Origin of the sequence: Streptomyces sp. NBC_00576 (genome assembly GCF_036345175.1) — a bacterium.
Lineage (GTDB): Bacteria > Actinomycetota > Actinomycetes > Streptomycetales > Streptomycetaceae > Streptomyces.
The window spans coordinates 8,505,153-8,560,877 of sequence record NZ_CP107780.1 but is presented as its reverse complement, the minus strand read 5'-3'; the positions used below and the strand labels follow the sequence as shown (position 1 = coordinate 8,560,877).

The following is a 55,725-nucleotide window of genomic DNA, read 5'->3' as shown; positions in this document are numbered from 1 at the left end:
CGCTGATGATCTCGCCGGTGAGCGGGTGGAGGGTGGAGAGTGCCTCGATCTCGTCGCCGAACATCTCGATGCGGACGGCCAGTTCCTCGTAGACCGGGAAGATCTCGATGGTGTCGCCGCGGACGCGGAACGTGCCGCGGGTGAAGGCCAGGTCGTTGCGCGTGTACTGGATGTCGACGAAGCGGCGCAGCAGCTGGTCGCGGTCGATCTCCTCGCCGACCTTGAGGGGGACCATCCGGTCCACGTACTCCTGCGGAGTACCGAGGCCGTAGATGCAGGACACGGAGGCGACCACGATGACGTCTCGCCGGGTGAGCAGCGAGTTGGTCGCGGAGTGGCGCAGGCGTTCGACCTCCTCGTTGACCGAGGAGTCCTTCTCGATGTAGGTGTCCGACTGAGGGACGTATGCCTCGGGCTGGTAGTAGTCGTAGTACGAGACGAAGTACTCGACGGCGTTGTTCGGGAGGAGTTCCCGGAACTCGTTCGCCAGCTGGGCGGCCAGGGTCTTGTTCGGCGCCATGACGAGCGTGGGGCGCTGAAGCTTCTCGATCATCCACGCGGTGGTGGCGGACTTGCCGGTGCCGGTCGCGCCGAGGAGCACGACGTCCTTCTCACCTGCTTCGATGCGCCGAGCCAGCTCGGCGATGGCCGCCGGCTGGTCGCCGCTCGGCTGATAGGGGCTGACGACCTCGAAGGGCGCCACCGTGCGTTCGATCTTGGAAACTGGCCGCATGACATCCACCGTACGACCACCCACTGACAACGGGTCCTGATCACCGGTTCTGCGGGGTGCGGGAGCTCCGGTGTTCGTGCCGCTGACCGGGACGCAGCGGGGGGCGTCGGCCGGGGTGCGGGACGGCGGGGTGGGCCGGGATGCCGGGCTTGTTCTCGGCGGGGCGCCGGTCGGACTTGCCCATGACCATCAGCGGATCGAACATCACGACGACGCCGGCCAGCAGGAGGAAGGCCAGAGGGCCGATCATCAGGGGGGCGAGCAGGGCTGCGGGCGAGTCTCCCTCCGGGCTCCCGGACGCGGTGTGGACGTGGACCCTCAGGGCGGCCATGCCCGTGTAGTGCATACCGCTGACGGCGAGTCCCATGACGAGGCTGGCGCCCACGCTCCACAGGAAGCCGCGGATCTGTCCGGCCGCCCACAGGGCGGCGGTGGCGGCCACGACGGCTATCACGACCGACGCGGAGACGGTGAGGGTGTTGTACTCCAGCTTCCCGTTGAGGCGCATTCCGGCCATGCCCAGGTAGTGCATGGAGGCGATGCCGAGGCCGGTGATGGTGCCCCCGGTGAACAGTGCGGTTCCGCTCGCGCCCCGGTAGCCGACGATGAAGATCCCGATGCCGACCATGAGGATGGCGACGCCCAGGCTGGCGAAGGTCAGCCACATGTCGTAGTTGACCGGGGTCTCCTTGACGGTGAACCCCATCATCGCCACGAAGTGCATGGTCCATATGCCGGAGCCGATCGCGGCCGAGCCGAGTGCCAGCCACCCTGGTCGCCACGACTGGGCGACCAGCATCGATCTGGTGGTGCAGCGCAGGCCCAGCGCACCGCCCAGGCAGGCCATGAGGTAGGCCACCAGCGGTGTGACGAGTCCGTAGCTGAAACCGTCGACCGTGCCCTGCATGCGCGGCTGCCCTTCCGCCCTGTTGCATCCCGGAATTCCCTGAAATGCCTCCGTGTCCCAGGACCGGCCAGCGGTCAGGGTTGTGGCAGAGAGTATGACTGGCTCCGGAAGGGTCGAACGATTTTCCGGCAAAGAAACACGGCCTTGCCCCACTTGTGCGGCAGGAGTGTGTGGACTCGGGCAACTCCTTTCAATCTGTGTCTGTGTCGCACTTCTTTTCCCGTTGTCCCTCCGCTGTCCATCCGCTGTCACTCATGGACCGTCCGCGCTCGCTCGGGACCGAGCGCCGGGCATTGTCAGTGGTGGGTCGTACGGTGGGTCGCATGGACAGCGATGGGCGGGACGGACGGCAGGACCCGGGGAACCGGCAGAGGGTCGTGTGGGCGGTCGTCGGCACCGGCATCGGCCCGCTGCTGCTGGCCGCGACGCACGAGGGCCTGGTGAACGTGGTGTTCCACGCCACGGAGTCGGTGCGCGAGAAAACTGTCGAGCGGCTCGCTTCCCGGCTGGGCGCGGACCCCGTCGAGGAGCCCGGGTCCCCGCTCCTGGCCGAGGCGATACGCCAGTTCACGGCGTATTTCGCGGGCGAGCGGCACGAGTTCGAGCTGCCGCTCGACTGGTCCCTGATCTCCGGCTTCAACCGCCAGGTACTGCGCGAACTCGCGTCGGGCGTGCCGTACGGCGCGGTCGTCGGATACGGCGACCTGGCCGGCCGGGTCGGCCAGCCGGGCGCGGCCCAGGCGGTGGGCGCGGCGATGGGCGCCAATCCGCTGCCGGTCGTGGTGCCCTGCCATCGGGTCGTGGAGAGCGACGGCGGCCTCGGCGGCTTCGGGGGCGGTCTGGAGACCAAGCGGAAACTGCTCGCGCTCGAAGGGGTGCTGCCCGAGCCGCTGTTCTGAGGGTTTCAGCCGCAGGGCCCGAGGGTTTCATCAGTAGGGAGACCCAGCAGTACGAGGGGGACAGTCCCGTACGGGAAGAGTTCCGTAGGGGGACGCTGTGCGGAAGTAGGGGGGACCGCGCCAGTGACCACATCCTGCGCCCGCGCGGGCGGGCCGCGATGACCGCCGTCGAACGGAGTGTCGGCGCGCCCGATGCAGGCGAACAGCGGGCCGCGCTGCGGCGTCGCGTTTCCGGTGTGCTTGTCGCGAGTCAGATTCTCGGCGGCCTCGGAGTGGCGACCGGGGTCGCGCTCGCTTCCGTACTGGCCCAGCGGATCAGCGGCACCGAGTCGCTGTCCGGGCTCGCGCCCACCGCGATGGTCACGGGCACCGCGCTGGCCTCGCTGCCGCTGGCGGCGCTGATGACCGCGCGCGGGCGGCGGCCCGGACTGGTCCTGGGGTATCTCGTCGGTGCCCTCGGGGCGGGTGTCGTCGTGGTCTCGGCAGTCATCGGCAGCTTTCCGCTGCTGCTGTGCGGCATGGCCGGGTTCGGCGCGGCCTCGTCGGCGAATCTTGGGGCGCGGTTCGCGGCCGCCGATCTCGCCGAGCCGCACAGGCGGGCCCGAGCCATCTCGAACGTCGTGTGGGCGACGACGATAGGGGCGGTCCTCGGACCGAACATCGCCGCGCCCGCGGGGCGCAGTGTGTCCGGACTCGGGATACCCGCGACCGCGGGCCCCTTTCTCTGGGCGGCCGGGATCTTCCTGGTGGCGGCGGTGACGGTGGCCGTCCTGTTGCGCCCCGATCCGCTGCTCACGGCCCGTGCACTCGCCCCGGCGGAGGAGCGGTCGGCCGAGGGCCGGTCCCTGCGGGCCGGTCTCACCGCCGTCGCAGCCTCGCCGCGCGCCCGGCTCGCGCTCGTGACGGTGGCCGTGTGCCACACGGCCATGGTCTCGGTCATGTCGATGACCCCGGTCGCGCTCGGGCACCACGGCGCGAGTATCGATCTGATCGGGCTGGTCATCAGTGGCCACATCGCGGGCATGTACGCGTTCTCGCCGCTCATGGGGCGGTTGTCCGACCGGGTCGGGCGGTTGTCCGGCATCGGTCTCGCCGTGGGGCTGCTGGCCTGCGCCGCGTTCCTCGCGGGCACGGCCGACGGCAGTCACGGCCGCGTCGCGTTGGGGCTCTTCGTCCTGGGGCTGGGCTGGTCGGCCGGGCTGGTCTCCGGGTCCGCCCTCCTCACGGACTCCGTGCCCGAGGCGGCGCGCGCTGCCGCCCAGGGGCTTTCCGACCTCGTCATGAACACCTTGGCGGGCCTCGGCGGGGCAACCGCCGGGCTCGTGATGGCCCAGGCCGGCTATGGGTGGCTCAATCTCGGCGCCGCATGCCTGCTGATACCCGCGGGCGCGCTGGCGTTGTTCACACGCAGCGGCCTACGGCGGGCCCGGGCGGCGGAGGCGAGCGGCCGAGCCGAAGGAGCTGAACGGTGATCCTCATGCGTAGTACCGCACCTCGAAGATGTTGCTGTCGGGGTCACGGAAGTAGAAACTGCGCCGCGCCATGCCACGGGCCCCGTAGGAGTCGTACGAGAAGTCCGAGACGGGTACGTCCCGTTCCCGCAGGCGGCTTCGCAGGGCGTCGAAGGAGTCCGCAGGCAGGGACAGGCATACGTGGTTGACGGGGCGGCCCGCGCTGTCGGCGGACCCGGGGAGCATGTTCATGCGCTCCGCCAGCGAGAACGGCGCGAGGTCGAAGATGGTCTCCTCGTTGAGGCGTACGGAGGGAAACGACACCGTTCCCGCGGCGAATTCGGTGATCCTCAATGGCTCCATGCCGACCGCCTGCTCGTAGAAGTCGGCAGCGGCGAGCGGATCGCGTACCCAGAGGACGACATGGTCGAGACGCATCGAGTTGTCCGTCATGTACCCCAGATTGGTGGCCTCTTCCACTGGCCGCAAGGGTTTGACCACGCGTGACGCTCGCCAGAGATGAGGAAGGCCGAACGACAGGAAGCAGGCACGTGATGCTGGTGGTGTCCGAAGAAGTGCGGGAAGCGGTCGACGCGCGTCGACCCGTGGTGGCCTTGGAGTCCATGATCATCGCGCACGGGCTGCCGCGCCCCCGGAATCTGCAGGTGGCGCTGGAACTCGAGGACGTCGTACGGCAGGAGGGCGCCGTCCCTGCCACGATCGCTGTGCTGGACGGGCGCCCCCATGTCGGCCTGGAGAAGGAGCAGCTGGCGCGTCAGGGACCGACACGACGGCCGCGATCCGCGCGGGCGGTGGAGCGGGTGGGCGGGAGGCCGCCGGTTCTCGGTTGAGGGCCGGTGAGCAGTGCCCTCGACCGCCGTCGCCGGCGGCTACCCCTTGCGTCCCCACGCCGAGATCATCGGTGCCGTGGCCAGGTCCATCCCGCCTGCGGCTACGTTGGCGAGGTGGCGGTCGATGTCCTGGTCCGTGGCGTGGCCTCCGGCGACGAGCCGCTCCCGGATCTGACGGATCGTCGCGGACTCCAGCGCGGCGCAGGCAGGCGAGGTGACGGGGAAGTACGCGTCGGCCTGTACGTTGCTCAGACCGGCCTCGCGCAGCAGCCGCGGGAGTTTGCGGCCGTACGCCAGATCGGCGCCGCTGTCCGCGAGCAGCTGGCGGAAGCTGTGCCGCAGCCGGTTGGCGAGTTGCTGCTCGAGGCCGTGCTCGTCTGGGCAGAGCAGGGGTTGCAGAGCGGGATCGGCGTCCTCGACCAGGAGCCGTCCGCCGGGACGCAGCGACTTGATCATCGAGCGCAACGCCCGTTCCCGGTCCGGCACATGGACGAGGACGAGCCGGGCATGCACGAGGTCGAACCCCTCCCCCGGCGGCTCGGCGACGCCGACATCGTGGACGCGTACCTCGACCGGCGGGCGGGCTGCCGAGGCGACCCACGAGGTGTCGAGGTCGGTCGCGACGACCTTTCCGGTCGGGCCGACCTTCTTGGCCAGCCAGGAGACCACCGAGGTCCCCCCGACGCCGACCTCCCAGCAGCGCCAGCCGGGTCCGACACCGAACCCTTCGAGGTGCCGGAAGGTCGTGGGATCGAAGAGGGCGGCGAAGGCGTCGAAGCGTTGTCCCGCCTCGGTCTGCCGGTTGTCGAGGAGATACCCGTCGGTTCGCGTCATGGCGAGATCATCCCAGTCATCCGCTTTGTTCGGCCGGGTCGACGCTCCCGCACCGCCGAAAGCGAAACGGAACCTTCCGTTCCCACAGGCTTCCCCGGCGTTCACGAAGGGCTGGCAAACTGGCGAGCCAGGCGCAGGGTGCGGACAGTGCGGCGCAAGGAGATCCAGATGTCCATGGCAGGGAATCTGCGCAAGGTCACGAGCCTCGGCAGGGTCGGCGGCCTCCGCAGAGTGGCACGGCTGGCACGGCGGAGCCCGCGTGTCGACCTGAGTCACCACGCCCGGTCGCCGCTGGGCTCCGCGGTCGTGAACTGCGTTGCCTACGAGAACGGCGCCAGGATCCCGGCCGGCCGGGATCTGGTCGATGCCGTGCAGCGGGTCCGCAAGAGCGACGAGGGCTTCGTCTGGCTCGGTCTCCACGAGCCGACGGACCAGGAGTTCGCGGGCATCGCCCAACTCTTCGACCTGCACCCGCTCGCGGTCGAGGACGCGGTCGACGCCCATCAGCGCCCGAAGCTGGAACGGTACGGCGAAACCCTGTTCGCGGTGTTCAAGACGGTCTGCTACGTCGAGCACACCGAACTGACCGCGACGAGCGAGGTGGTGAACACCGGCGAGATCATGGTCTTCCTCGGCCGGGAGTTCGTGATCACGGTACGACACGGACGGCACGGCTCACTGGGCCCGCTGCGGGAGGGTCTCGAAGCCGACCCGCAGCAGCTCGCCAAGGGCCCGGCAGCCGTGCTGCACGCGATCGCGGACCACGTGGTCGACGACTACCTGCACGTCACGGATGCCGTACAGGCAGACATCGACCAGGTCGAGACGGATGTGTTCGCAACGAACGGCGCGCGGGCCGACCCCGGCCGGATCTACCAGCTCAAGCGGGAACTCCTGGAGCTGAAGCGGGCCGTGGCTCCGCTGAACCGGCCGCTGCAGGAACTGGCGACGCGGCCGATAGGGGTGATCGACCCGGAGATACAGGCCTACTTCCGGGACGTCTCCGACCATCAGCTGCGGGCCACGGAGCAGATCGCGGCGTTCGACGAGCTGCTCAACTCGATTCTGCAGGCGCACCTCGCGCAGGTCACGGTCGCGCAGAACGAGGACATGCGCCGGATCACGGCGTGGGCGGCGGTGATCGCCGTACCGACGATGGTCTGTGGTGTCTACGGCATGAATTTCGATCACATGCCGGAGCTGCGTTGGCAGTTCGGCTATCCGTTGGTCATCGGGCTCATATCCGTCATCTGTCTGACGCTGTACCGGAGCTTCCGCCGCAACGGCTGGCTCTGACGCGGCGGACCCCGTCACACTCCTCGCCCGGCACGGACGGCCGGACGAGGGTGGGTGACGGGGTGGTGGGGTCAATGCGGCGGGGTCAACGCATCGTGGTGCTGGCGTAGACGCTCTCGGCCCAGGCCGCGATCTGGTCGTCCGTGAGGTGCCGGGCCAGATCGGCCTCGCTGATCATGCCGACCAGACGCTTGTTGTCGATCACCGGAAGCCGGCGGATCTGGTGGTCCTTCATCTCCTCGAGCACTTCGCTGACGTCGGCGCTCGCCTCGATCCAGCGCGGCGTGCCCTGGGCCATCTCGCCCGCGGTGACCTTGGTCGGGTCGTGGCCCATGGCCACACATCCGACGACGATGTCACGGTCCGTGAGGATGCCGCACAGGCGTTCGTTCTCGTCGCTGATGGGCAGGGCGCCCACGTTGAGCTCGCGCATCATCTGAGCGGCCCGATCGAGGGTCTGATGGGCGGGGATCCACTGGGCGCCGCGATGCATGATTTCTCCGGCGGTGGTCATGAAGTACCTCCCGGTGCCGGACGGCCGGCGCGGCACAGAGGGCACCGCTAGTCCCGGCGCCCTACATTCTCGCCGCGCTCCCGGGGATGCGCACCCGGAAGTCCGCGGTTTGCGGACACCGTGTCCGGGGCCGGGTCAGCCTTTCCACGCAGGGTGCCGCGGGTCGTCCGCGCGTATCAGGACGTCGGCGGCGGTGGCGGGGTCGGTCTCGCTCTCGTAGCGCTCGAAGGCGGGGAGCGTCCAGTGCTCGGTCTCGCGGGTACGGCGGCGCAGGGCGGCCGGGGAGAGGAGGACGTGGACGGTCAGGTCGAACGGGAACCAGTGACGCAGCAGGAAGGGGCCGTGCAGCAACAGGATGCCACCGGGCGGGAGTTGGACGTAGGGACTGCGGGTGGAGCGGTCCGTGAGCGGGTCGCGGAGGTCGGGCAGGACGCGCCCGTCACCGCCGGGTTCGAGGGGGCCGAAGACCTCGCGCCAGAGGGCGCCGGTGTCGGTCCAGCCGTCGTAGTAGGCCTCCACGTCCTCGTGGCCGTACTCCAGCCGGAGGGAGGCGGGGCGCAGGAAGCCGGCGGTGCCGACCGCTAGCGAGGGCCGGCCGTGTATGCGCAGCGCCTCGGCCACGCGTTCGGCGAGGTCTCCCGGGCGGGCCGCCGGGGCTCCGTCGAAGGCGATGCGCGGCCAGGGGCTGCCTTCGTCCGGCTTCAGGTCGAGCACACGTTCGGCGAGGAGGTCGCCGAGCCGGTCCCAGGTGATCGGTTCCAGTCGCACAAGGCCCATGATGCCGGGTGGCCGTGGGTGGGCAGGAGCGAGCACGTGCAAGCAGGTGGGGCCTGTCCGGGAATTCCTGGTCGCCGGCGGGAATCAAGCACCTATGACAAGCCGCGCAACTCCCCCGCTCCGCGCCGGACTTCTCGTCGTGCAGCCGCTCAAACGGCGGCACTGTGCCGAGTGCCGGCGGGGGCCGTTGACGTTGCTCGTGCTGGACGAGGGAGCGCCCCGGTGTCTCGACTGTGCCGATCTCGGGCATCTGGTGTTCCTGCCGAGGGGCAACACCGCGTTGACGCGCAGGTCGCGGGAGGAGAGCGGGCTGTCGGCGGTGGTCGTGCGGTTCAACCGGCGCCAGGGGCGCTACGAGCGACAGGGCGTTCTGGTCGAGGAGGCGGGGCTCGCCCGGGCCGAGGAGCGGTGCCTGGCGGATGCCGAGGCACGGCGACGGCGTCGGACGCGGGACGCGCGGCGGCGGGCCGCGGAGGATCTGCGGTTCACGGAGGCGTTCGCGCGGGAGATTCGCAGGCTGTTTCCGGGGTGCCCGGCGGACCGGGCGGCGGAGATCGCCGCGCACGCCGCGGTGCGGGGCAGTGGGCGGGTGGGGCGGAGCGCGGCGGGGCGGGCGTTGTCCGAGGGAGCGGTGATCTCGGCGGTCGTGGCGTCCGTACGGCATGTGGACACGTCGTACGACCAGTTGCTGATGAGCGGGGTCGCGCGGAACGAAGCCCGGCGGCGGATCGCCGGTGCCGTCGAGGCGAGGCTACGGGGATGGGGGACGGTAGCGGAAGCGACCGCGGGTGCGGACATGAGGGATGGCCGGGCCGAGTCGGCGTGAGTGTGGCGGCAGCCCCCGTGACGTGCTCGCACGCGGTGCCGCCGCCTCCCGTGGACGCTCGTGCATGGCGCCGGGTCGTTCGGCGGTGGGCGTTGTCAGTGGCAGGAGGTTCACTGGTGGGGACGGATGGGGATCGACCTGGGAGTCGGCATGATCGATGGGGCGTACTTCGTACTCGTGGTGCTGGGTGTGCTCGGTACCGGGGTGGTAGCCGGGGTGTTCTGCGGGTTCTCGACCTTCGTGATGAGGGGCCTCGCCGCGCTGCCGCCCGCACAGGGGGTGGCCGCGATGCGAGCGATCAACGTCACCGCGTTGCACCCGCCCTTCATGCTCGTGTTCATCGGATCGACCGCCCTGTGTCTGGTGATCGTCGTGGTCACGTTCGTGGTGTGGCCGGACGAGGGTGCCTTGGAGCTGTTGGTGGGCAGCGCGCTGTATCTGTTCGGCTCGTTCGGGCTCACCATGGGCGCGAACGTGCCGCGCAACAACGCGCTGCTGAAGCTGGAGCCGGAGACGGCGGAAGCCGCCGCGTACTGGCCCGTCTACGTGCGCGAGTGGACCCTGTGGAACCACATACGCACGGTCGCCTCGGGGGCTGCCTCGGTGCTGTATGTCCTGGCCGTCGCCTGAGCCACCGTCCCGCTCGGCATGTGCCGCCGATGAGTCGTATCGTGTCCGGAAGAGAGTGCCGCCCGATGACGCACGGCCCCGTCATGCGTTCGCAGGGAAGACGGCAAGGACACGGTCATGGGCGATCCCAAGGGTTTTCTCACCACAGCACGCCAGAACTGGCCGCGCAGGCCCGTCGAGGAGCGGGTGCGCGACTGGGACGAGGTGTATGTCCCGGGGGCGCTGCTCCCCATCATCAGCAAGCAGGCCGGTCGTTGCATGGACTGCGGTGTCCCGTTCTGCCACGAGGCCTGTCCGCTGGGGAATCTGATCCCCGACTGGAACGACCTGGTCTCCCGGGAGGACTGGCGCGCGGCGAGCGACCGGCTGCACGCCACGAACAACTTCCCGGAGTTCACGGGGAGGTTGTGCCCGGCGCCGTGCGAGGCGGGCTGTGTGCTGGCCATCAACCAGCCCGCGGTCACCATCAAGAACGTCGAGGTGGCCATCGCCGACCGGGCCTGGTCGGACGGCTTCGCACCGCCGAGACCTCCGGACCGGCTGTCGGGGCGTACGGTCGCGGTGATCGGGTCGGGGCCCACCGGGCTCGCCGCGGCCCAGCAGTTGACGCGGGCCGGGCACACCGTCGCCGTGTACGAGAAGGACGACCGGCTCGGCGGGCTGATGCGGTACGGCATCCCCGAGTTCAAGATGGAGAAGCACCATCTGGAGCGGCGCGTCGAGCAGATGCGGGCCGAGGGAACCAAGTTCCGTACGTCGACCGCCGTCGGGCGGGATGTCGGGGCCGCCGAGCTGCGGTCGCGTTACGACGCTGTGGTGCTGGCCGTGGGGGCCACGGCGTGGCGTGATCTGCCGCTTCCCGGGCGGGAGTTGGCCGGTGTTCATCAGGCGATGGAGTATCTGCCGCTGGCCAACCGGGTGTGCCAGGGGGATCTGGCGGTCTCCCCGATGTCCGCCGCCGGGAAGCACGTCGTCATCGTCGGCGGCGGTGACACGGGGGCCGACTGTCTGGGCACCGCGGTGCGTGAAGGGGCCGCCTCCGTCACCCAGTTGGACATCTACGCCCAGCCCGGCGCGGAGCGCGACGAGGACCTGGATCCCTGGCCGACGTACCCGAAGGTCTACCGGCTGTCGGCCGCGCACGAGGAGGCCCGCGACCTGGAGTCGGCGCCCGCAGCGGACGCCGACGCGCGGCTCTTCGCGGCGTCCACGCTCCATTTCTCGGGCGACGCGGACGGGCATGTACGGGAGTTGCATCTGGTCGAGGTGGACTCGGCGCGCCGGCCGGTGCCCGGATCCGGGCGGACGATCCCCGCCGACCTCGTGCTGCTCGCCCTCGGTTTCTCCGGACCCGACCGGGAGGACGGTCTGATAGACCAGCTCGGGCTCGCCCTCGACCCGCGCGGCACGATCGCCCGCGACGCGGACTTCGCGACGAACGTGCCTGGCGTGTACGCGGCGGGGGACGCGGCCCGCGGGCAGTCCCTGATCGTGTGGGCGATCGCGGAGGGGCGGGCGGTCGCGGCGGCCGTGGACCGTCGGCTGACGGGCTCCACGCAGCTGCCGGCGCCCATAGGGCCGTACGACCGGCCGATGACCGTGTAGCCGTCCCCACCCCACCGCCTTGCCGAATCTGGGTCAGCGCTCGTCCGTGCCCGGCGTCTTGCGGGTTGCCAGGGCCACCCGGTTCCAGGTGTTGATGGTGAGGATCAGGGACAGGACCTGGGCCAGTTCCCGCTCGTCGAAGTGGGCAGCGGCCTCGATGTACACGTCGTCCGGGACGCCGGCGTCGGCGACCAGGGTGACCGCCTCCGTGAGGGCCAGCGCCGCCTGTTCCCTCGGGGTGTAGAAGTGGCGGGCCTCGCGCCAGACCGCGACCAGTTGCAGCCGGTCCTCGCTCTCGCCCGCCTTGCGCGCATCGTTCGTGTGCATGTGGAGGCAGTACGCGCAGTGGTTGAGGTGCGAGGCGCGGATCTGGATCAGTTCGACCAGCGCCGGGTCGAGGCCCTCGCGGGCCGCCGCGTCGAAGCCGACGAGGGCGCGGAAGACCTTGGGGGCCGTCTTCGCCAGGTTCAGGCGGGGGTTTTCGGTGACCCCCGAGAGGTTGGCGGTCGTGGGGTTCACGGTGCTCGTGTTCGTCGTCATGACTATGAACCTACGGGCTGGAAAGACCGGCTGTAGGGTTCATTTCTGTGGCAGAAACATGGGTCAATTCCGCCGAGCGCATCGGCGCCGACCTGCACCTGGAAGTGGAGCTGTCGGGGCCCGGCGGGCGGCGCGCCGCCCTGATCCGTACGCTGCGGGACGCCGTCCGCAGCGGCCGGCTCGCGCCCGGCACCCTGTTGCCGCCGTACCGTTCCCTCGCCGCGGATCTCGGCGTGGCCCGCAACACGGTGGCCGACGCGTACGCCGAACTCGTCGCCGAGGGCTGGCTGACCGCCCGCCAGGGGTCGGGCACCCGGGTCGCACAGCGTGCCGAACCGACAGGGGCGGCTTCCCGCGTCCCCGTAAAGGCACCCCCACGCGCGCGTGGGCCACGACACGACCTGCGTCAGGGCCGGCCGGACGCGTCGGAGTTCCCGCGTTCCGCCTGGCTGGCCTCGTACCGGCGGGCGCTCCAGCAGGCACCCAACGAGGCGTTCGGGCCCGGCGACCCGGCCGGCCGGGTCGAACTGCGGGAGGCGCTCACGGAGTACCTGGCACGCGCGCGTGGCGTACGTACCGAGCCCGCGCGCATCGTCATCTGCTCGGGCTTCGCACACGCCCTGCGGCTCCTCTTCGGCGGCACGAGCGGCAGCGGGGGTGCGGACGCGGTACTGCGCGGGCCGTTGGCCATGGAGGCGTACGGACTCGGCTTCCACCGGCAACTGCTGGCCGCGGCCGGGGTACGGACCGTGCCGCTGCCCCTCGACGAGGACGGTGCGCGGGTCGGTCTGCTCGACCGGGAGCGGGCCGTACTGCTCACGCCCGCACACCAGTTCCCGACCGGTGGCCCGCTGCATCCCGAACGCCGCGCGGCCGTGATCGACTGGGCACGCGCGCGTGGCGGGCTGATCCTGGAGGACGACTACGACGGGGAGTTCCGCTACGACCGCCGGCCCGTCGGCGCCCTGCAAGGACTGGACCCTGAGCGGGTGATCCACCTCGGCTCGGTCAGCAAGAGCCTGTCCCCCGCGCTGCGGCTGGGCTGGATGGTGCTTCCGGAGCGGTATGTGGAACCCGTTCTCGCGGTGAAGGGCGAGCGCGAGGGGTGGGCGAGCACGCTCGATCAGCTGGCGCTCGCGGACTTCGTCGGGTCCGGGTCGTACGACCGCCATGTGCGGCGGATGCGACAGCGATACAGGCGCCGTCGTGACCGGCTCGTCGCGGCGCTCGCCGTGCACGCACCGCATGTCGAGGTCACCGGTGTCGCGGCCGGGCTGCACGCGGTGCTACGGCTGCCGCCCGGGACGGAGAGGTCGGCGGTGAAGGCGGCCGCCTGGCGGGGAATCGCCCTCGACGGTCTCGCCGAGTTCCGGCATCCAGAGTTCCACGACCCGGAAAATGACCCGGCGAAGGGTCAGGGGTCGATCGCGCCCGACGGGCTCGTCGTGGGGTACGCGGCACCCTCCGAGCACGCGTACGGGGCAGCGCTGGAGGCCCTCTGCCAGGTACTTCCCCTGGAATGAGGCAGCGCGACAACGCGAACGGCCAGCCCATGGTTGCTCTGCGTGACCTTGTTCACGGCTGACCGGAAACCGGCTTCCAGCTGGGTGGAATGCGGTCGGCGGTGGGATCATTGAGCGCAGGAGACGGGTCCCACGGGCCCGCCGCCGATCCCTCGTTCTGCCGTCAGGCGCAGGGCCACCCCTCCGCGTCCCCCCTGTTGGCGGTCGGACCTGGAGGGTGCTCTATGACGACGCTCGATGAACGGCACGGCGAAGGTCCACGCGACGGGGACGACCCCCGCGGCGGGCCGGTCCTGAACGCGGTGGCGGCACCCGGCCGCCCCACGGCCGGGGCACACGGCAGGGAAGCCGTCCCCCTGGACCAGCCCGACGCCGCAGTTCCCCTGCTCGCCGGTTCCAAGGCGGCGAACCTCGCCCGCGCGGTCGGCGCCGGACTGCCGGTACTGCCCGGATTCGTCATAACGCATCCCGTCACCAACCCCGAGGCCCACGCTCCGGCCGGCGACCTGTCCGACATCCCGGCCGGCAGCTGGCCCGCGCTGCGCCACGCCTGGGACACGCTCTCCGACGGCGGTGAGCGCCCGCTCGTCGTCCGGTCGTCCTCACCCCAGGAGGACACCCAGGAGTCGTCCCTGGCGGGCCGGTTCGCGTCCGTGCTCGACGTACGCGGCTGGGCCGACTTCCGCACGGCGGTACGGACCGTGCTCGACTCGGCACACCGCCCCGACCAACCGCCCGCCCCGATGGCGGTGTTGGTCCAGCCGATGCTGACCGCGCGCGTGGGAGGGGTGGTGTTCGGCGCCGATCCCGTGGAGGGGCGTGCCGACCGGATGCTGGTGAGCGCGGTGCGCGGCGGCCCCGACAGTCTGGTCAGCGGGGAACAGGCCGGGACCAACTACTGGCTGAGCCTCCGGGGTCGCATGCTGCGCACGGAACCGGCTGACGCCGAACCGCTCCTCGGCGCCTTCGAACTCCGCCGGCTGGCCCGCCTCGCGCGGCGCGCCCGCGAGGTCTTCGACGGGCCGCAGGACATCGAGTTCGGGTTCGACGACCACGGACAGCTGTGGCTGTTCCAGAGCCGCCCGATCACCGCGATGGCCGCCCGGCCGCCGCACGGGGCCCGGCTGCTGGGCCCCGGGCCGGTCGCGGAGACCCTGCCGGATCAGCTGGAACCGCTGGAGGAGGACCTGTGGGTGGCCCCGATGGCCCGCGGGCTGGCTGCCGCACTCGACATCGGAGGTATGGCGCCCCGGCACCGACTGCGTGCCCTTCCGGTGGTCACGGCGGTCGGCGGACGGGCCGCCGCGGACCTGCGGCTGCTCGGCGCCGCCCCACCCCGGCACCGCTGGCTCGCGCTGCTCAACCCGGCGCCGGGCGGGCGCAGGCTCGCCGCCGCCTGGCGGACGGGGCGGCTGGCCTCGGCGCTGCCCGGGCTCGCCGTCGACCTCGTGGCGGACGTCGACCGCCGGCTGGCCGAGACCCCGCCGCCCGCCGACATCCCGTCGACCGGACTGGCGTCCACCCTGCGCTGGACGCGTACGACACTGGTCGCGCTGCACGCCCAGGAGGCGCTGGCCGGCGCGCTGCTGCACGAGAGCCCGGCGAACAGGGCCGGCAGCAGCCGTACGGCGGCCGGTGCCGCCCTCACCGCGCTGGCGGACGCCCGCGCTCAGGGGCTGCCCGACGAGCTCGCCGTGACCGCCGAGCCGGTGGTCCTGGCCCTGACGGCACCGAGCCTGCGGGGACGGATCCGACTTCCGGTGTCGGCGGCGCAGGAGGGCGGCCCGGACAGCACGGGCGGTTCCCCGCGCGCGGGGAACCGTCCCGCCCCAAACCCAGACCGGCGCGCGGCGACCGCCGTACGCCCGTTCCGGCATCCCGTCGGCAAGTCGGCCGCCACCGCCCCCATGCTCCCGCCTCGCGAGGCGCTGCGGCTTCGTGTCCGCTGGGTGCAGGAGTTGCAGGTGCGGCTCGTGCGGGAGGGGGCGCGCAGGCTGGTCGTGCGCGGGGGGCTGGACGACGGTGCACGGGTCGGGTTGCTGCGGTGGCCGGAGTTCATGACCGCGCTGGAGGGTGGGCCGCTGCCCCTGGACGTGCGGGAGAGGCAGCCGCTCCCCGTCTCCGCCCCGCTGCCGGATGCCTTCCGGGTCGCCGAGGACGGGACGGTGGTCGCCGAGCGGAGCGCCGACCCTACGGGCGGCGGCGGCCGGGGCGTGTCCGGCGGGCGGGCCGCCGGGACCGTCTGGGACGGCACCGGTACGCCACCGGCGGACGCGGTGCTCGTCGTCCGCACCCTTGATCCCGCCCTCGCCCCGCTGTTGCCCGGGCTCACCGGTCTGGTCGCGCAGACGGGCAGTCCGCTGTCCCATCTCGCCGTGCTGGCAAGGGAGTTCGGGCTGCCCGCGGTCGTCGGAGTGACGGACGCCGTGAGCCGGTTCCCGCCGGGCACGCGCCTCACGGTCGACGGCACCACCGGCGACGTACGCACCGGGGTCGAGACCGGAGCGGAGGCCGGACGATGAGACGCATCGCATACGTTTTCGGATGGCTGGCCGCAGCCGGGGCAGGTACCTACGTCGTCATCTATCTCTACCGGTGGCAGTGGCAGCGGGCCGTCCTGTGCGGGGTGCTGCTGCTCGTCGTCGAGGTGATGCTGCTCGGGATCACGCTGATCGGGCGGCTCTCACGGATCGAGGAGCGGGTCCGCGAGACCCAGGACCAGGTGCGTGAGAACGGCCTCAGACAGCAGGACGTCCTGGCCCGGCTGCGTGAGGCGCCGGTACGGCAGAGTGCCGGGCGGTTCCGCTGGCTGGACGAACCCGCCGAACGTACGTACGTCTTCGTGCCCGTACTCATGGTCACCGGTGTACTGCTGTCCGGGCTCGCCTGGGTGGTGCAGCGGGTCGCGACGGTCACCGCCAAACCTGCCGAGCGGCGCCTCGCCGGACGTCTGGCCGTCCTGGCCGGGCCCGATCCGGCCGCCGACACCGACCTGGAGGACCTGCCCCCGGTAGGCGGCCGGCGCTCACCGGGCCAGGTCGCGCGGGCGACAGCCGTCGGCGCCGTCGGGGTCGCCCTGCTCGGCGCACTCGTCGTCGGGCTCGCCGACCTCACCGAGACCCGCGAGGAGAAGAGGAACGACAGCGCGGCGACCTCCATCCTCGTCCAGATCGATCTGCGCGGCAGCGGCAGCCTCATCTCGGACGAACGGCGCTCCCTCGCCGCACACCAGGTCTGGGAACAGTGCCGGGACTCCACCTCCGTGCCGCTCAATCGCGCGACCCTCGGTGACCTCGGCGACGGCGTCTTCGCCGGCGTGGTCCAGCCTGCGCTCACCGAGCACGACCGGACGCGGCTGCGCGGCTGCCTGGAGGACGCCACCATCGACCGCGCCCACCTCACGGTCGTGGGCATCGGGGACGCGGACGCCGACGAGGACGGCTGAAAATGCCGCGATCAGCCCAAATTGGCACATAACTATAAAAAGAGACGTAAGTCACGTAAAGGCTTTACTGTCAGCAGCCCGGGATACGATGCAAAAGCGCTCTCGCCCCCAGCACGAACGTACGAACGCGCCCCCGCCTCCAACGTCTCGGGTCATTCATGGCTGTCATCACCGCTCCCCCGCCCCCACTGCCGCTGCTGCCCACCCGCCGTGTGGTCCGCCGGATCCTGAGGATCCTCGGCAGAGTCGCCATCGGCTATCTCGCACTGTGGGCCACCGGCGCGCTCGGCATCCTGGCGGTGTCGCACTGGGTCGGCGAGGAGACACCGGCGCCGGCGGGAACCCATACGGTCCAGGGCGTCCACCACTTCCAACGCGTGGACAGCCAGGGGCTGTTGTGGCGCGGAGCCGCGCCCTCACCGGCCGGTTACGGGGCACTGGCGAGTCTCGGCATCACCACCGTCGTCGATCTGCGCGCCGAGGACCTGAGCGCGGCCCAGCTCGCCGAACCGGGCAAGGCCGGGCTGAACGTCGTACGCCTGCCGATCCGTGACGGGCAGACGCCCACGGCGCGGCAGGTGCAGCGATTCCTCGACGTCGTCGCTTCGTCGTCCGGGCCGGTGTTCGTGCACTGCGGCGCCGGCGTGGGCCGTACGGGGACGATGGCGGCGGCGTATCTCGTCCAGGCCGACAAGCAGTCACCGTCGGCCGCGGTCCGAGCCAATCTCGCGGTCGGACCGCCCTCGATCGAGCAGATCTACTACGGGCTGAGTCTCGGCAAGGAGAAGGCGGAGCAGCCGCCGCTCGCCGTGGTCGCGGTCAGCCGGCTGGTGGACGCGCCGCGGCGCATGTTGACATGGCTGTGAACCCGCAGGCCTCGCACCCCGAGACCGCCGCGAACCCGTAAGCCGTGACAGCCGAAGCCGACCCGTACGTCCGCGTCAGGACGTGCGGCCCACCGCCCCGTACCCCGGAATCACCCCGTCCTCCTGGCCCGGGACCGGTTCTCCCAGCTCCGGATGCCACTTGTCGACCACCTCGACGCCGGGCTCGACCAGGTCGAGGCCGTCGAAGAAGCGGGCGAACTCCGTGCGAGATCGCAGAGCGAGGGTGACACCGGCGGCCTTGAGCTTCTCCGTCGCGGCCGCCGACTCCTCCGGGGAGAAGTCGGCGGTCGCGTGGGTCATCATCAGGTAGCTGCCGGCCGGCAGCGCGGCCAGCAGCCGGCCGACCAGGTCGTGCGCGCCGTCCTCGTCGGAGATGAAGTGCAGCAGGGCGACGAGGGAGAGCGCGACGGGCCGGTCGAAGTCCAGGACCTTCCTCGCGCCCTCGATGATGGCGTCCGGGTCGCGCACATCGGCCTGGAGGTACTCGGTGACGCCCTCCTCAGAACCGCGCAGCAGGGCCGCCGCGTGAACCAGCACGATGGGGTCGTTGTCGCAGTAGACGACCCGCGCGTCGGGCGCGATGCCCTGGGCGATCTGGTGGAGGTTCGGCTCGGTCGGGATACCGGTGCCGACGTCCAGGAACTGCCGGACGCCGTGGCCGGCCAGCCAGCGCGTGGCACGCTGCATGAAGGCGCGGTTGACCTTCGCCATCACCGGGACGCGCGCGTCGAGGGCGAGCATCTGCCGCCCCATCGCCTCGTCGACGGGGTAGTTGTCCTTGCCACCCAGGTACCAGTCGTACATCCGCGCGGGATGAGGCTTGCTGGTGTCGATCTCGATGGGGTGCTGCCCGGTCATGACGAACTCCGTGAGTCTCTTCGGTGTCTGGCGTGGCAAGGGATCAACTGAGCACCAAATTAAGGGAATTGGCTGAACGCAACGGAACCGATGACCCATGATCGGCCGGAACCGGACCTCAGGAGAGCAGGAAGTCGGCCTCCCCGGCCTTAGCACCCTCGATGAAGGCGAGCATCTCGGCCGTGGTGTAGATCAGCGCCGGACCGTCCGGGTCGGTGGACTGACGGACGGCGATCCGGCCGTCGGCGAGCTTCATCGCCTCCAGGCAGTTGCCGCCGTTGCCGCCGCTCCACGGCTTGTGCCAGCCCTCACTGCCCAGCTCACCGGCGGGCATTCCGTTGTAGATACGGGCGCTCGCCCGCTCGGCGACCCGTTCAGTGGTCAGCTCATTGATTCGCTCGTGGCGCATCCGGGCCTTGGACGTCATGCGATCCATGCAGATATTCAGAGCTCCTTGCGGAGATCCCGGAGGATCTCCTTCGTGCGATGTGCTGTAGCGGACTGAGCCGCCATGCGGTCCATGACCTCCAGGTGGGTGGCCACCTCGGTGCGCGAATCCAGATAGATGGCGCCGGTCAGGTACTCGCTGTAGACCATGTCCGGGAGTTCCGGCACGGCAAAACGGAAGAGCACGAAGGGCCCGTACGTGCCCGGGTGCGGCCCCGAGGAGAAGGGGGCGACCTGGATCGTCACGTTGGGCAGGTTCGTGGCTTCGAGCAGTCTGTCGATCTGCGCACGCATCACCTCCGGGCCGCCCACCGGGCGACGCAGGACGGTCTCGTCCATCACGACCCACAGCCGGGGCGCACCCTCACGGGTGAGCAGTCCCTGGCGTTCCATGCGCAGCGCGACATGGCGCTCGATGTCCTCGGGTCTGGTCTGGCCGATGGCGCCCGATTTCAGGACACCAATGGCGTACTCCTCGGTCTGCAGCAGTCCGGGGACGAAGTGGGGCTCGTACTGGCGGATGAGGCTCGCCGCGCCCTCCAGGCTGACGTGCATGGAGAACCAGCCGGGCAGCACGTCGTGGAACCGCTGCCACCACCCGGGCTGATTGGCGTCCTCGGCCAGTTGGACGAACGCGTCGGCTTCCTCGTCCGAGACGCCGTACGACTTCAGGAGAAGCTGGAGGTACGGGATCTTGAGCGTGACCTCGGCCATCTCCATACGGCGGACGGTGGCGGGGGCTACCCGGAGGATGCGTGCGGCCTCCTCGCGCCGCAGGCCCGCACGCTCCCGCAGGTCCAGCAGACGCCGGCCGAGGACGACCTGTCCGACCGTCGGCGCGGACCGCGGTTCGCTCACGCTCCACCTCCATCGAGCACCGGCGCGCGCCGGTGAAGATTCCTGACAGCCCGGCGGCGCCACCGGGAATCCGTTCGAAGGCTTATTCGAAAACCTGCCGAAAGTCCCAACTGGCGCCGCTCCGCGTGCTGTTGCGAGCAGTGTGCCACGCCGTTCCACTCCGTCACACCGCACTCTGCAATTTTCAGAGTGACACTTGCCAAGTGTTCACGGCGGGGAGATAGTGGCAAGCGTGATTCCGTCCCCGCCCTTAGGAACAGACGCCGCCGCGGACCGCTCCGGTCCCGGGGCCGCAGCCGCGCTGCGCCCCGGTACGGCGGCCGAGCGCCGGTTCCGCTTCGAGCTGGCCGCCCATCCGGGCTCGCCCGCGCAGGCCCGCCGCCTGACGCGCGCCAGGCTCACGGGCTGGTCGGTCTGCGAGGACACCTGTGACACGGCGGCCCTGGTCGTCACCGAGCTGGTCACCAACGCCATCGTGCACACCGCGAGCAGCCACATAGTCTGCGAGCTGCACGACGGTGACGAGCTGGTGCGCATAGCGGTGCGTGACGAGGGCTGTGCGCCCGGCGTGCCCCACCAGTCGCCGCAGCGCCCCGATGACGAGCAGGGAAGGGGACTACTGCTCGTCGAAGCCATGTGCAGGGCCTGGGGCGCCCAGGAACACGGTCCCGGCCTGCTGGTCTGGGCGGAACTCGCCCGGGCGGCCGATGCGGGCGCCGGCGGCATCGCTGCCCGCGGTGACCTCGGCTGGGGCGCGCCACCACCCCGCCCCGGCACGGCCGGCGACCCGGAACCGGAGCCCGCCGACGACACGCAGGCGCATAACGGACACCACGGGCGCCACAGGTTCCAAGGGCACGCGACAACGGGGACGGGGACAGAGGCCGAATGGGTGTAAGGGGTTCGTCCACGGGGGGCCGGGTCGTCAGCATGGACACGCTGGTGCGCGTGAAGCGAGGCCTGCACAGTCCGCCCCGTCCGGAAACTCCCCTGCGCCTGCCCATACCGGACGGCATGACCGCCCCCCTGGGCTGCGACGCGGTGGCGGTACCCGCCCGCTTCGGCCCCCAGATACTCCCCCGGCTACCGCGTGTGGGCTGTGTGTACGCGGACGCGGGTCACTGGTGGTGGCTCGTCCCCGCCGACTCCGACTACGCCCTGGAGTGGCCGGCCCCGGCGCACTACACCACGGGAGCGGTGGTCCTCGACGCCCCGCACATCCCGCCCCTCCTGCACCGCCCGCACGACACCCTCCCGTACACCCCGCCGATACCGCTCTACCTCGCCCTGTGCCAGGTGACGGGGACGATTCCTACGTGGTCGAGGCCGATCAGCGCCTGAGGGCCCTCCCCCGAAGGGCCCGGCGACCGCCTCACTCCCCCACGACCCCGCCCCGGACGATCACGAGGAACGTGTCCGTCGCGAGGTCCATGACGACCTCCGCGGCCTGACCCTCAAGCCGCCGTGCCTGCGCGAACTCCTCCGCGGGCCAGGAACCGCGGGGTCCGCCGGCGGGAAAGCGTTCGAGCACCTTTCGCCCGTTCACCCTGCACCTCCATGTAGCGCTGATCTCATAGACTTAAACGCTCATCATGGGGAAAGGGCCTCGCCAAGTGACCGTACTGAGACGTAGTTGACACTCGTTCACCGCCAGATGTGAGGATGAACTCACCCTGTTACATCCCCTACACCCCCTTTGTAACCTCCCGTATCAGTCGTTGTACGCGTCGTGATGGCGCACGCGCTCGCTGCCCGGGGCGCCCCCACGGGGGTGAGCTCGCGGCAACGCCTCTCATCGGCGGCGGGGAAACTTCAGGTGTCGTACTCCTGGATCCGCCTGCCGTGGCTCCGGTCGACGAGCGCGGGCAGCCGCTCCGCCAGCTCCCGGACGATGCCCGGCACGTCCAGGGTCAGCAGCTCGCGGTCGCGCATGAGGACGCGGCCGTCGACGATCGTCGTACGGACGTCCGAGGAGCGGGCGCTGTGGACAAGGGTGGCGGCGAGGTCGTGCACGGGCTGGGTGTGCGGCCCGGTGAGGTCGACGAGGATGATGTCGGCCTTCCGGCCGGGCGCCAGGCTGCCGATCCGCTCGCCGAGTCCCACCGCCCGTGCGCTCTGCGACGTGGCGTGGTGCAGGGCCTGACGGGAGGTCAGCCAGCGGGGGTCGCCCTCGGTCGACTTCTGGATCAGCGAGGTGAGCGCCATGGACTCCCACACGTCGAGCGAGCTGTTGGAAGCGGCGCCGTCGGTGGCGAGCCCGACAGGGACGCCGATCTCGCGCAGGGCGCGTACCGGAGTGGTGGTGGGCCAGGCGAACCTGAGGTATCCGCGGGGCGCGGTCGCCACGGCCGTACGTCCGCCCGTGCGCTCCAGGACGGGGAGGTCGCGCTCGATGATGCCGGTGCCGTGCGCGATGAGGACGTCGAGGTCACCGGTCAGGATGCCGGTGCGGGCCAGGACCTCGATCGGGGTGAGGCCGTGCCGGGCGAGACTGGTGTCGGTCTGGTCGCGGTTCTCGGCGGCGTGGATGTGCAGGGGCAGGCCGTGTTCGCGGGCGAGGTCGGCGGTGGCGGCGAGGTCGGCGTCGTCGACGGTGTACGGGGCGTGCGGGGCGAGGGTGGTGGTGATGCGGCCGTCTGCGCCGCCCCGGTGGCGCAGCGCGAACTCCAGCGACTTCTCCCGCCCTTGGGGCCCCTGCGAGGAGAAGTACGCCTCCCCCAGGTGCGCCCGGATCCCGCACTCCTCGACCACCGCGGCGACGGTGTCCATCGAGAAGTAGTGGTCGGCGAAGCAGGTGACACCGCCACGGATCATCTCGGCACAGGCGAGCCGCGCGCCCAACTCCACGTCGATGCCGGTGAGGTTGGACTCGATCGGCCACACGACGTCGTTGAACCACTCCGCGGTGGGCAGGTCCTCGGCGACCCCGCGCAGCGCGACCATCGGGGCGTGCGTATGGCAGTTGATGAGCCCCGGCATGGCCAACTGCCCGCGCGCGTCGATGCGTTCGACGGCATCCGGGATATCGACGTCCACGCCGATCGCCTCGATGATCCCTCCGCGTACGACGATCGAGGCGTCCTCGGCGAACTCGATCCCCTCGCCGGCGTCAGGGTGGAGGAGGGCGGCACAACCGGTGATGACGAGATCCGCGGGAGCAGCGGGAGAAGGCGTCATACGGCCACCGTACGACGTGCTCGTACCGGCGGGCGGCGCGAACCTCGAGAACGGGCAGGCACCGGCCGACGTCAACCGGCGAGCGGCGTCTCGCCCGTCTTCGGGACCCGCATCCGCAGGCCGGCGCGCTCACGCCGCTCGGCGAGTTCGTCCAGTAGCTCGGTGAGGTGTTCGGTGTGCCGGCGGGTGAGGCGTCCCGTGTCGTCGAGGTGCACGGCGCAGGCGGTCGCTGTGTCAACAAGTCGTTCGAGGGTGGCGGCGACCTCCTCCGTCCCCTCGGTGTGCCGTGCCAGGGCGGGCAGTTCGGCCGCGGAGTGCGCGATGGCCGTACGGGCCTCGGCGAGCGCACGATACGCCTCGCGGCGCAGCATCCAGCGCGCGTGCCGGTCGTCCGAGCCGCTCATCACATGCTGGAGGTACACCTGCGCGGCCTCGGCGGCCCGCGCCAGTCGCGCCCGTACGCCCCCGCCGCGCTGCCCGGGCATCGGCAGATGCCCGACGATGAGTACGAGGGCACAGGCGACCAGAGTCTCGAGGATCCGGCTCCACGAGGCCTGGGGCTCTCCGCCCACCATCACGAGGGCGAGCACGAGCACCGTGACGACAGCGGTCTGGGCGGCGAAGTGCCGGGTGGCGACCGGGATGAGCGCGCCACTCACTGCGACGAGCGCGACGAGCCCCTCGGGCCGGGGCAGTACGGCGGCGAGCCCGGCGAAGACGACGGCCCCGAGCACCGTCCCCGCCGCTCGGCACAGGACGCGCGAGACGAGCGGTCCGAGGTCGGGCTTGACGAGGAAGACGGCGGTGGCCGGGATCCAGTACCAGTGGGCGTGGTGGGTCGCCTGCGCGACGGCCGCACCGGCTCCGAAACAGAGCGCCACCCGCAGTCCGTACTCGCGCCCACCGGAGTCGACGGCGGTGCGCAGGAGGGCCGCGACGGTACGGCGCCGCGTGTGCAGGTCATCCGTGTCGGCGCCCCGGTCGAAGGCGTCGGCGGCGTGCAGCAGCGCGTCGTCGAGGGCGCGCAGCCCCGGCGCGGAACGGGCGGGGGCGGGCAGCGGCCCGGTGTGCGTGTTGGTCCTTACGGCGGCGGCGAGGCGCCGAGGCCCTTCCGCCACGCGCGCGTGGAGGGCGTCCCCGGTCCAGGCGAGGGCGGTCGCGGCCTCGGCGAGGGGCAACGCGGCGGCGTACTGGGTGCGCAGCCGTCGCTCGTCCGCGGAACTGGCGTACTGGCGGAGCCGGGGTCCGCCGAGCGCGTCCTGGGCGTGGTCGAGAGCTGCGGTGAGGGCGACGCGCCGAGCGCCGGCCTCGTCCGTACCGGCGGCGTCGAGGAGGTGGGCGACGGCGTCGTACACGGCGGCGACGGCGGCGCGTTCCCCGTCGAAGCGGAAGTCACCGGCGGTGGCACCGGGCGTGGGCAGCGCGAGCCGCAGGGCGACCAGCCAGCCGGCGCCCGCGACGAAGAACAGCGCCCGTTGCCAGCCCGGCTCGGGCAACGGCATCCCGGCCCCGATGGCGGCGGCGACGAGCAGCTGCGTACCGGCGCCGGACGCGACGGGCCCGATGGCGCTGATGCCGCCCGCGAGGAGTCCGAGAACGGTGAGGAGAAGGGTCAGCGGCACGGCTGTGAACTGCTGTCCGGCGTACGTCCCGACGACCAGCCCGACGGCCCCTGCGGCCGCGGGCACGCCGAGCCGCCTGACGGAGGAACGCCGACTGCCAGGCCGGTCGTTGATCCCGGCGAGCATGGCACCCAGCGCGGCGACGACGCCGAGGGAGGTGCGGTCGGTGAGCACGCCGGCCAGCAGCAGCGGTCCGGCGGCCAGCGCACCTCGGATGACCGCGTTCCACGGAACGGGCCCTCTTTGGGCGCGCAGCGCGTGGGCGAGCCAGGGCGGCAGGGCGAAACGCGGGCGCGTGCTGCTGGGGCGGGACACAGAGCTCCTGTCGGGCGAGGGCGGGGGTGCGATGCCTTCGGGCGACGTCGGCCGGGCGGTGGTGTCCACGGTAGATCGGGGCGGTGGAGGAGATGGGCCGCAAGTATTTCGGGGATGTGACGGTTCGCGGGAAACCGGCGTTCTTTATGAACGCAATCGTGTGAGAACCCGCTGGCGAAGCCGGTGGAGGGCGCTGTCATCGGCGCTTCCCTTCTCGAAGGAGCCCAGGGTCCCCTGCCGAAGCAACAGTGACTGGGACGCGCTCGTTCCTCCGGAACTGGACGAGACATAGGTACCCGTGACCAACTACGTACGGACGTCTGACGAGGCGATGTATCTCGCGAACCAGGACTCCTGGGATGGGTAGGCCGTCTACCTCGTACTTCCGACCGGCCTGGCGGAGGATGATCCCCTTCAACACCAGCCCCAGCCTGCAAGCCGCCCTCATCCCGACGTCTGGTCTCCCACCGCCTGAACGAATGGGGCTACCCCTACACGACCCCCACCAACGAGACCCTGACCCTCATCGCGGCCGAACTCACCGCGAACGCCGTCCGCCACGGCCACGTCCCCGGCCGCGACTTCCACCTCCGTCTCACCCTCGGACCGAACGGGACCGTCTTCCGCGTAGAGGTCACCGACACCCGCGCCGAGAGTCAGCCCACAACCACCCACCAGGTTCCCGACGGTGACACCGAGTCCGGCCGGGGTCTCCTCCTCGTCGACGCGCCGCCCCCGGCAAGACCGTATGGGCCGAGTCGCATCTCTCCGCACCAGTCACCGCCTCCACCAGGTTCGTGAAATACCAGGAGAACAGAGATCTTTGACGGATATTCTCGACCTGCCGGACACTCCAGGCGCATGGTCCACGGGAAGCGTCCGGCATCGGGACCGCCAGCCGGGTGAGCCTTGACGGCCGAGGACAAAAGCGAGGGATACCTGCTGGTGTCGGACCCGCCGAATACCGAGCATGTGGGGATGCCGAACACCGATCACGGAACGCCCGAAATGCCCGGAGTGCGGTTGGGTGGACAGGATGACAGGGCTGCCGAACCGGCTGCGCTCACCCCGTCTCTGGCGGCGGCTGTCGCCGTGGTGTCGCTGGGCTGCGGGGTCTTCGCGATGTACGCCTTTTCGCTGTCCGTGGGCGAAGCGCCATGGCCGTGGTGGATGCAGATCCCTGTGCAAAGCGCGGGCATGCTCGCACTGGTGGCAGGAATCGTCATGCTGCTGCGGGGGCCGCACCTGATCCGCATGGGGGCCCTACTGGTTGCCTATGGGATGACTTGGTATATCGGCGACCTGCAGTTCAGTGAAAACCGATTCCTGTTCGGAGTCGGGTTCTGTCTGTTCTTCTTCAACGCTGCGATCATGGCTCACATTGTTCTGAGCTTTCCTACCGGCCGCTTGCGGGACCCCGCCACAACCGTGGTGGTCGTCGGCCTGTACAGCGCCATTCTGGTGACCCAGACAGCACGGTACCTCGTCGAGGATTCACCCCCACCACAGGTCTGGGGCGATCCGAACGCGGCTGGCTACTCACCATGGGCGCCTGCCGGAACCGTAGCCGGGATGGTTCTCTGTGCCGCCGTTTTCGTTCTGGTGATCCGCCGCTGGCGGACAGAGAGGCCGCCGATGCGGAGAAGCGCCGCACCGGTCTGGTTCTCCGCCGCCCTGGCGATGGTGATCGTTGCCGGATTCCTGGTCGTCGCCCTGACGCACGCCGCTGTCCAAATGAACTACGCCCTGCTCTTCGGGTATGCCACGGCTGTGCTCATTGTTCCCGTTGCCAGCCAGGTCGGTTATTTTCGGGAATGGATCGGCCGAGCCGGAGCTTTCGAACGACTTGCCCACTTCGAGCAGACGGAAAGCGCGGACTACCGGGAACTCCTCGCCAAGTGGCTCGGTGACCCTGAGATCGAGATCTACCCGTGGCTTCCCGATCAAAAGCGATACGCAAGCCCGAAGGGAGAAACTGTCGAATTCCCGAACGAAGCAAGCCGCGACGTGACACTTCTGGAATGGCGCGGACAGCCACTTGGCGTTCTGATTCATGACTCATCACTAACCGGTGCCCGGCAATTGCAGTCGGTCGCGACCGTGACCCGAATAATCCTGGCCAAAGAAGCCCTTCAGGCACAGTTGCGCAGGAGCCTCAACATGTTGATCGACCTGGAGATCAAACACCGTAAGGAACTCCAGAGCGTGCTCCATGACGGCGGACAGGACGCGGTCATCGGTGTTCTGATCACTCTCCACGAGCTCAAGGACGAACTGGGCGAACAGGCGGAGCCAGGGGTTGTCGACCTCGTACAGGACGGTATAGCCAGGTCCAAAGAACTGCAGAACCAGATCAAAGAGTTCGCCTTCGAGTTGTATCCCTCGGCGCTCGATTTCGGCCTCAACGCCGGCGTCACATCACTGTTCGACAAACTTCGCCTCCCCTCGAAAGACGTGACCATTCCGGAAACCCGCTGTCCGCAGCGGGTCGAACATGTCGCCTATCGAGTAATCAGCGAGGCGGTGCGCAACGCCAGAACACATGCGCACGCCCATCGAATACAGGTCAAGGTCACCCATCGGCGCGACTGGCTGGTCGTCGAGGTCACCGACGACGGCGTGGGAGGCGCCGACTCGCCGCAGTCATGGGGCGTCGGCAGCCGACGAGCACGCGAGTTGGTGACCGTACTCGGCGGAAACATCAGCATCGACAGCCCACTTGGCGTGGGTACAACCGTGAAGGCGGAACTTCCGTGCACATCATGATCTCCGACGACGCGCCCCTGTTCCACGATCTGCTCGCACCACGCCTGAGGGCGCGAGGAATCGAGGTAAGTCAAGCAAGGTCGGTCAAGGAGACCAACAAACGACTCGCACAAGGTCCGGCTCCCGACGTGATCGTGCTGGACGTCGATTTCTGGGCTTCTGACGAGGGATCGTTCGCCGGGCTGACAGCGGCGCGGAGTATCCGACGCAGGTTCCCCGAAGTCGCCCTGCTCGTCATGTCTAAACATGACGAGCTACGTATCGCCCTCGAAATCATGAACATCGGACAACAGGGCGGCCGGATCGGCTATCTACTCAAGGACAAACTCACGGGCGTCACCCAGTTACTCGAATACGCGCGCACGGTGGACGCCGGAGGCATCTGCATCGACGCGGAGCTGCAAGGCCTGGCGGCCCGCGGCGGAAAACTGACCCCGACACAGAAGAAGGTCGCCGAGCTGATCGCACGAGGGTTCACGAACAAGGCGATCGCTGACCGGCTCGGCATGTCCGAAGGGACAGTCGAGGGGCACATCCGAGGTATCAGGCGGGCCTACGGCCTCCCCTCGCCCGAGGAAGAGCGTGAGTTACGGGTGAACATCCGTGTGCTGATCGTGCTCGCGTATCTCAACGACCCCATGGGCCACGACGATCACGCCCCGGAATGAAACAGAGGACATCCCCCTTCCGAGTCGTCCCGCACCAGGGTTACCCCCATTTTTCCGCGGCGGCATCTCAGCGACCATCGAATCAGCCCGCTGCATCCATGCGGGGCCCGAAAAGAAAGGTCCACGATGAGCCACGAGTACACCGGCCAGACGCCCCCTTCTCCGCCGGCCCCGCCGACGGCCACCGGCTGGACGGTCACCCGCGTTCGTCTGTACGGGACCGCCAGTGGCAACGCCGAAGCGTCCGTACCGACGTCGACGATCATGGAGGGACGGGAGTTCTTCGCTCGTTTGCTGCGAGCCACAGTCGGCCGGTGACAGCGAGCCTGCCCGACGAATGCAGGCATCAGTGAAACGAATTCTGTCAGGACTGTGACAAGTCCTGACAGGCTTCGGCCTTTCTCTCTCCTTCGCTACCAGGACGACGCCTCCGCCGAGGACAGCGGCGGCTTCCGGGTAGAGGTCGGCGCGGACGGCCGGGGCACGGACGTGGAGCTGGAGCTGCCCGGCCCCGAGTCGGAGGACGGGGCCTCGGTCACAGTGGGCCCAGGTACTTCACGACAAAACGGCCGGCCTGAGTCAGCTGCGGCAGGATCTCCGCATCCATCACAGTGGCGGTGACGAAGAGCCCGATGCCGGTGACGACGTGCACGACGCACCCGCCGAACATGGCGTCATCCGACCAGTCGAGCGCCAAAACCAGAACGATGTAGAGCGCGGCAGCGACCACCACGCTGGCCACCAACACCCCCATATCAAAGGCAACGCTCCACACGGCCGCTGGGGGCGTTTTGACCGAGTACATGGTGTGAATCGCGGATCCCGCGATCGGCAGCGGAAGTCCGACAACGAGAAAGCCCACTACACCTACGGCTCTGCCCAGGGGCTCATGTGCTGGACATGCCCCACCTTGATCCACGTCTCCACATTGCCCGAGTCCTTGGGGCGGTGCTGCGGCCTGCGCCGCAGCACCGCCTCCGGCGGTCAGCTTTGGCGCATGGTCTGTGTCCGCTCCGCGTCGGTGGGCTGTCGGCCGGCTTCGTCGACGACGGCGTGTTCCAGCTCGGCCTCGCTGGACAGCAGGGTCCCGGCCTTTCCGTAGGGGGCGTCCTTGGTCAGGTAGCTGCGGGAGCCCAGGAAGGCGAAGTCCTTCTCGTCGAAGACCCACTCGGTCCGGATGCCGTACCGCGTGTCGTCGCGGGCGATACCGAGGCCCTTGCGACCGATCGCGTCGCGGGCCTGAGGGGCCGGGGTGACACCCGGGATCTTCGCCGCGGCCCGGTAGAGGGCGGCGGCCGTACGGGGCGGCATCACCCCGCCGAGCAAGGATCCGATCTGCTCGAACACCGCCTGGTCGCGTTCCCGTCCATCGGCCTGCGGGGTCTTGGCGTACAGATAGGTCAGCAGCTTGTCGGGGTCGGTGGGCAGCGAGCTGAGCCAGCGGTAGGTGGGCCGGTTGATACCGGCGGGTGTGCCCTTGGTGTCACCGAGTTCGGCGTTGACGGGGAACGTCTCACCGTCCTCCCGGATCAGGCCGAGCTTCCGCAGGGGCCCTGGCTCCTGAGCGGCCCACACCTCACGGTCCATCAGTGGGCTGAGGACAGCCTTCCCGCTGGTCAGGTCGGCCCCGCGGGTCTTCTCCCTGGTGTAGACGAACTGGTCGTTGCGCACCGTGGGGCCGACGCGCGTCTCCGTGGCGTCGGAGATCCGGTTCAGGAGTGCGGCGGCGGGCTGCATGTCCGTGGCCGCACGGTGCGACGCGGTGCCGGCGGGCGCCGGGTCGCCGCCGGTCAGCGCGATCCCCGCGGTCACCGCGCAGGCCAGGGCCAGAGCGGTCGCCGGCGCCAGGACCGCGGGCCGCAGCAGCCGGCGGGCCGGCCGGGTACGGGCAACCTGGTCGTGGTCGATGTGGTGCATCAGAAGGTCCCTGTGACGAAGGTGCTGCTCGCGCGGAAGGTCCCAGTCGGCCGGGGCCGGGAGCAGGCGGGCGATCTCCTCGCGGTCGCCGTGCCGCTCCGGGGAAGCGCCGGTGGTGTCGTCGTTCATGTGAGCTCCTCCCGTACGGGCAGGGCCGCGATCGCGGCCGCACTTGTCATCTCTCCGCGGGCGGTTGGTGGTTCCCGGTCTTCTTCCGCGAGGTCAGCGAGCTTCTTGCGGGCACGCGACAGGCGGGACCGTACGGTTCCGACGGCGATGCCCAGTGCTTCGGCCGTCTGCTGATAGTCCAGGCCGGACCACACGCACAGGGCCAGTACCTCCCGCTCCTGGCGCCGCAGCCGTCCCAGCGCGGTCTGCACGGCACGCAGGTACCGTGCGTCGTCGATGCGCCCGATCGTCCGAGGCGCGAAGTCCTCCTCCACGCGTGGCTGCGGTTGACGCGCCAGGAACAACTGCCGTCTGCGGACTCCCCGGCGGGTGTTGTCCGCCTTGTGGGTGGCGATGCCCAGCAGCCAGGGCAGCAGGGAGCCGCCGTCCTCGTGCACCCGAACACGGGTCCGCCACGCGGTCAGGAACGTTTCGGACATGATCTCTTCGGCTGTCGACCAGTCGCCCGTCAATCGCAGCCCGTGGTTGTAGACGGCGCGGGCGAACTGCTCGTACAGCAGGGCGAACGCTTCTCGGTCCCCCTCGCGCACACGGCGACGCACATCGTTTTCTGAGTCCCTCACGACCACTTCTCTCCGCGACACGGGAGGAGTTCCTGTGGCCTGCGTCACGCACTGGTGCGAGCGCAACGCCGTAGCAGTCCAGAGGCACATCCTAGGGAGGGGCGAGGAGGCCATCGGTGCGGTGCTGGTGCGACCTGTGGGGGCGGCGGATGCTGGTCAGTGCTCCGTGCCCGGCCGGCTCAAGGCGCCAGCCACTCACACACCTCCAGGACGGTTCCGCCGGCTGGCTGCGGTACCGCTACCGCCACATCGTCGTCGATGAGGCCCAGGATCTTCGGCCGGGCCATCGGAAGCTGCTACGCGCCATGGTCGCGCGGGACCGCAATGACGTCTTCCTCGTCGGTGACACCCACCAGCGCATCTACAACAACCAGGTGACCCTGGGCAGTCTCGGCATCAACATCCGGGGCCGCTCAGCGAAGCTCACCCTCAGTTACCGGACCACACGGCAGATCCTTGGATCAGCACTCGGGGTGCTGAGCGGCGAGACCTTCGACGACCTCAACGGCGGCGAGGACACCCTGGCCGGTTACCGCTCGGTGCTGAGCGGTGCCCGACCCGAACTTCATCCGTGCGCCGACTGGGAGAGCGAGCGCCAGGCCACCGCCGAGTTGGTCGCCGAGTGGAGTGACATCCATCTGGAACAGATCGCGATCTGCGTGCCCACCAACGCCATGGCACAAGAAAATCGCTGTCACCCTGGCCCAGCCGGGTATCAGAGCCATGGAGATCGGCCCCGACGGACCTCGCGGCGATGAGGGCGTGCACATCGGAACCAGGTTCCGCTCCTGACTCCAGGACGACTCGGGTGATTGTCAGTGGTGGGCGCTTCAATGGGAGGTGTCGTCACAGAGTGTCACGATCGAGCTACGGGGGAGGTAGCCATGGCTTGCCATGCCGGTGATCAGAGCTACGAGGACAGTCGGGAACCTCAGGACTGTCAGAGCTTTGAAGGATACGAAGAGGACGGGCAGCGGTACGTCTCCTTGGCGGGACTGCGGACTCGCGGATGGACCGGCGGGATGGTGCACCGGCTGCTCGGGCCACCGGACCGCCTGAGCGTCAATCCGCGGCTCAGGGCGGCGCCGCAGGTCAGGCTGTACCGCGTCGAGCGGGTCGCGGCGGCCGAGCGGACCGACGAGTTCCGAAGGGTGTCGGAATCCTCGGCACGGCGATCGGAAGCGGTGCGGAACGCGGTGCGGCGCCGACGGCTGGAGATCCTGGAACGGATCAGGACCGAGCCGATCGAGGTACCGCGTCTGGAACCGGGCAAGCTGGCCCTGCGGGCGGTGGAACACCGGGCGCGACGGGAGGCGACGGCCGGCGGCCCGATCGAACTGGCCGACGGCGACTCCGCACAGGAGACAGGCCGCGTCGGCCGTGCCACTCTAGCCCCCTGGAAGGTCGACTATCTCAGGCACCGGATGAGCCACTACGACCAGCTCCTGGACGGTCTGCCGGGAGGCGAGCGGGACTCCGGCCGGGCCGAGGCCGAGGAACTGCTCCGCCGACGGATCTGCGCGGCCATCGCCGAGGCGTACCCACCACTTGAACAGGAGTGCGAGAGGCAAACGCACGACCAATGAGCGGGTCCACCGCCAAGGTGAACCCCCAGGTGAGATCCCCTCCCGGGCCGGACAGGCAGACCACCCACGTCCCTACGCTCCGGCCATGGAAGACGATCTCGCCCTCCGCGTGCACGAACGCCTGTCGGCGTGCCCCGACCTGCGCCCGGTCGGGCACGCCGAAGGACACCGGTTCGGCCTCTGGGACCTGGCCTCACTCGCAGAGGGCGCCCTCGGCGAGTGCACCGACCCGGACTCGCTCACGGCCTCGCACGAGAAGCGGCTACGCCTCCGGCTGGGGGCATCCGGACGGGAGTACGAACACAACGACGACTACTGCAGGAGGTACTGGATCTGGGACGCCGCCGAAGACAGGGAAGGAGGACGGCCGAGAGGGCCGCTCGGGACCGTCGCCGTGGACACCTGGCCGAGCGGCGTGGGGTCTTTGCGCGTCTCGTCGCTGTACGTCCATCCCGTCGCCCGGCGGCGCGGCCTCGCCTCGTCGACGCTGGACACGGTGTACGAGGCGTGCCGCGCCGAGAGCCTGCACGGTTTCCGTCTCGACACGTGCTGGACCTGGCAGCGGAGCGTTCGCTACTACCTCAACCGGGGCCTATGGGTGACGTCGTGGAAGCACGCGCTCGGGCTCGCCCGGCTGTCGTATCTGCCCCGGTACGAAGTCAGGGAGAACGGGGGCGAGTTGACGTTCCTCGTCGCGGATCCGGACCTGCGCGCGCCCGGAGCCATGGTCCCGCTGCTCGTCGCCGACGCCGTCGACGGGCGGCTGTGCCTGCGGGAGACCGAGCAGTACGACCGTACCCGCGATGAGCTGAACGCCGTCCGGTACTACGCGCGGTCGACGCTCGCACTGCATCTCGCCGTGCGGGGACTGCCGTTGGTGAGAGGGGAGGAGGAGTGGGCCGAGGCCGTCTCGGGCCGGTGGTGCGACATCGGCGACCCGGAGGGACTCGCGCGAAAGATCGCGGTCTTCGAGCGAGTGGCCCGCGACGACGGCTGGCGGCTGACGGGCCTGTACGACCAGTCGTCCCGCTCACGCCTCGACTGATCACGCACCCGCAACACGGAAGGGCTGAACAGCGACTGCTCCACGACAACAACAGCGCCCCCTCAACGGAAATCCGGGTGCGCCCGCCACCCGGCACTCCGCATGATCGGCGGGTGGTCCTGCGGGCGACCCAGGCCGCCCCACACCCGATCCGCCGTTCCATCTCTCCCCTTTCCAGGAGCCCGCCATGCTCAAGCGCGTCACCGTCCCCGGTCTGTTCCCGCCGCCCACCTATTCCCACGCCTCCGTCGTCGAGGCGGGCACGCGTCTCGCGTTTCTCGCCGGTTCTGTGCCACTGGACGCGCAGGGGCGGATCGTCGGCGTGGGCGATCCCGTACGGCAGGCAGGGCAGGTGATCGTCAACCTGGGCGAGCAACTCCGGGCGGTGGGCAGTGACTTCGCGCATGTCCTGTCGACCGACGTGTACGTCGTGAGCGGTGAGCCCGAGGTTCTGTCCGCCGTCTGGGAGGTCGTCGAGGCGTCCGGCCTGTCTGCCGGACCTCACTCGTCGACCCTCATCGGAGTGGCCTGTCTCGGTTACCCGGGGCAGCTGGTGGAGATCACGGCGACGGCCGCCATCCCGGAGGCGGACACGGAGACGGATTCCGAAGCAGACGCTGAGCCTGCCGGACGCCCTGGAATCCAGTAAATCCAGGTGCGTTCGGTACGGCCTTCTGACAGGCTCCGCCCCCGTGACCCTCTCATCCCCCGCCCCGAAGATCACCCTCCGCCGTGCGACGGCCGACGATGCCGACTCCGCGGCCGACGTGCTGCTGCGGTCCAGAGCCGTCGCCCTGTCGACCGTCACCTGGCCACGATCCGACGACGAGGTCCGCGACTACTTCCGGAACGTGGTGGTGCCCCACCGCGAGACCTGGGTCGCGGAGGCGTCGTACGAGGGCGAGATCGTCGGCGTGCTGGTGCTCGCCGGTGACGAGGTGTCCCAGCTGTACCTGCTCCCGGACTGGCGTGGGCGCGGCATCGGTGACCTTTGCATCGCCCTCGCGAAGGAGCACAGCCCAGGTGGACTGACCCTGTGGACCTTTCAGGTCAACAAACCCGCCCACCGCTTCTACGAACGCCACGGCTTCGTCGCCGTCGAGCACACGGACGGCAGCGGAAACGAGGAGCGGGAGCCGGATGTGCGCTACGTCTGGCAGCCGAACCACACATAAGGATCCAGCAGGGCCGGCCCAGACTCACGACCGTGCGTTGCCGGCGAGTTCGAGGGCGTACGACGGGGTGTAAGCCCGTTGCCGTTGCGGCAGGTGTCCACGACGTAGTGCCTGTCGCCGAGACCAGCGACTCCGCCGACTTGACGGCCGTGCCCACCCTGCCGATCACCGCTACCCCGGCTTCTCCCCCACCGCCCGCTCGGCCTCCTAGGTCCGCCGGCCGTCGCCGAGGTCGAGGATGCCGAACCCGGTGTCGGCGACGACGGCGACTGAGGGATGGCAGCCAGGGCTCCGTAATCACCCCCGGGTCGGCGAAGATGGGCCCATGACGAAGATCGAACCGCTCGGAGCGGTGCGCGAGCGGGCCCTGGCGGCTCTGTGGGAGGAAACCATCGCGGGCTGACCGGGACCCGGCGACCGGCTGGTCGAACGCGAGCCGGCCCAGCGTTTCGACCGTGTCCTGGCCGCGGTCGGCAACCGCCTGGAGGGTGAGCTGTGAGCGCCCGTACGGTGATCGGCGCCGCCCGCACCCGCCCCTGCACTCTGGTCGTCTGCCGTGGCTGCTGTTGCGGCGACCCGCGTAAGTACCCCGGCTACGACCACGACTGGCAGTTGGAGCGGCTGCGCGCGGCGGCCACGGCCTCCGCCGGCCGCCTCGCGGTCCGCACGGCGGACTGCCTCGGCCCATGCGACCAGGCGAACGTCATCGTCGTACAGCCGTCGGGCGAGGGCCGCAGGCGTGGCGGGAAAGCCGTGTGGATCGGCTGGTCGATGGGCGACGACTGCACCGACGAGATACTCCGCTGGGCGGAGGCGGGCGGCCCGGGCGTCGCCCCTCCCCCGCCCACGCTGGAACTCCAGTTCGTGCAATCCGCGGGCGAACGCACCCGCGCCCGTCGTCGCTAGTCGGATGCGCCAGAAATTTCGGGGCTAAGTCGTCAGCCTGTTTCATGTCGCCGGGTCCTCGCGCTGTTGAAAGGCGTGTGCGGACGGTGCGCCGAATGCGCGTGTGGCGGCAGTGATCGGCGCGACGGTGCCGACGGTGAGGAAGCGGCGTGGGAAGTTCGCCGCTGAGCGACTGGCTGGGCTTGAGGATGCCGCTCGTATCGGTCGGCCGAGGGTCGCCCTGGTCCTGAGTGTGGCGGGGTGGGACTCATCCGCCGGGGCGTCCCCAACGAGAACCCACGGAGTTCCTTCTACTCCGAGCTGTCCGTGTCGGCTGTGGCGCGGCTGGCCAGTCGTTCGTACCGCTGCCTGGCGGCTTGCGGAGTGCCAAGCCCGAGTCCGAAAGCGATCTCCTGCCAGGTCATGCCGCGGCCCCGTGCCATCTGGAGGAGTCCGGTTTCCAATTCGTCCATCTCCCCGCGAACCAGTGGGACGAGGCTCAATGCCGCGGTGATATCAGCGTGGTCCACCTCCGGTTCGCCGTCATCGGGCTGTGCGGCTCCGCTGAGCAGGAACGACACAAGCCTGACGGCCTCATGCGGCCCGATGACCGAAGGATGAACCTGCCGGTGGCGTTGCTTGTCAGTGGTCGCGTGTCGCTCGGCGATGCGAAACAGGGACGCGTAGACGCGGTGTGCTCGCGCCTGCTCCGGCTGCGGAGGCGTGAAGGGATCGGTGTGCTGATCAGGAGTCGAAGGCATGAGATGAGGATGATATGCGCACGACTTAATGTCAACTAAGTGTTGTAAACAATCTGTTCACTTGCTGCCGCTTCATGCGCCGGTGTCTCCTTGGCTGAACCTGCGGGCGGAACCCTCGTCCTCGTGACGGTTGGATTCGGCGGACGATGATGTCGGCCACCTGCAATCCGGGCCACGCTGAAATCGATCCGCGCCGCCCGGCCCGACGGCGCACCGATCTACGTGATCATGGACAGCGTGTCAGGCAGTTCACCATCACAAACTCAAACCACCCCCACCACACCGTGCAGACCCGGGCCCTGCACGCCTACCTGCGGTGGCACAACGCCAACGGCCGCCACCGCGACGTCCTGGCCGCCGAACGCAAGGGACGCAAGGGACGCACCCGTATCCGAAGCGAGAAAGGCATCCACTGGGGCGGACGCCCTCTCAAAACGGCAGCCTGACCCAACCCGGCGAACCTACGCGGTCACAGCACCAGCCGACAGCCGGCTCAGCCGCGGCCGGCGTACCGGTCCGTGGCCGCCACCAGCTCGTCCACCATGCCCGGCGCTCCCGCGTTGTGCCCGACCTCGTCGACGACGATCAACTCGCTGCCTGGCCAGGCGTGATGGAGCCGCCAGACCGTGCCGAGCAGGTTACCGGGGTCGAGGCTGCCCTGGACGAGGGTGCCGGGGATGTTCTTGAGCCGGTGCGCGTCACGCAGTACGACGCCGTGCGCGCCCTCGTTCCCCTCGCCCAGGAAGTGGTCGTCGCCCCAGTAGTGGGTGACGGTCCGGGCGAAGCCCATGCGGAACACCGGGTCCTCGTAGCGCGGTACGGAACGGGGCGGCGCCGGGAGCATGGCCGTCTCCCAGTCGGTCCACGCCCGCGCGGCACGCTCTCGCACCTCGGGGTCGGGCGACTCCAGCAGCCGGTTGTACGCGGCGGCCAGGTTCCCGTCCTGTTCGCCCTCGGGCACCCCGGCTCGGAACGTCTCGAACGCCTCGGGGAACAAGTTCCCCAGTCCCCTGGTCAGCAGGGCCACTTCGGCGTCGGAACCGGTCGCGACCGCGGTGAGCACCAGCTCGGACACGACCTCCGGATGCGTCTGCGCGTACCGCAGCCCGAGCACCGAACCCCACGACACCCCCCACACCAGCCACCGCTCGATCCCCAAGTGCCGCCTCAGCAGCTCGAGATCGGCCAGGATGTGGCCCGTCGTGTTGACACTCATATCGGTGTCGTACACGCTCGCATGCGGCGTCGAACGCCCGGCCCCGCGCTGATCGAGCAGCACGATCCGGTAGGCGGCAGGATCGAAGTACCGCCGGGAGTGCGCGCTCACCCCCGACCCCGGCCCACCGTGCAGCACCACCGCCGGCTTGCCCTGCGGATTCCCGCAGACTTCCCAGTAGACGTGGTTGCCGTCCCCGACATCCAGCATGCCGTGGTCGTACGGTTCGATCTCCGGATACAGGCCCATCAGGGCAACGTAACGTGCCTGCGCCGGTTCGGTCGCACCAATTTCTAACCCCTACTGCTCTCACCGCTGATGGGGGAGTCCGGCGGCGCTCGCCGCGTCGCGCAGCACGTCCTGGAGCATCGCGGGCGTGAGGCGGCCGGTGAAGGTGTTGCGCTGGCTGACGTGGAAGCACCCGAAGAGCCGCAGGCCGCCGCCGAGCGTGACCCGCGCCCCGTGCGCGAAGGCGGGGCGCGGACGCGGCACGCTCCAGCCGGCCGCGTCGAGGGCGGGCAGCGTCGCCTGCCAGCCGAACGCCCCGAGCACCACCACGGCCCGCAGTGTCGGCCGGAGCAGCTCCAGCTCGCTCACCAGCCACGGTCGGCAGGCGTCCCGCTCCTCGGGCGTCGGTTTGTTGGCGGGCGGGGCGCAGTGCACGGGCGAGGTGATGCGTACGCCGTACAGTTCGAGCCCGTCGTCGACGCTCACCGACGCAGCCTGCGACGCCAGCCCCACCTCGTGCAGCGCCGCGTACAGCACATCTCCGGAGCGGTCCCCGGTGAACATCCGCCCGGTCCGGTTCCCGCCGTGGGCAGCGGGCGCCAGTCCGACGATCAGCAGCCGGGCATCCGCCGGCCCGAACCCCGGCACCGGCCGCCCCCAGTAGTCCCAGTCGGCGAAGCCGGCCCGCTTGGTACGGGCGACCTCCTCCCGCCAGGCGACCAGCCGGGGGCAGACCCGGCACCCGGCGATCCGCTCGTCGAGCCCGGTCAGCCCGGCCGCCGGATCACTTGTGTCCATGCGTCCACGGTAGAGGACCGGAAAAACCCGCCCGGTCCGCCCGATCCGGAGTACTAAGGTCGAGGGCATGGCATCTGGCAGGGCTTCCGAGGGCCCGGACACCGAAGGCGGCGCGCACACCGAAGACGGCACCGCCGCCGACACGGCACCGGCCTCCCCGGCGGTGGCCGCGGCCGACGCCGCCGGTCCGGCTAGCGGCGAGACCGTCCGCATCGACAGCTGGATCTGGTCCGTACGTCTGGTGAAGACCCGCTCCATGGGCGCGACCGCCTGCCGAGGCGGCCACGTACGTGTCAATGGCGAGCGAGTGAAGCCCGCGTACGCCGTGCGCGTCGGCGACGAGGTACGCATCCGCCACGCCGGTCACGAACGGATCGTCGTGGTGAAGCGCGTGATCCGCAAGCGGGTCGGGGCCCCGGTGGCCATCCAGTGCTACGTCGACAACAGCCCGCCGCCACCACCCCGCGAGGCCGTCGCCCCGGCGGGCATCCGCGACCGCGGCACGGGCCGCCCGACCAAGCGCGACCGCCGCGAGATGGAACGCCTACGAGGCGTCACCGGACCCGACGACGCCTCGTAAGGACCTCCAGGGCCCCTCCCCTCCCCACGGGGCGGACCCTCAGGACGTGACACCGCACGGCCCTTCGTACGCGGCACGGCGTCCGACCAGGTCCCCGCGACCCGGTCGGACGCCGCACCAGCCGTATGCAGGCACCTTCACGCCCGTCGCCGCACCAGCCGCAGCAGATCCGCGTTGTGCCCTCGGCGGGCCCAGGCGATAAGGGTGAGCGGCACCATGAGGATCAGCGGTGTCGCCGCGTACTGCCCGTCGAAGACGGCGACCTGCACGACGAACGCGCCGACCATCAGCGCGCCCAGCGCCATCGCGGCCACCGACTGCAGCACCGGGATCAGCAACGCGACGGCTCCGGCCAGTTCGAGCAGCCCGATGGTGTACATGCCCGCACTGCCCCAGCCCAACTTGTCGAAGGACTCGGCGGCCGACGGGTGCGCGATCAGCTTGGGCAGCGCGCTCGCGAACCCGTAGAAGAGTGCCAGCACCACCTGAAGCGCCCGCAGCGCGATCCAGGCGCGCCGCCCACGTGCGGACACGGACCTGGCAGCAGTGCCAGGAGGGGTGGAGGCGGCGGAAGTAAGGGGCGTGACGGGAGCGGTGGTCTCGGACATGGAGGTCTCCTGTGTGAAGCGGTTCGCGTTGCTTTCACAGAGATAGACCGACCGCCGCCCCAGAACTCATCGCCGCCCGGCGGTACTTCTCAGACCGGTCCCAGAGCCTGGTGCGGCCCGCTGGGCAACTCGGCCTTGACCGTGTCTCCGGGGCGCACCTCACCTCCCTCCGTCACGATGCTCATGATTCCGGCCTTTCGGACGACGTTCCCGGCGTCGTCCCGTCCGACCACCCGCTTCAGCAGGCCGTCCTGGAAGTTGTCGATCTGCAGACAGGGATTGCGCAGGCCGGTCACCGTCAGCACGACGTCGTCACCGATGTGCAGCAGGGTGCCGACCGGAAGCGCGAGCAGATCGATACCCCGGGTGGTGATGTTCTCGCCGAGTTCTCCGGGCGCCACCTCGAACCCCTGCTCACCGACCTCGGCGAAGAGCTCCTCGTGCACGAGGTGCACCTGGCGCAGATTAGGCCGCGTGGGGTCCTGGGCCATGCGCGAGCGATGCTTGACGGTCGTCCCGGAGTGCACGTCCCCCTCCACCCCCAGCCCGGCCAGCAGTCTGACGCTGTCCCGGTTCGGCTTGCTGAACGAGTACGTGCCGTTGCTGCTGACCGCCACCACTATGCCGCTCATCCTTCAGAATCCCCTCGCCCACGTATCCCGGTTCGCTACACGCTTCCCCTACCCACTCACCGCCCTCACCCAGACCCCGTCCTCCGTCAGATACCGGTCCACCTTCAGTCCCGCTTCCCCAAGAGCCTCCTCGAACTGCTCCTGGGTCAACGGCCGGGCCAGGAAGGTCTGGGTCCATACCGCGTCCGGGAACTCGTACTCCGCGCGCACCGAGTTGACGCCGTCGCCGACCGGCTCCGACGACACCAGTCGTATCGTGGAGCCGCTCGGGCCGACCCGCTCACGGGGCACGTTCGTGTGGTAGTCCGCGCCCTCGCGCTGGATCAACACCTGGCCGCCCTCCACGACATGCCGGGCGCAGGTACGCAGCAGCCCCCGCCGCACCTCGGCGTCCCCAGCGTGCACGAGGAACGACGCGAGCATCACCACGTCGAACTTCTCGCCCAGGTCAAGGTCCTCGATGGGGCTGCATATCGTGCGCGCTCCCCGGACGCGCTCCAGCATCTCGGCCGACTCGTCCACCGCCGTGACCGTGAAGCCGCGTTCTAAGAGCGGGTGGGTCATGCGTCCGACGCCACTGCCGAGCTCCAGGATGTTGGCGCCTGCGGGCACCGCCGCGGCGATGATGTCCGGCTCGTTCCCGATCGGCATCCGCGAGTAGAGCTCGACCGCGCAGCCGTCCGGGGTGATCGCACCGGGACCCGTGCCTTCATATCCTTCTCGCATTTCCAGCTTCATGCCCGCACAACGGCCCGCACCCGCACAGCCGTTCCCGCCCTCAGCCTCTTCACCCGTTCGAGTCAAACCGTCGGAAGCGGGAACCATCCGTGCCCGATGTACCAGTGACCGCCCGCCCGCAGATGGTCCCCGACAGCCCGTTCCACCGTGGTCCGCCGGGGCAGATCGGCCATCGGCAGGTCCGGATTCCCGAACACGAACTGGACGGGTTCGGTGTCGGCCGGCTCGCCCGCCTTCCCCGCGAGCCGGAAGCGTTCCTGGAAGCGGACGATATTGGAATCCGCCCCCAGATACCGCTTCAGCTGTGGATCCAGCAGCCAGGAGTGACAGACCCCGGCCGTGTACCGCTCCCCCGGAAAGTGCCGCGCGAAGAAGTCCATGGCCAGCGCCAGGGACCGGTCGCAGGCGGCCGGGGACAGTGGCCCGTGAAAGTCGGGGATGTGCAGGCTGAGACACATCGCGTGGGCGTCGAGGGCCAGACCGGTGTCGGCGAGCAACTTCACCCTCCGCTCCCCCACACGTGCCCGCTGGAACTGCAGCCGCCCCAGCTGGAACAGCTCCCCGTGGAAGTGCAGCGCGAGCCATCCCGGAGCCTGTACGCCGCCTTGGCCGTGCCTCCTGCGGTACACCGCCATGTTCCGCCCGAGGTCGGCGAGCGTATGGCGGGACACCTCGGGCGGGACCCCGAGGGCGTCGTGGTGGGCGCATACGTACGGGAGCGCCGCGACGAACACGTACACGGCGAAGTACCGGCCCAGCGCCCCCGGCTCTCCGCCCGCAGTCTGCCCGGTGAGCAGGTCCGCGATCCGTTCGCCGGGCCAGGGCGCCGCTCCGCCGATCTCCCCCATGTCCCGCACCAGCCCCTCGACGCACTCCTCAAGAAGCCGCATCGCGCCGGGGTCGCGGATCAACAGCCCTCGCAGTGCGACCAGTTCGTTGATGTCCTCATGGGGTACGGCCAGGTCGAGCAGGATCTCGGGAAGGTCGTCGGCATCCGGTAGCACGGTGTGGTTCTCCCCGGTCGTCTCGGCAGCCGACGGCCCGCCCGTCGGCCCTTGGTGAACGTCCGGAGCGAAGAGTACGTTTCAGGAAGGAGTAGTGGTCCTGATGCGTACAGGCAGTGAGCCGATGACAGCGCGCAGTGCCCTGCGGGCGCGCCTGTGGCTGAGCGTGTGGGGGCTGGTCTGGTCGATCGCCGGGACGGCCGCGTTCGCCCTCGCCGGGCGCCCCGGGTGGGCGGTTGCCTGCGGAGTCCTGTGGCTGGTCGTCACGGTCGACCTGACCATGATCCTCCGGCACATCCGGCAGGGCCCGCACTACCAGCCGGGCCCCGACGTCCCGCCGTACCTGCCACCGGAGCAGCGCGGCCCGTGAACCCACACGTACACGCGTGTGCACCCGCATGAGGCGAGCCTGCCGCTGCCGGACCCTCAGGACTGCGAGTCGTCGAAGCGCGCCGCTTCCAGATAGCGCGGGTTCGGGTCGAGCGCCGCCGCCAGCCGGAAGTGGCGCGTGGCCTGCTCGGGGCGGCGCTGACGCTCATAGGTGCGGGCGAGCGCGTAGTGCGCGAACGCGTTGTCCGGCTCGCGCTCCAGGACGATCGTGAACTCCAGCTCGGCTGGGCGCAGTTGGGCGGCGGCGAAGAAGGCACGCGCGCGCAGCAGTCGGGCGGCCGTGTTCTCGGGGTGCGCGGCGATCACGGGGTCGAGCAGTTTCACCGCGCCACGGGGATCGCGCGCGGCGAGCAGTCGCTCGGCCGCGCGGAAGTCGATGACATGCGTCTCCGGAGTACGTCCGGTCCATCCGCTGGTCTCGGGCACGGCTGACTCCTTCCCTGGCTGCGCCGGTTCAACGCCCGGACACAGCAGTGCTATTCCCCCGATGCCCGCGCTCTGCGTACGAGGTCAGCCCATACGTCCGTTACGCGCAGTTCCAGCTCGTCCAGAGGTACGTCGTTGTCGATGACGACGTCCGCGATCTCCAGGCGCTTCTCGCGGGTGGCCTGGGCGGCCATACGCGCGCGTGCGTCGTGTTCGGTCATGCCGCGCAGCCGGACCAGCCGGTCGAGCTGGGTCTCAGGGCTCGCGTCGACGACGATCACGAGGTCGTACAGCGACTTGAGGCCGTTCTCCGCGAGCAGCGGTACGTCGTGGATCACGACAGCGTCATCGTCCGCGGCGGCTTCGAGGGCGCGCGAACGGATGCCCACCAGGGGGTGCACGATCGAGTTGAGTACGGCGAGCTTCTCCGGGTCGGCGAAGACGATCGAGCCCAGCTTGGGCCGGTCCAGGCCGCCTCCCTCGGCGAGCACCTCCGTACCGAAGGCGTCGACCACCGCCGCGAGACCCTCGGTCCCCGGGGCGACGACCTCGCGTGCGATGCGGTCTGCGTCGATCAGGACCGCACCCCGGGCGACGAACAGCCGCGACACCTCGCTCTTGCCGGCCCCGATGCCACCGGTCAGGCCCACTGTCAGCATGCCGGGAAGCTTAGGGCCTGCCACTGACAGTGTCTGCGACAGGGCGCCGCCGAGGGCCCAGCCCCTGGAGGCTCAGCCCTCGCCCTCCCGCTCTGCGAGGAACCGCTCGAACTCCAGCCCGATCTCGTCGGCGGACGGGATGTCGACCGGCTCGGCGAGCATGTTGCCCCGGCTCTCGGCACCCGCAGCCGCGTCGTACTGGTGTTCAAGGCCCTGGACCAGGGCCACGAGGTCCTCGTCGCCCTCCTGGATCTGGCGGTCGATCTCCGTCTGGGTGCGGTGGGCGTCCGTGCGCAGTGCGTGCGCGATGCCGGGCAGGACCAGGCCGGTGGCCGCCGTGACGGCCTCCAGGACGGTCAGTGCGGCGTCCGGGTACGGCGAGCGCGCGATGTAGTGCGGGACGTGCGCGGCGACGCCCAGGACGTCGTGGCCGGCCTCCATGAGGCGGTACTCGACGAGCGACTCCGCGCTGCCGGGGACCTGTGCCTCCTCGAAGGGGCTGCGGTGTCCCGGCACCAGTTCGTTTCGGTTGCCGTGCGGCGTGAGACCCACGGGGCGCGTGTGCGGTACGCCCATGGGGATGCCGTGGAAGTTCACGGAAAGGCGTACACCGAGGCGCTCGACGATCTGCTGGACGGCCACCGCGAAACGCTCCCACTCGACGTCCGGCTCGGGTCCGGACAGCAGCAGGAAGGGCGCTCCCGTGGCGTCCTGGACGAGCCGCACATCGAGCGTCGGCACCTCGTAGTCCGTCCAGCGGTCGCGCTTGAACGTCAGCAGGGGGCGGCGCGCTCGGTAGTCCACGAGCCGGTCGTGATCGAAGCGGGCCACCACCTGGTGGGGCAGCGTGTCGAGCAGCCGGTCGACGATCTGGTCGCCGGTCTCGCCTGCGTCGATGTATCCGTCGAAGTGGTAGAGCATGACAAGACCGGCCGACTCCTGCGCCAATGCCATGTCGACGACGGCCAGGCCTTTCGGCTCCCATGCGTACAAACCCTGCGGATCAAGCACTGTGACCGCTCCTCCTCGTGTTCATACTCCACAACGCCGCACGCGACACGGTCATTCCCGCCCGCACCCCGCTCACAGGTACGACTTACAGGTCCGCGATGACACGGTCGTCAGGTGGACAGCACGCGCCCATGGAACAACGGCCGCTCAGGACCCACCAGTTGGAGTCGCATCCCGCGCGGTTCTGACCAACGGCAAAGCCAACTCACCAAGGAGCACGGGGAACTGTGCACCCGGCCACATACGACCCTCAGCCGAACGGCAACCGGCCGCACACAAGACTGAGGGCCCGCACCTCAAAAGGTGCGGGCCCTCAGCTAGCTGCTAAGCCTCAGCGGCTGCGATCAGCTCTGGCCACCGGCCAGCTTCTCGCGGAGCGCCGCAAGAGCCTCGTCCGACGCCAGGGCGCCGGACGTGTCGTCCGACTCCGAGGAGTACGAGCCGCCGCCACCACCGGAGGCGGCCGGAGCCGCACCCGTCGTGCTGGTGCCCTCGGCCTCGGCCTGAGCGTCGGCCTCGCGGGACTTGATGACCTGAGCCTGGTGCTGCTCGAAGCGCTGCTGCGCCTCGGCGTACTGGTTCTCCCACACCTCGCGCTGGGATTCGAAGCCCTCGAGCCAGTCGTTGGTCTCGGGGTCGAAGCCCTCGGGGTAGATGTAGTTGCCCTGGTCGTCGTACGACGCGGCCATGCCGTAGAGCGTCGGGTCGAACTCGACCGAGGCCGGGTCGGAACCGAAGGACTCGTTGGCCTGCTTCAGCGAGAGGCTGATGCGGCGGCGCTCGAGGTCGATGTCGATGACCTTGACGAAGATCTCGTCGTTGACCTGGACGACCTGCTCCGGGATCTCCACGTGGCGCTCGGCCAGCTCGGAGATGTGGACCAGACCCTCGATGCCCTCGTCCACGCGGACGAACGCACCGAACGGAACGAGCTTCGTGACCTTACCCGGGACGACCTGACCGATCTGGTGCGTCCGGGCGAACTGCTGCCACGGGTCTTCCTGCGTCGCCTTCAGCGACAGGGAGACACGCTCGCGGTCCATGTCGACGTCGAGGACCTCGACGGTGACTTCCTGGCCGACCTCGACAACCTCGGAGGGGTGGTCGATGTGCTTCCAGGAGAGCTCGGAGACGTGCACGAGACCGTCGACGCCACCCAGGTCCACGAAGGCACCGAAGTTGACGATCGAGGAGACGACGCCGGAGCGGACCTGACCCTTCTGCAGGGTCGTGAGGAACGTCTGGCGCACCTCGGACTGGGTCTGCTCGAGCCAGGCGCGGCGGGACAGAACCACGTTGTTGCGGTTCTTGTCCAGCTCGATGATCTTCGCCTCGAGCTCCTTGCCCACGTAGGGCTGGAGGTCGCGGACTCGACGCATCTCGACGAGGGAGGCCGGCAGGAAGCCACGGAGGCCGATGTCGAGGATGAGACCACCCTTGACAACCTCGATGACGGTACCGGTGACGATGCCGTCCTCTTCCTTGATCTTCTCGATGGTGCCCCAGGCGCGCTCGTACTGGGCGCGCTTCTTCGAGAGGATCAGGCGGCCTTCTTTGTCCTCCTTCTGGAGAACAAGGGCTTCGATCTCGTCGCCGACCTTGACGACCTCGTTGGGGTCGACGTCGTGCTTGATCGAGAGCTCACGGCTCGGGATGACACCTTCGGTCTTGTAACCGATGTCGAGGAGAACCTCGTCCCGGTCAACCTTGACGATGACGCCGTCGACGATGTCACCATCGTTGAAGTACTTGATCGTCTCGTCGATAGCGGCGAGGAATGCTTCCTCGTCACCGATGTCGTTGACCGCAACCTGCGGAGTGGTGGCGGTGATCTCGGTGCTGCTCGTCATGTGGGAAAGGGCTCCGGTACGGACAGAGAGTCGTAGGTACTGCTTACGCCGGGAGCCCGTTTCGCTCTGCAGACGGCCGGACAGCCAAGGAAGCGCCACACCAGGACCCGAAGATCCGGTGGCGCCTCGACAACCGAGGGGACATACATACAGATGCGAGCGCAGCCTGCTACGTCTGAGGTGCGCAGGCCCGCAGCGCAACTTGTAGCATACGGGGGCAGTCGGGCAGGGTCAATGCGCGAAGGCGCACACCCGGGGCGGATCGCCGCATACCCGGCACAAGACGTGTCCCAGGAGACCACGCGGGCGCGATGACGCCCCATTCGTGACGGCCGCCGGGACACGTCGGACCGAAGAGCCCGCAGACTAATACGAGGGAGCGGATCATCCAAGAGCCCGAATCGTCCGAGCCGGAGGCCACCCGGCGTGCCGCGGGAGTCACGGAAAGCTCCCGGGCAAACCGGGGCTGGTGGGACCGGAACGCGGACGACTACCAGAACGAGCACGGCACCTTCCTCGGCGACGACCGTTTCGTCTGGTGCCCCGAGGGCCTCGACGAGGTCGAGGCCGAGCTCCTCGGCCCGGCCGATGACCTCAAGGGCAAGGACGTCCTGGAGATCGGCGCCGGCGCGGCCCAGTGCTCGCGCTGGCTGGCCGCCCAGGGCGCCCGTCCGGTGGCCCTGGACCTCTCCCACCGTCAGCTCCAGCACGCCCTGCGGATCGGCGGCGGCGTCCCTCTGGTGGAGGCGGACGCGGGCGCCCTGCCCTTCGCGGACGGCTCCTTCGACCTGGTGTGCTCGGCGTACGGGGCCATGCCCTTCGTCGCCGATCCGGTGCTGGTGCTGCGCGAGGTGCGCCGGGTGCTGCGCCCGGGCGGGCGCTTCGTCTTCTCCGTGACGCACCCTCTCCGCTGGGCGTTCCCGGACGAGCCCGGTCCGGAGGGCCTGTCCGTCTCGCATTCGTACTTCGACCGCACGCCGTACGTCGAGCAGGACGAAGACGGCAACGCGGTGTACGTCGAGCACCACAGGACGGTCGGCGACCGCGTCCGGGACGTCGTGGCGGGCGGCTTCCGCCTGATCGACCTGGTCGAGCCGGAGTGGCCGGCCTGGAACACGTCCGAATGGGGCGGCTGGTCCCCGCTGCGCGGCGGCCTCATCCCGGGGACGGCAATCTTCGTCTGCGAGCGCGACTGAAACGGCCGGCTTCGAAAGATGCCCTCCACGCACGCGTGGAGGGCATCTTTCATGGACGTACGACACTAGGGGCGTGATCCGTTACGACGCCCTGGACGTCCTGCCCGTACGCGGCGCCCTCCCCGGCCTGACCGACGCGCTCGACGCGTACGGCACCGCCGTCCTCGTGGCCCCGCCCGGTACCGGCAAGACGACGTTGGTACCGCTGGCGCTGGCGGGGCTGCTGGGGGACGGTGGCCCGGTGCGGCAGGTGGTGGTCGCCGAGCCGAGGCGGATCGCCGCGCGGGCGGCGGCCCGGCGGATGGCGTGGCTGCTGGGTGAGCAGGTCGGCACAAGCGTCGGGTACACCGTGCGCGGGGAGCGGGTGGTCGGGCCACGCACGCGCGTGGAGGTCGTCACGACCGGTGTGCTGCTACAACGACTGCAGCGGGACCAGGAGTTGCCGGGCGTCGACGTGGTCGTGCTCGACGAGTGCCACGAACGGCACCTGGACGCGGACACGGCGGCGGCGTTCCTGGTCGACGTACGGGCGACGCTGCGCCCCGAACTGCGGCTGGTGGCTGCGTCGGCGACGACCGACGCCGAGGGCTGGGCGGGGCTGTTGGGCGGCGCGCCGGTGGTGGAGGCGGCGGGCGTGTCGTATCCGGTGGAGGTGGTGTGGGCGCCGCCGGTACGTCCGGTACGGCCGCCGCACGGTATGCGTGTCGACCCGGCGCTGCTGACGCATGTGGTGTCGGTGGTGCGGCGGGCACTGGTCGAGCGGGCGGGGGACGTCCTGTGTTTCCTGCCCGGCGTCGGCGAGATCGCGCGCGTGGCGGGCCAGTTGCGGGACCTCGGGCCCTCGGTCGAGGTGCTCCAGGTCCACGGGCGGGCACCGGCGGCGGTGCAGGACGCGGTGCTGGCGGGCGGGACGGGGCGGCGGGTGGTGCTGGCGACGTCCGTGGCGGAGTCGTCGCTGACGGTGCCGGGGGTGCGGGTGGTCGTCGACTCCGGCCTGGCGCGCGAGCCGCGGGTGGACCACGCGCGCGGGCTGAGCGCGCTGACGACGGTGCGGGCCTCGCAGGCGGCCGGGCGGCAGCGGGCGGGGCGGGCCGGGCGGGAGGCGCCGGGGGCGGTGTACCGCTGCTGGGCGGAGGCCGAGGACACCCGCCTGGCGCGCTTCCCGTCCCCCGAGATCAAGGTGGCCGACCTGACGGCGTTCGCCCTTCAGACGGCCTGCTGGGGCGACCCTGACGCCTCCGGGCTGGCCTTGCTGGACCCGCCGCCGGGTGGCGCGATGGCGGCGGCGCGGACGGTGCTGACGGCGATCGGCGCGGTGGATGCCACGGGTCGGGCCACGGACCGGGGTGTCCGTATGTCCCGCCTCGGCCTGCACCCCCGGCTGGCCCGGGCCCTGCTGGACGCGGCTCCCGAGGTGGGCGCGGTCCGGGCCGCCGAGGTGGTCGCACTGCTGAGCGAGGAGCCGCCGCGGGAGTACGGCGACGATCTCGCGGCGGCGTGGCGTACGGCCCGGCGCGGAAACGACGCGTATGCGGCCCGGTGGCGGACGGAGGCCCGCCGACTGCGTTCGGCGGCGCCGGAGAACGTGTCCCGCGAACCCGCCAACGGTTCCGCCCCGGCCACCGGGGACGACCGCGCCGTCGGGCTTGTCGCCGCGCTCGCCTTTCCCGAGCGGGTCGCCAGGGCTCAGGGCGGTTCGTATCTGATGGTGTCCGGTACCCGGGCCGAGGCCGGTGACGGTTCGGCGCTGCGGGGCGCCCCCTGGATCGCGGTCGCCGTGGCGGACCGGCCGGTCGGGGCCGGGCACGCGCGCGTACGGCTGGCCGCCACCGTCGACGAGGACACCGCGCGGTCGGCGGCGGGCGCCCTGCACACCACGGGCGAGGAGGTCCACTGGGCCGGCGGAGACGTCGTCGCCCGGCGGGTCGAGCGGCTCGGGGCGGTGGAGCTGGCGGTGCGTCCGCTGCGGGACCCCGGCCCCGGACTCGTACGCGCCGCCCTTCTTGAGGGGCTGCGGCAGGAGGGGCTCGGCCTGCTGCGGTGGTCCCAGGACGCGGGGACGCTGCGGCAGCGGCTCACGTTTCTTCATCTGCACCTGGGCACCCCCTGGCCGGACGTCTCCGAAAACGCCCTCCACGCGCGCGTGGACGAGTGGCTGGAGCCCGAGCTGAGCCGGGCACGACGACGGGCCGACCTCGGCCGGATCGAAGCGGGGCAGGCGCTCAACCGGCTCCTGCCGTGGGCCTCCGGGGAAGCCGGCCGCCTCGACGAGCTGGCACCCGAGCGGCTGGCGGTGCCGAGTGGGTCCAGGATCCGGATCGACTATTCCGATCCCGAACGGCCCGTACTCGCCGTGAAGTTGCAGGAGATGTTCGGGCTGCGGGAATCGCCCGCCGTGGCCGGTGTGCCGGTGCTCGTCCATCTGCTGTCGCCCGCCGGGCGGCCCGCCGCCGTCACCGCCGACCTCGCCTCCTTCTGGAAGGACGGCTACAAGGGCGTACGCGCCGAGTTGCGCGGCCGGTATCCGAAGCATCCGTGGCCCGAGGACCCGGCGACCGCCGAGCCGACCCGGCACACGAACGCGCGGCTCAGGCGGTGACCGGCTCGGGCGCGGAGGTCTCCGCGGGGGCGGGGTCGGCCGGCCTGCGGCCGCGCGCCTCCAGGTAGAGGGCGAGGGCCAGCAGGAGCACGCCCAGGGACAGGAAGCCCCAGGGCAGGTACGACGTCATCATCAGGACCAGTACGCGCTGCGACTTGACCAGGGCGACCGTCGACTCGATGTAGTCCTCGCGCATTTTCACGTGCCCGGCGAAGGCCGTCACCTTTTCGCGCCCCCCAAGGAGGGTGCCTCCGCGCAGTTCCTCCTGGTGGATCTCCTCGCCGTAGACGGGCGCACCGGTGACCGGTTCCACCCAGAACTTGCGGACCGTGGTGTACCAGCGGGTCATACCGGTCGCGGCGACCGTCTCGGCTGTGACGCCCTTCATCGGCAGGTCCTTGGGGAAGGCGACCTTCGTCCACGGGATGGTCTGCTCGAAGTAGTAGACCGAGATGCCACGGAAGTCCTGTGTGCCCTTGTAGTGGATGGGCGCGGTCACGCGTGCCTGCGCGTCGAAGTACTCGTAGTCCCGTTTCTCGGTCAGGAAGGGCCACTTGAACTCGATGCCCTGCCGTTTCACCGGGTCGCCGTCGACCATCTCGCCGGTGGCGTGGACCGGTTCCTGGGTGTGCGCGTCGAAGATGTAGCGCTCGGGGATCTTGGAGACCATCTTCCCGTCGGGCCCCTGGATGTAGGAGAGGCCGTCCCAGACGACCACGTCCCGCCCCGCCGTCCTCTCGATCTTCTCCGAGGCCTCGACGTTGCCCTTGAGGGTCTGCACGATAGTGACCTTGGGCACCTTCTTCGCATGGAGCGAGTCGTAGTCGAGAAGGGTCGCGTCCTTCGCCTCCAGGACCATGGCCGTGTACTGGTTCGCCGGGACCTTGGCGAGGCGCGGGAAGGCGTACCAGCGCAGCAGGGGGGACAGCGCCGCGAAGAACACGGCGAGGGCGAGCAGGATCAGGCCGGACTTTCGGCGCATCTCGGCCTCCCTCCTGGAAAGGTGCGGCGGCTAGGGGTGTGACGGGACCGTCGTCAGCAGCGGCTTCGGGGACGTCGTACCCGTCGGCGCACCGAGGGCCGTGATCGTGAGGACGAGCGCGAACGCGAGGGCGAGGCCGGTCGCGGCGGCGATCAGGGCACGCATAGGGGGCCTCCCCGGCTGCCGAGAGTGAGCTGATGGGGTGTCAGGTCGGGGCACCGTAGCAACGGGCGGCCGAGATGAGAACAGCTCGCACACACACGAAAGCGGCACCCCTCGCCATGAATGGGGTGCCGCTTTCGTACGTATGAACGTGTACGAGGATTTACGCGCTCGGGGAGTCGGAGGCCGACGGACTGGCCGCCACCGTCGGAGTCGCCGATTCCGCCGGTGGCGTGGATTCCGTCGGGGTGGGTGCCGCCGTCACCGTCAGTTCGACCGTCAGGGTGGCACCGCCGGTGGTGGTGATGCGGAGCAGGAAGGTGCCGGTGGTGGCGTCCGCGTACAGCTTCGGCAGCTTGAGCAGGCCGTTCGCGTCCGTTTCGAGACCCGCGAGGGTGCGGACCGTTTTGCCGTCCGCGTCCTTGAAGTAGGGGCCCTTGTCGTTCACGGTCGCGTCGTCGGCCGAGGTGATCAGGGTGGCGGTGGCCGCGACGCCGTCCGCGACGGCTCCGTCGTATGTGGCCTTGACCTCGACCTGGTCGGCGAACTCGCCGCCCGCCACGCTGGTGAGCGCGGTGGTTCCGGTGCGGGCGAGGGTGTCGGCGGCTCGGGCGGTGACGGTGGCCGAGTAGTCGAGACCGGTGACCGTACGGCCGACGACGACCGCGCGGATCGTGAAGGCGCCCGCCTTCTCGCCCGCCTTGAGCGCGGGTGCGACCGAGACCCCGGTGCCGTCGGTGACGACCGTGGCGACACTCTCACCGCCGGCGAAGGTGGTGTCGGTGTCGCCGATGATCGTGAAGCGGATCCTGACCTTGCCGACCGCCTTGCCGGCCGCGGTCTCCGCGCGCGTGCTGATCCTCTTGCTGAAGGCGTCGCCCGCCGTCGCGGTGAGCTTGGCGGTGCCCGCGTCCTCCAGGTGGTCCACCGTGTCGGTGGGCGTGGGCACGGGCACGGGTATCGGGGCCGGCGTGGCGGGCTTGCCCGGCTTCGCCGGGATCGGGGTGCTCGCCCCCGGCCTGCCCGGCGTACTCGTCCCCGGCACGCTCGGACTGGGGCTCGGCGTCGTCTCGACCGGTGACGGCGAGGGGTTCGCCCCGGAGTTGTCGTCACTGCGGCCTGCGGGCAGCGTGCCCGTGCCGTCCGGGACCTCGTGGGTGCCCTTTCGGTAGTACTCCAGCCACGACAGGACGAGGTTCAGATAGTCCGTGGAGTTGTTGTAGCTGAGGATCGCGCGGTTGAGATCGGCCTGCGTCGACAGATCCCAGCCGAACCGGCACAGGTAGTGGCCGGCGGCGAGGGCCGCGTCGTAGACGTTGTTGGGGTCTTCCTTGCCGTCGCCGTTTCCGTCGCGGCCCGCCCACGCCCAGGTGGACGGAATGAACTGCATGGGCCCGACGGCCGAGTCGTAGCTGCTGTTGCCGTCGTACGCCCCGTTGTCGGTGTCCCTGATGAGCGCGAAGCCGTTGCCGTCGAGCTGCGGGCCGAGGATCGGGCTGGTCGTGGTGCCGTTCGCGTCGACCCGGCCACCGCGGGCCTGACCGGACTCGACCTTGCCGATGGCCGCGAGAAGCTGCCAGGGCAGGTTGCAGCCGGGCTTGGCCGTACCCAGCGCCGTCTCGGCCTTCTTGTAGGCGTCGAGGACGGTCGCGGGTATGCCGGCCTCCGCCTCGCCGCGCGCGACCGGCATGCCTATGGTCGACGACTGCGACGGGCTCGGGCTGGGGTTCGGGCTGTTCAGAGGCGGAAGGTCCGTGTAGTACGGCGAGTTGCCGGTCGCGCTGTCGTCGGCCGTCGCGTCGGGCGTGGGCTGGGAGTCACTTGCGGTCCGTCTGCCCAGGTCGTCGACCACCGCCCCCGGAGCCTGGGACGCGGACAGAGCCGCGACCGCGAGCGCGGCCACAGCGGTGGTCGCCGCCCCCTTGCGAAGCCTCCTGCCGATGTACGCCGCCATACAGAGAACCCCTCCCGCGGGCGGCAAGCCGCCCTGTTCCGTCTGTTTTCATCCGGTCTGGGTCGACCTTGCAAACCGGCCATTTCGCCCGATTCCACGTCTTGTTCGCGCGTTCCGCCTTCATTGCGCCCACGTGCTCGACCAAGCTCCCCAGCAGGCCGACCCAGGCGACCCTACGACAACTTGCGTTGCACGGACACCCGTTCGCGCCCGATATTCACCGATTGGCCAGCTGTGAATCTGTCGCGTTCCGCGAACCCGGGTGGCCCACACGCCGCTTTTCACGCACCCCTCCCGCCGTCTCCTCACCACCCGCCGCAGCCTGCGGCCGTCCCGCATACTGGACGCCGGTGATCACCAGGGCGGTTCGCCCTCGTCAACATCCGTTCCAGGGAGCCCACTTGCCGTTCACTCTCAGCCATGCGGCGGCCGTGCTGCCCGCCGTACGCGCCGACGGAACCGGACGCGGCCGACTGATACCAGCGGTACTCGTCGCCGGCTCCTTTTCCCCCGACCTGACCTACTTCGCGGCAAGCGTCCTGCCCGGGGCGATGGAGTTCGGCAAGTTCACCCACTCCTTCCCGGGCGTCTTCACGTTCGACGTGGTCGTCGCCTGGGCACTGGTGGCCCTGTGGCTGCTCCTGCGCGAGCCGCTGGTGGCCCTGCTGCCACGCGCCCGGCAGAGCCGGACGGCGACTCTGCTGCGCTGCGGAACCCCCCGCGCGCGGGTGACACCGTCTCTGATGCTCAGGTGGTACGCGTCGGCCGCCCTCGGCGCCCTGACCCATGTCGTCTGGGACGCGTTCACGCACCACGACCGGTGGGGGCTGCGGCTGTTCCCCGTCCTGGAGCGCACACTGGCGGGCTCACCCCTGTACTGGTACCTGCAGTACGGCACTTCGGCGCTGGCCGCGGTGGTCATCGCCTGGTTCGTGTACCACGCGCTACGGCGGACCGTCGCGGGTGAGCCGACAGGCGTACCGCTGCTGTCGGTACGGGACCGGTGGCTGGCCTGCGCCGTGATCGGCGGCTGCGCGGCGGTGGGAGCGGTACAACGGGTGCTGCGCTGGTGGGCGCACTGGGGTTCGACGGCAAAGCCGTGGGAGGTGATCCCGACGTTGTGCTTCGGAGCGGGTGCGGGCCTGCTGTCAGGGCTGATCCTGTACGCGGCCGGGGTCCGGGCACGGCGTCCCGGTGAGCGGACGGAGACCTCTGCCCCGGAAAACCACCACCTCCGTACCGAAGGCCACGTGGAGGGCCATACAGAAGGCCACGCGGAGAGGGACGCGGAGGATCACGCGGGAGGACGTGCCGGGGGGCGTACGGGTTCTCGCTGACCGCCGCGAAACGGCCGGCGCAGCCACGCCCGACCCCGACCGGCCCAGCGGCGCCAGGCCTGGGAGCGGCCCGGCGGCGGGAGGCCGGAGCGCGGGCCGAGGTGGGCACGGCGGATGATGCGGGGATGCGGCGCGAGTACGCGCCGGAGCGCCTCCGCACGGCATCCGAGGGGCGCGGTGACAGGGCTGCTGCCAGGCATGCGCGCGGTGCTCGCGTCGGCCGCGAACGCCAGCACCGGAGAGGGCCGCACGGGGGCCGTCCAGCGGGTGAGCGTACGTATACCCATGCCCGCATCCTGTCGGGCAGCCCCAGGGGAGGCGTCTTCGCGAGGGCCACGCGAGTGACGGTGCCTCCCGGGGGTTGTGCGGGTCGGGATCCGGGGGCCGCACCAGACCTCAGTACCTGGTGCGGCTCACGCGGGGCCCTGTCCATGTGCGGCTCCGCCGCGCGGGCGCGACCAGCCCCCACCGGCCCGAGGCAGACGAACCGCCTCCCAAGACGAACCGCCCCGCCAGCGGAGCGCTAATGCGCGGCCGACTCCCAGTCGAGCCCCGAGCCCACCGACACGTCCAGCGGTGCCCGGAGGGATACCGCGCCCGCCATCTCCCGGCGGACCAGTTCCTCCGTGGCCTCGCGCTCGCCCGGGGCGATCTCCAGGACGATTTCGTCGTGGACCTGGAGCAGCATGCGGGACTTGAGCTTCGCCTCCTCCAGCGCCCGGCCCACATTCAGCATCGCGATCTTGACGATGTCCGCCGCCGTGCCCTGGATCGGGGCGTTCAGGGCCATGCGCTCGGCCATCTC

General features: G+C 70.1%; 57 protein-coding genes and 3 pseudogenes (2 of these 60 running past the window's edge). 29 read left to right on the top strand and 31 right to left on the bottom strand.

The genetic code is table 11. The features are described 5' to 3' along the window. Both uvrB and OG734_RS37275 read right to left on the bottom strand, forming a co-directional pair. A protein-coding gene (uvrB, locus tag OG734_RS37280; protein ID WP_330291831.1) for an excinuclease ABC subunit UvrB crosses the window boundary here: on the bottom strand, positions 1–733 show its start. Its footprint begins 1,406 nt before the window's first position; 733 of the gene's 2,139 nt are visible here — the first part of the coding sequence; its start codon is at positions 731–733; its stop codon lies off the left edge, out of view. Between the two features lie 40 nt (positions 734–773). Next, positions 774–1,640: an MHYT domain-containing protein gene (locus OG734_RS37275; RefSeq protein WP_330291830.1), complete on the bottom strand. Its 867-nt coding sequence runs from the start codon at positions 1,638–1,640 to the stop codon at positions 774–776. Positions 1,641–1,963: 323 nt separating this feature from the next. On the opposite strand from OG734_RS37275, the gene OG734_RS37270 reads away from it, so the two are divergent. Both OG734_RS37270 and OG734_RS37265 read left to right on the top strand, forming a co-directional pair. Beyond that, complete coding sequence (locus OG734_RS37270) at positions 1,964–2,539, top strand: methylated-DNA--[protein]-cysteine S-methyltransferase (RefSeq protein WP_330291829.1); 576 nt, start codon at positions 1,964–1,966, stop codon at positions 2,537–2,539. 158 nt (positions 2,540–2,697) lie between these two features. Next, complete coding sequence (locus OG734_RS37265; RefSeq protein WP_330291828.1) at positions 2,698–4,011, top strand: MFS transporter; 1,314 nt, start codon at positions 2,698–2,700, stop codon at positions 4,009–4,011. A 3-nt stretch (positions 4,012–4,014) separates the two neighbouring features. On the opposite strand, the gene OG734_RS37260 is transcribed toward OG734_RS37265, so the two are convergent. Beyond that, positions 4,015–4,443 carry a VOC family protein gene (locus tag OG734_RS37260; protein WP_330291827.1) on the bottom strand — a complete coding sequence of 143 codons (429 nt, stop codon included), beginning with the start codon at positions 4,441–4,443 and terminating at the stop codon, positions 4,015–4,017. Between the two features lie 101 nt (positions 4,444–4,544). On the opposite strand from OG734_RS37260, the pseudogene OG734_RS37255 reads away from it, so the two are divergent. Further along, a pseudogene (locus OG734_RS37255) lies at positions 4,545–4,766 on the top strand (pseudouridine-5'-phosphate glycosidase); the annotation flags it as partial. A gap of 114 nt (positions 4,767–4,880) precedes the next feature. Here the strand turns inward: OG734_RS37255 and OG734_RS37250 are convergent. Beyond that, positions 4,881–5,675, bottom strand: a complete 795-nt coding sequence (locus OG734_RS37250; protein WP_330291826.1) for a methyltransferase domain-containing protein — start codon at positions 5,673–5,675, stop codon at positions 4,881–4,883. 168 nt (positions 5,676–5,843) lie between these two features. Here OG734_RS37250 and OG734_RS37245 point away from each other — a divergent pair, with 168 nt between their 5' ends. Further along, entirely contained in the window at positions 5,844–6,971 is a 1,128-nt protein-coding gene (locus OG734_RS37245; protein WP_330291825.1) for a magnesium and cobalt transport protein CorA, read from the top strand. 85 nt (positions 6,972–7,056) lie between these two features. Here the strand turns inward: OG734_RS37245 and OG734_RS37240 are convergent, their stop codons facing one another. Both OG734_RS37240 and OG734_RS37235 read right to left on the bottom strand, forming a co-directional pair. Further along, positions 7,057–7,485 (bottom strand): CBS domain-containing protein, encoded by a 429-nt coding sequence (locus tag OG734_RS37240; protein ID WP_330291824.1) that lies wholly within the window; start codon positions 7,483–7,485, stop codon positions 7,057–7,059. A 135-nt stretch (positions 7,486–7,620) separates the two neighbouring features. Continuing rightward, positions 7,621–8,262, bottom strand: coding sequence for a uridine kinase (locus tag OG734_RS37235; protein ID WP_330291823.1), 642 nt, complete (start codon positions 8,260–8,262; stop codon positions 7,621–7,623). A gap of 94 nt (positions 8,263–8,356) precedes the next feature. Here OG734_RS37235 and OG734_RS37230 point away from each other — a divergent pair, with 94 nt between their 5' ends. The 3 genes from OG734_RS37230 (at position 8,357) to OG734_RS37220 (ending at position 11,323) form a co-directional block, all read left to right on the top strand. Continuing rightward, positions 8,357–9,088, top strand: coding sequence for a DUF2293 domain-containing protein (locus OG734_RS37230; protein ID WP_330291822.1), 732 nt, complete (start codon positions 8,357–8,359; stop codon positions 9,086–9,088). Positions 9,089–9,238: 150 nt separating this feature from the next. Beyond that, positions 9,239–9,718: an anthrone oxygenase family protein gene (locus OG734_RS37225; RefSeq protein ID WP_330293931.1), complete on the top strand. Its 480-nt coding sequence runs from the start codon at positions 9,239–9,241 to the stop codon at positions 9,716–9,718. Between the two features lie 117 nt (positions 9,719–9,835). Beyond that, a complete protein-coding gene (locus OG734_RS37220) occupies positions 9,836–11,323 on the top strand; it encodes a glutamate synthase subunit beta (RefSeq protein ID WP_330291821.1) in 1,488 nt (495 codons plus the stop codon). A 33-nt stretch (positions 11,324–11,356) separates the two neighbouring features. Here the strand turns inward: OG734_RS37220 and OG734_RS37215 are convergent, their stop codons facing one another. Then, positions 11,357–11,863, bottom strand: coding sequence for a carboxymuconolactone decarboxylase family protein (locus tag OG734_RS37215; protein ID WP_330291820.1), 507 nt, complete (start codon positions 11,861–11,863; stop codon positions 11,357–11,359). 47 nt (positions 11,864–11,910) lie between these two features. Between OG734_RS37215 and pdxR the strand changes: the two genes are divergently transcribed. The 4 genes from pdxR (at position 11,911) to OG734_RS37195 (ending at position 17,697) form a co-directional block, all read left to right on the top strand. Beyond that, entirely contained in the window at positions 11,911–13,386 is a 1,476-nt protein-coding gene (pdxR, locus tag OG734_RS37210) for a MocR-like pyridoxine biosynthesis transcription factor PdxR (RefSeq protein WP_330291819.1), read from the top strand. Positions 13,387–13,610: 224 nt separating this feature from the next. Further along, positions 13,611–15,908 carry a PEP/pyruvate-binding domain-containing protein gene (locus tag OG734_RS37205; RefSeq protein WP_330291818.1) on the top strand — a complete coding sequence of 766 codons (2,298 nt, stop codon included), beginning with the start codon at positions 13,611–13,613 and terminating at the stop codon, positions 15,906–15,908. Next, positions 15,905–16,831, top strand: a complete 927-nt coding sequence (locus OG734_RS37200) for a hypothetical protein (protein WP_330291817.1) — start codon at positions 15,905–15,907, stop codon at positions 16,829–16,831. The genes OG734_RS37205 and OG734_RS37200 overlap by 4 nt, the downstream gene beginning before the upstream one ends. A 158-nt stretch (positions 16,832–16,989) precedes the next feature. After that, entirely contained in the window at positions 16,990–17,697 is a 708-nt protein-coding gene (locus OG734_RS37195; protein WP_330291816.1) for a protein-tyrosine phosphatase family protein, read from the top strand. 75 nt (positions 17,698–17,772) lie between these two features. Here OG734_RS37195 and OG734_RS37190 read toward each other — a convergent pair whose 3' ends face one another. From OG734_RS37190 to OG734_RS37180, 3 genes are all read right to left on the bottom strand, one after another. After that, complete coding sequence (locus tag OG734_RS37190) at positions 17,773–18,576, bottom strand: SAM-dependent methyltransferase (RefSeq protein WP_330291815.1); 804 nt, start codon at positions 18,574–18,576, stop codon at positions 17,773–17,775. Between the two features lie 118 nt (positions 18,577–18,694). Continuing rightward, a complete protein-coding gene (locus OG734_RS37185) occupies positions 18,695–18,910 on the bottom strand; it encodes a DUF397 domain-containing protein (protein WP_055525969.1) in 216 nt (71 codons plus the stop codon). 110 nt (positions 18,911–19,020) lie between these two features. Continuing rightward, positions 19,021–19,881, bottom strand: a complete 861-nt coding sequence (locus OG734_RS37180) for a helix-turn-helix domain-containing protein (protein ID WP_330291814.1) — start codon at positions 19,879–19,881, stop codon at positions 19,021–19,023. A gap of 223 nt (positions 19,882–20,104) precedes the next feature. On the opposite strand from OG734_RS37180, the gene OG734_RS37175 reads away from it, so the two are divergent. Further along, positions 20,105–20,779: an ATP-binding protein gene (locus tag OG734_RS37175; RefSeq protein ID WP_330291813.1), complete on the top strand. Its 675-nt coding sequence runs from the start codon at positions 20,105–20,107 to the stop codon at positions 20,777–20,779. Further along, a complete protein-coding gene (locus OG734_RS37170) occupies positions 20,770–21,222 on the top strand; it encodes a hypothetical protein (RefSeq protein ID WP_330291812.1) in 453 nt (150 codons plus the stop codon). The genes OG734_RS37175 and OG734_RS37170 overlap by 10 nt, the downstream gene beginning before the upstream one ends. Before the next feature lie 31 nt (positions 21,223–21,253). Here the strand turns inward: OG734_RS37170 and OG734_RS37165 are convergent, their stop codons facing one another. The 3 genes from OG734_RS37165 to OG734_RS37155 form a co-directional block, all read right to left on the bottom strand. Next, a complete protein-coding gene (locus tag OG734_RS37165; protein ID WP_330291811.1) occupies positions 21,254–21,427 on the bottom strand; it encodes a hypothetical protein in 174 nt (57 codons plus the stop codon). A gap of 266 nt (positions 21,428–21,693) precedes the next feature. After that, positions 21,694–23,058 (bottom strand): amidohydrolase, encoded by a 1,365-nt coding sequence (locus OG734_RS37160; RefSeq protein WP_330291810.1) that lies wholly within the window; start codon positions 23,056–23,058, stop codon positions 21,694–21,696. A 71-nt stretch (positions 23,059–23,129) separates the two neighbouring features. Next, a complete protein-coding gene (locus OG734_RS37155; protein WP_330291809.1) occupies positions 23,130–24,995 on the bottom strand; it encodes an FUSC family protein in 1,866 nt (621 codons plus the stop codon). A 456-nt stretch (positions 24,996–25,451) separates the two neighbouring features. On the opposite strand from OG734_RS37155, the gene OG734_RS37150 reads away from it, so the two are divergent. The 4 genes from OG734_RS37150 (at position 25,452) to OG734_RS37135 (ending at position 28,747) form a co-directional block, all read left to right on the top strand. Then, positions 25,452–25,796 carry an ATP-binding protein gene (locus OG734_RS37150; protein WP_330293930.1) on the top strand — a complete coding sequence of 115 codons (345 nt, stop codon included), beginning with the start codon at positions 25,452–25,454 and terminating at the stop codon, positions 25,794–25,796. A 108-nt stretch (positions 25,797–25,904) separates the two neighbouring features. Next, complete coding sequence (locus OG734_RS37145) at positions 25,905–27,761, top strand: sensor histidine kinase (protein ID WP_330291808.1); 1,857 nt, start codon at positions 25,905–25,907, stop codon at positions 27,759–27,761. Then, positions 27,758–28,429, top strand: a complete 672-nt coding sequence (locus OG734_RS37140; protein WP_330291807.1) for a response regulator transcription factor — start codon at positions 27,758–27,760, stop codon at positions 28,427–28,429. Before OG734_RS37145 ends, OG734_RS37140 begins: the two co-directional genes overlap by 4 nt. Positions 28,430–28,555: 126 nt before the next feature. After that, positions 28,556–28,747, top strand: coding sequence for a hypothetical protein (locus tag OG734_RS37135; RefSeq protein WP_330291806.1), 192 nt, complete (start codon positions 28,556–28,558; stop codon positions 28,745–28,747). A 217-nt stretch (positions 28,748–28,964) separates the two neighbouring features. Here the strand turns inward: OG734_RS37135 and OG734_RS37130 are convergent, their stop codons facing one another. The 3 genes from OG734_RS37130 to OG734_RS37120 form a co-directional block, all read right to left on the bottom strand. Continuing rightward, on the bottom strand, positions 28,965–29,291 hold the full coding sequence (locus OG734_RS37130) for a hypothetical protein (protein ID WP_330291805.1): 327 nt from the start codon (positions 29,289–29,291) through the stop codon (positions 28,965–28,967). Positions 29,292–29,413: 122 nt separating this feature from the next. Continuing rightward, complete coding sequence (locus OG734_RS37125; RefSeq protein WP_330291804.1) at positions 29,414–30,475, bottom strand: CU044_5270 family protein; 1,062 nt, start codon at positions 30,473–30,475, stop codon at positions 29,414–29,416. Beyond that, complete coding sequence (locus tag OG734_RS37120) at positions 30,472–31,077, bottom strand: RNA polymerase sigma factor (protein ID WP_330293929.1); 606 nt, start codon at positions 31,075–31,077, stop codon at positions 30,472–30,474. Before OG734_RS37120 ends, OG734_RS37125 begins: the two co-directional genes overlap by 4 nt. Before the next feature lie 221 nt (positions 31,078–31,298). Here OG734_RS37120 and OG734_RS37115 point away from each other — a divergent pair. The 6 genes and pseudogenes from OG734_RS37115 to OG734_RS37090 form a co-directional block, all read left to right on the top strand. Beyond that, positions 31,299–31,884: pseudogene (locus OG734_RS37115) on the top strand (UvrD-helicase domain-containing protein); the annotation flags it as partial. Positions 31,885–32,120: 236 nt separating this feature from the next. Then, positions 32,121–32,684 (top strand): hypothetical protein, encoded by a 564-nt coding sequence (locus OG734_RS37110; protein WP_330291803.1) that lies wholly within the window; start codon positions 32,121–32,123, stop codon positions 32,682–32,684. An 85-nt stretch (positions 32,685–32,769) separates the two neighbouring features. Then, positions 32,770–33,729, top strand: coding sequence for a GNAT family N-acetyltransferase (locus tag OG734_RS37105; protein WP_330291802.1), 960 nt, complete (start codon positions 32,770–32,772; stop codon positions 33,727–33,729). Positions 33,730–33,916: 187 nt separating this feature from the next. Next, positions 33,917–34,378: a RidA family protein gene (locus OG734_RS37100; RefSeq protein WP_330291801.1), complete on the top strand. Its 462-nt coding sequence runs from the start codon at positions 33,917–33,919 to the stop codon at positions 34,376–34,378. Positions 34,379–34,421: 43 nt separating this feature from the next. Further along, positions 34,422–34,904: a GNAT family N-acetyltransferase gene (locus tag OG734_RS37095; protein WP_330291800.1), complete on the top strand. Its 483-nt coding sequence runs from the start codon at positions 34,422–34,424 to the stop codon at positions 34,902–34,904. 495 nt (positions 34,905–35,399) lie between these two features. Next, positions 35,400–35,810, top strand: a complete 411-nt coding sequence (locus tag OG734_RS37090) for a (2Fe-2S) ferredoxin domain-containing protein (RefSeq protein WP_330291799.1) — start codon at positions 35,400–35,402, stop codon at positions 35,808–35,810. Between the two features lie 290 nt (positions 35,811–36,100). Here OG734_RS37090 and OG734_RS37085 read toward each other — a convergent pair whose 3' ends face one another. Then, positions 36,101–36,550 carry a DNA-binding protein gene (locus tag OG734_RS37085; protein ID WP_330291798.1) on the bottom strand — a complete coding sequence of 150 codons (450 nt, stop codon included), beginning with the start codon at positions 36,548–36,550 and terminating at the stop codon, positions 36,101–36,103. 171 nt (positions 36,551–36,721) lie between these two features. Between OG734_RS37085 and OG734_RS37080 the strand changes: the two are divergent. Further along, positions 36,722–36,996: pseudogene (locus tag OG734_RS37080) on the top strand (IS630 family transposase); the annotation flags it as partial. A gap of 47 nt (positions 36,997–37,043) precedes the next feature. Here OG734_RS37080 and pip read toward each other — a convergent pair. Beyond that, positions 37,044–38,015, bottom strand: a complete 972-nt coding sequence (gene pip / locus OG734_RS37075; RefSeq protein WP_330291797.1) for a prolyl aminopeptidase — start codon at positions 38,013–38,015, stop codon at positions 37,044–37,046. 60 nt (positions 38,016–38,075) lie between these two features. Then, positions 38,076–38,792 carry a uracil-DNA glycosylase gene (locus OG734_RS37070; protein WP_330291796.1) on the bottom strand — a complete coding sequence of 239 codons (717 nt, stop codon included), beginning with the start codon at positions 38,790–38,792 and terminating at the stop codon, positions 38,076–38,078. Positions 38,793–38,859: 67 nt separating this feature from the next. On the opposite strand from OG734_RS37070, the gene OG734_RS37065 reads away from it, so the two are divergent. Continuing rightward, positions 38,860–39,372, top strand: a complete 513-nt coding sequence (locus OG734_RS37065) for an RNA-binding S4 domain-containing protein (protein WP_330291795.1) — start codon at positions 38,860–38,862, stop codon at positions 39,370–39,372. A gap of 137 nt (positions 39,373–39,509) precedes the next feature. Here OG734_RS37065 and OG734_RS37060 read toward each other — a convergent pair whose 3' ends face one another. The 4 genes from OG734_RS37060 to OG734_RS37045 form a co-directional block, all read right to left on the bottom strand. Further along, positions 39,510–39,980, bottom strand: coding sequence for a DoxX family protein (locus OG734_RS37060; protein ID WP_330291794.1), 471 nt, complete (start codon positions 39,978–39,980; stop codon positions 39,510–39,512). 89 nt (positions 39,981–40,069) lie between these two features. Then, a complete protein-coding gene (locus OG734_RS37055) occupies positions 40,070–40,612 on the bottom strand; it encodes an MOSC domain-containing protein (RefSeq protein ID WP_330291793.1) in 543 nt (180 codons plus the stop codon). A 48-nt stretch (positions 40,613–40,660) separates the two neighbouring features. Further along, the gene (locus OG734_RS37050) at positions 40,661–41,338 is read right to left on the bottom strand and encodes a class I SAM-dependent methyltransferase (RefSeq protein WP_330291792.1); all 678 of its coding nucleotides are present in this window, start codon (positions 41,336–41,338) and stop codon (positions 40,661–40,663) included. A gap of 74 nt (positions 41,339–41,412) precedes the next feature. After that, a complete protein-coding gene (locus OG734_RS37045; protein WP_330291791.1) occupies positions 41,413–42,354 on the bottom strand; it encodes an acyltransferase domain-containing protein in 942 nt (313 codons plus the stop codon). Between the two features lie 103 nt (positions 42,355–42,457). Between OG734_RS37045 and OG734_RS37040 the strand changes: the two genes are divergently transcribed. Beyond that, the gene (locus OG734_RS37040; protein ID WP_330291790.1) at positions 42,458–42,724 is read left to right on the top strand and encodes a DUF6343 family protein; all 267 of its coding nucleotides are present in this window, start codon (positions 42,458–42,460) and stop codon (positions 42,722–42,724) included. A 56-nt stretch (positions 42,725–42,780) separates the two neighbouring features. On the opposite strand, the gene OG734_RS37035 is transcribed toward OG734_RS37040, so the two are convergent. From OG734_RS37035 to rpsA, 4 genes are all read right to left on the bottom strand, one after another. Continuing rightward, on the bottom strand, positions 42,781–43,170 hold the full coding sequence (locus OG734_RS37035; protein WP_330291789.1) for a tetratricopeptide repeat protein: 390 nt from the start codon (positions 43,168–43,170) through the stop codon (positions 42,781–42,783). 50 nt (positions 43,171–43,220) lie between these two features. Next, the gene (gene coaE / locus OG734_RS37030; RefSeq protein ID WP_330291788.1) at positions 43,221–43,829 is read right to left on the bottom strand and encodes a dephospho-CoA kinase; all 609 of its coding nucleotides are present in this window, start codon (positions 43,827–43,829) and stop codon (positions 43,221–43,223) included. A 72-nt stretch (positions 43,830–43,901) separates the two neighbouring features. Then, positions 43,902–44,840: a PAC2 family protein gene (locus OG734_RS37025; protein ID WP_330291787.1), complete on the bottom strand. Its 939-nt coding sequence runs from the start codon at positions 44,838–44,840 to the stop codon at positions 43,902–43,904. A 344-nt stretch (positions 44,841–45,184) separates the two neighbouring features. After that, the gene (gene rpsA, locus OG734_RS37020) at positions 45,185–46,690 is read right to left on the bottom strand and encodes a 30S ribosomal protein S1 (protein WP_006381002.1); all 1,506 of its coding nucleotides are present in this window, start codon (positions 46,688–46,690) and stop codon (positions 45,185–45,187) included. A gap of 383 nt (positions 46,691–47,073) precedes the next feature. Here rpsA and OG734_RS37015 point away from each other — a divergent pair, with 383 nt between their 5' ends. Next, complete coding sequence (locus tag OG734_RS37015) at positions 47,074–47,886, top strand: class I SAM-dependent methyltransferase (RefSeq protein WP_330293928.1); 813 nt, start codon at positions 47,074–47,076, stop codon at positions 47,884–47,886. Between the two features lie 73 nt (positions 47,887–47,959). Then, positions 47,960–50,485, top strand: a complete 2,526-nt coding sequence (gene hrpB / locus OG734_RS37010; RefSeq protein WP_330291786.1) for an ATP-dependent helicase HrpB — start codon at positions 47,960–47,962, stop codon at positions 50,483–50,485. Here the strand turns inward: hrpB and OG734_RS37005 are convergent. The 3 genes from OG734_RS37005 to OG734_RS36995 all read right to left on the bottom strand — a co-directional run bounded on the left by OG734_RS37005 (position 50,475) and on the right by OG734_RS36995 (position 53,583). Next, entirely contained in the window at positions 50,475–51,467 is a 993-nt protein-coding gene (locus OG734_RS37005) for a DUF3068 domain-containing protein (RefSeq protein ID WP_330291785.1), read from the bottom strand. The genes hrpB and OG734_RS37005 overlap by 11 nt on opposite strands. 30 nt (positions 51,468–51,497) lie before the next feature. After that, positions 51,498–51,632: an SPW_0924 family protein gene (locus OG734_RS37000; RefSeq protein WP_330291784.1), complete on the bottom strand. Its 135-nt coding sequence runs from the start codon at positions 51,630–51,632 to the stop codon at positions 51,498–51,500. A gap of 160 nt (positions 51,633–51,792) precedes the next feature. Further along, on the bottom strand, positions 51,793–53,583 hold the full coding sequence (locus tag OG734_RS36995) for a lytic transglycosylase domain-containing protein (protein WP_330291783.1): 1,791 nt from the start codon (positions 53,581–53,583) through the stop codon (positions 51,793–51,795). A 401-nt stretch (positions 53,584–53,984) separates the two neighbouring features. On the opposite strand from OG734_RS36995, the gene OG734_RS36990 reads away from it, so the two are divergent. After that, complete coding sequence (locus tag OG734_RS36990; RefSeq protein WP_330291782.1) at positions 53,985–54,920, top strand: DUF4184 family protein; 936 nt, start codon at positions 53,985–53,987, stop codon at positions 54,918–54,920. A 523-nt stretch (positions 54,921–55,443) separates the two neighbouring features. Here OG734_RS36990 and polA read toward each other — a convergent pair. After that, a protein-coding gene (gene polA, locus OG734_RS36985) for a DNA polymerase I (protein WP_330291781.1) crosses the window boundary here: on the bottom strand, positions 55,444–55,725 show its end. It continues 2,445 nt past the right edge of the window; the window shows 282 of its 2,727 coding nt (coding positions 2,446–2,727); its start codon lies off the right edge, out of view — the gene reads right to left on this strand; the stop codon is at positions 55,444–55,446.

Coding starts and splice junctions, on each gene's coding strand:
- OG734_RS37275 (WP_330291830.1), bottom strand. CDS start 1,640: ATGCAGGGCACGGTCGACGGTTTCAGCTACGGACTCGTCACACCGCTG.
- OG734_RS37270 (WP_330291829.1), top strand. CDS start 1,964: ATGGACAGCGATGGGCGGGACGGACGGCAGGACCCGGGGAACCGGCAG.
- OG734_RS37265 (WP_330291828.1), top strand. CDS start 2,698: ATGACCGCCGTCGAACGGAGTGTCGGCGCGCCCGATGCAGGCGAACAG.
- OG734_RS37260 (WP_330291827.1), bottom strand. CDS start 4,443: ATGACGGACAACTCGATGCGTCTCGACCATGTCGTCCTCTGGGTACGC.
- OG734_RS37250 (WP_330291826.1), bottom strand. CDS start 5,675: ATGACGCGAACCGACGGGTATCTCCTCGACAACCGGCAGACCGAGGCG.
- OG734_RS37245 (WP_330291825.1), top strand. CDS start 5,844: ATGTCCATGGCAGGGAATCTGCGCAAGGTCACGAGCCTCGGCAGGGTC.
- OG734_RS37240 (WP_330291824.1), bottom strand. CDS start 7,485: ATGACCACCGCCGGAGAAATCATGCATCGCGGCGCCCAGTGGATCCCC.
- OG734_RS37235 (WP_330291823.1), bottom strand. CDS start 8,262: ATGGGCCTTGTGCGACTGGAACCGATCACCTGGGACCGGCTCGGCGAC.
- OG734_RS37230 (WP_330291822.1), top strand. CDS start 8,357: ATGACAAGCCGCGCAACTCCCCCGCTCCGCGCCGGACTTCTCGTCGTG.
- OG734_RS37225 (WP_330293931.1), top strand. CDS start 9,239: ATGATCGATGGGGCGTACTTCGTACTCGTGGTGCTGGGTGTGCTCGGT.
- OG734_RS37220 (WP_330291821.1), top strand. CDS start 9,836: ATGGGCGATCCCAAGGGTTTTCTCACCACAGCACGCCAGAACTGGCCG.
- OG734_RS37215 (WP_330291820.1), bottom strand. CDS start 11,863: ATGACGACGAACACGAGCACCGTGAACCCCACGACCGCCAACCTCTCG.
- OG734_RS37205 (WP_330291818.1), top strand. CDS start 13,611: ATGACGACGCTCGATGAACGGCACGGCGAAGGTCCACGCGACGGGGAC.
- OG734_RS37200 (WP_330291817.1), top strand. CDS start 15,905: ATGAGACGCATCGCATACGTTTTCGGATGGCTGGCCGCAGCCGGGGCA.
- OG734_RS37195 (WP_330291816.1), top strand. CDS start 16,990: ATGGCTGTCATCACCGCTCCCCCGCCCCCACTGCCGCTGCTGCCCACC.
- OG734_RS37190 (WP_330291815.1), bottom strand. CDS start 18,576: ATGACCGGGCAGCACCCCATCGAGATCGACACCAGCAAGCCTCATCCC.
- OG734_RS37185 (WP_055525969.1), bottom strand. CDS start 18,910: ATGCCCGCCGGTGAGCTGGGCAGTGAGGGCTGGCACAAGCCGTGGAGC.
- OG734_RS37170 (WP_330291812.1), top strand. CDS start 20,770: ATGGGTGTAAGGGGTTCGTCCACGGGGGGCCGGGTCGTCAGCATGGAC.
- OG734_RS37160 (WP_330291810.1), bottom strand. CDS start 23,058: ATGACGCCTTCTCCCGCTGCTCCCGCGGATCTCGTCATCACCGGTTGT.
- OG734_RS37140 (WP_330291807.1), top strand. CDS start 27,758: ATGATCTCCGACGACGCGCCCCTGTTCCACGATCTGCTCGCACCACGC.
- OG734_RS37135 (WP_330291806.1), top strand. CDS start 28,556: ATGAGCCACGAGTACACCGGCCAGACGCCCCCTTCTCCGCCGGCCCCG.
- OG734_RS37125 (WP_330291804.1), bottom strand. CDS start 30,475: ATGAACGACGACACCACCGGCGCTTCCCCGGAGCGGCACGGCGACCGC.
- OG734_RS37110 (WP_330291803.1), top strand. CDS start 32,121: ATGGTGCACCGGCTGCTCGGGCCACCGGACCGCCTGAGCGTCAATCCG.
- OG734_RS37105 (WP_330291802.1), top strand. CDS start 32,770: ATGGAAGACGATCTCGCCCTCCGCGTGCACGAACGCCTGTCGGCGTGC.
- OG734_RS37100 (WP_330291801.1), top strand. CDS start 33,917: ATGCTCAAGCGCGTCACCGTCCCCGGTCTGTTCCCGCCGCCCACCTAT.
- OG734_RS37085 (WP_330291798.1), bottom strand. CDS start 36,550: ATGCCTTCGACTCCTGATCAGCACACCGATCCCTTCACGCCTCCGCAG.
- pip (WP_330291797.1), bottom strand. CDS start 38,015: ATGGGCCTGTATCCGGAGATCGAACCGTACGACCACGGCATGCTGGAT.
- OG734_RS37070 (WP_330291796.1), bottom strand. CDS start 38,792: ATGGACACAAGTGATCCGGCGGCCGGGCTGACCGGGCTCGACGAGCGG.
- OG734_RS37065 (WP_330291795.1), top strand. CDS start 38,860: ATGGCATCTGGCAGGGCTTCCGAGGGCCCGGACACCGAAGGCGGCGCG.
- OG734_RS37060 (WP_330291794.1), bottom strand. CDS start 39,980: ATGTCCGAGACCACCGCTCCCGTCACGCCCCTTACTTCCGCCGCCTCC.
- OG734_RS37055 (WP_330291793.1), bottom strand. CDS start 40,612: ATGAGCGGCATAGTGGTGGCGGTCAGCAGCAACGGCACGTACTCGTTC.
- OG734_RS37050 (WP_330291792.1), bottom strand. CDS start 41,338: ATGCGAGAAGGATATGAAGGCACGGGTCCCGGTGCGATCACCCCGGAC.
- OG734_RS37040 (WP_330291790.1), top strand. CDS start 42,458: ATGCGTACAGGCAGTGAGCCGATGACAGCGCGCAGTGCCCTGCGGGCG.
- coaE (WP_330291788.1), bottom strand. CDS start 43,829: ATGCTGACAGTGGGCCTGACCGGTGGCATCGGGGCCGGCAAGAGCGAG.
- rpsA (WP_006381002.1), bottom strand. CDS start 46,690: ATGACGAGCAGCACCGAGATCACCGCCACCACTCCGCAGGTTGCGGTC.
- OG734_RS37005 (WP_330291785.1), bottom strand. CDS start 51,467: ATGCGCCGAAAGTCCGGCCTGATCCTGCTCGCCCTCGCCGTGTTCTTC.
- OG734_RS37000 (WP_330291784.1), bottom strand. CDS start 51,632: ATGCGTGCCCTGATCGCCGCCGCGACCGGCCTCGCCCTCGCGTTCGCG.
- OG734_RS36995 (WP_330291783.1), bottom strand. CDS start 53,583: ATGGCGGCGTACATCGGCAGGAGGCTTCGCAAGGGGGCGGCGACCACC.